General features: G+C 50.9%; 57 protein-coding genes and 5 pseudogenes (1 of these 62 running past the window's edge). 32 read left to right on the top strand and 30 right to left on the bottom strand.

Annotation, left to right across the window (positions count from 1 at the left end; translation table 11 throughout):
• Positions 1 to 383, top strand: partial view of a ferrous iron transport protein B gene (feoB, locus tag U8U68_RS13375; RefSeq protein WP_322201578.1) — the 3' portion only. Its footprint begins 1,750 nt before the window's first position; only the last 383 of its 2,133 coding nucleotides appear in the window; its start codon lies off the left edge, out of view; the stop codon is at positions 381 to 383.
• 654 nt (positions 384 to 1,037) lie between these two features.
• Here the strand turns inward: feoB and U8U68_RS13370 are convergent.
• The gene (locus U8U68_RS13370) at positions 1,038 to 1,943 is read right to left on the bottom strand and encodes a transglutaminase-like domain-containing protein (protein ID WP_322201576.1); all 906 of its coding nucleotides are present in this window, start codon (positions 1,941 to 1,943) and stop codon (positions 1,038 to 1,040) included.
• 754 nt (positions 1,944 to 2,697) lie between these two features.
• Here U8U68_RS13370 and U8U68_RS13365 point away from each other — a divergent pair.
• The 4 genes and pseudogenes from U8U68_RS13365 to U8U68_RS13350 all read left to right on the top strand — a co-directional run.
• Positions 2,698 to 3,876 (top strand): ribose-phosphate pyrophosphokinase, encoded by a 1,179-nt coding sequence (locus tag U8U68_RS13365; protein ID WP_322201574.1) that lies wholly within the window; start codon positions 2,698 to 2,700, stop codon positions 3,874 to 3,876.
• 172 nt (positions 3,877 to 4,048) lie between these two features.
• Entirely contained in the window at positions 4,049 to 4,717 is a 669-nt protein-coding gene (gene epsC / locus U8U68_RS13360; RefSeq protein WP_322201572.1) for a serine O-acetyltransferase EpsC, read from the top strand.
• A 233-nt stretch (positions 4,718 to 4,950) separates the two neighbouring features.
• A complete protein-coding gene (gene cysS / locus U8U68_RS13355) occupies positions 4,951 to 6,357 on the top strand; it encodes a cysteine--tRNA ligase (protein WP_322201570.1) in 1,407 nt (468 codons plus the stop codon).
• Positions 6,358 to 6,375: 18 nt separating this feature from the next.
• Positions 6,376 to 6,570 (top strand): annotated as a pseudogene (locus U8U68_RS13350) (DUF1905 domain-containing protein); the annotation flags it as partial.
• 189 nt (positions 6,571 to 6,759) lie between these two features.
• Here U8U68_RS13350 and U8U68_RS13345 read toward each other — a convergent pair.
• Positions 6,760 to 7,311, bottom strand: coding sequence for a helix-turn-helix domain-containing protein (locus tag U8U68_RS13345; RefSeq protein ID WP_322201568.1), 552 nt, complete (start codon positions 7,309 to 7,311; stop codon positions 6,760 to 6,762).
• A gap of 280 nt (positions 7,312 to 7,591) precedes the next feature.
• Here U8U68_RS13345 and U8U68_RS13340 point away from each other — a divergent pair, with 280 nt between their 5' ends.
• From U8U68_RS13340 to tagD, 5 genes are all read left to right on the top strand, one after another.
• On the top strand, positions 7,592 to 8,863 hold the full coding sequence (locus U8U68_RS13340; RefSeq protein ID WP_322201566.1) for a M28 family metallopeptidase: 1,272 nt from the start codon (positions 7,592 to 7,594) through the stop codon (positions 8,861 to 8,863).
• Positions 8,864 to 9,056: 193 nt separating this feature from the next.
• Positions 9,057 to 9,812, top strand: a complete 756-nt coding sequence (locus U8U68_RS13335; protein ID WP_322201564.1) for a sugar phosphate isomerase/epimerase family protein — start codon at positions 9,057 to 9,059, stop codon at positions 9,810 to 9,812.
• Positions 9,813 to 9,890: 78 nt separating this feature from the next.
• Complete coding sequence (gene dusB, locus U8U68_RS13330; RefSeq protein ID WP_322201562.1) at positions 9,891 to 10,985, top strand: tRNA dihydrouridine synthase DusB; 1,095 nt, start codon at positions 9,891 to 9,893, stop codon at positions 10,983 to 10,985.
• Entirely contained in the window at positions 10,982 to 13,561 is a 2,580-nt protein-coding gene (polA, locus tag U8U68_RS13325) for a DNA polymerase I (protein WP_322201560.1), read from the top strand. Before dusB ends, polA begins: the two co-directional genes overlap by 4 nt.
• 658 nt (positions 13,562 to 14,219) lie before the next feature.
• The gene (tagD, locus tag U8U68_RS13320) at positions 14,220 to 14,609 is read left to right on the top strand and encodes a glycerol-3-phosphate cytidylyltransferase (protein WP_322201558.1); all 390 of its coding nucleotides are present in this window, start codon (positions 14,220 to 14,222) and stop codon (positions 14,607 to 14,609) included.
• Between the two features lie 407 nt (positions 14,610 to 15,016).
• On the opposite strand, the gene U8U68_RS13315 is transcribed toward tagD, so the two are convergent.
• From U8U68_RS13315 to U8U68_RS13300, 4 genes are read right to left on the bottom strand one after another with little or no spacing between them, the layout of a single operon-like run.
• Positions 15,017 to 15,544 carry a Gx transporter family protein gene (locus tag U8U68_RS13315; RefSeq protein WP_322201556.1) on the bottom strand — a complete coding sequence of 176 codons (528 nt, stop codon included), beginning with the start codon at positions 15,542 to 15,544 and terminating at the stop codon, positions 15,017 to 15,019.
• 29 nt (positions 15,545 to 15,573) lie between these two features.
• A complete protein-coding gene (locus tag U8U68_RS13310; RefSeq protein WP_322201555.1) occupies positions 15,574 to 15,963 on the bottom strand; it encodes a NusG domain II-containing protein in 390 nt (129 codons plus the stop codon).
• A gap of 43 nt (positions 15,964 to 16,006) precedes the next feature.
• Complete coding sequence (locus U8U68_RS13305; protein WP_322201553.1) at positions 16,007 to 16,213, bottom strand: type II toxin-antitoxin system antitoxin; 207 nt, start codon at positions 16,211 to 16,213, stop codon at positions 16,007 to 16,009.
• Between the two features lie 4 nt (positions 16,214 to 16,217).
• Positions 16,218 to 17,243: an SPFH domain-containing protein gene (locus tag U8U68_RS13300; RefSeq protein WP_322201551.1), complete on the bottom strand. Its 1,026-nt coding sequence runs from the start codon at positions 17,241 to 17,243 to the stop codon at positions 16,218 to 16,220.
• Positions 17,244 to 17,711: 468 nt separating this feature from the next.
• Between U8U68_RS13300 and U8U68_RS13295 the strand changes: the two genes are divergently transcribed.
• Genes U8U68_RS13295 through U8U68_RS13285 form a run of 3 tightly spaced genes read left to right on the top strand, consistent with a single transcriptional unit; the run spans position 17,712 to position 19,719 of the window.
• Positions 17,712 to 18,599: an aldose 1-epimerase family protein gene (locus tag U8U68_RS13295; RefSeq protein WP_322201549.1), complete on the top strand. Its 888-nt coding sequence runs from the start codon at positions 17,712 to 17,714 to the stop codon at positions 18,597 to 18,599.
• Entirely contained in the window at positions 18,596 to 18,904 is a 309-nt protein-coding gene (locus U8U68_RS13290) for a nucleoside triphosphate pyrophosphohydrolase family protein (protein WP_322201547.1), read from the top strand. Before U8U68_RS13295 ends, U8U68_RS13290 begins: the two co-directional genes overlap by 4 nt.
• Positions 18,901 to 19,719 carry an HAD family hydrolase gene (locus tag U8U68_RS13285; RefSeq protein ID WP_322201545.1) on the top strand — a complete coding sequence of 273 codons (819 nt, stop codon included), beginning with the start codon at positions 18,901 to 18,903 and terminating at the stop codon, positions 19,717 to 19,719. Before U8U68_RS13290 ends, U8U68_RS13285 begins: the two co-directional genes overlap by 4 nt.
• 39 nt (positions 19,720 to 19,758) lie before the next feature.
• Here the strand turns inward: U8U68_RS13285 and U8U68_RS13280 are convergent.
• Both U8U68_RS13280 and U8U68_RS13275 read right to left on the bottom strand, forming a co-directional pair.
• A pseudogene (locus U8U68_RS13280) lies at positions 19,759 to 20,282 on the bottom strand (recombinase family protein).
• 51 nt (positions 20,283 to 20,333) lie between these two features.
• Positions 20,334 to 20,483, bottom strand: coding sequence for a hypothetical protein (locus tag U8U68_RS13275; RefSeq protein WP_322201543.1), 150 nt, complete (start codon positions 20,481 to 20,483; stop codon positions 20,334 to 20,336).
• Positions 20,484 to 20,786: 303 nt separating this feature from the next.
• Here U8U68_RS13275 and U8U68_RS22415 point away from each other — a divergent pair.
• Positions 20,787 to 20,903: pseudogene (locus U8U68_RS22415) on the top strand (transposase); the annotation flags it as partial.
• A 67-nt stretch (positions 20,904 to 20,970) separates the two neighbouring features.
• Here U8U68_RS22415 and U8U68_RS13270 read toward each other — a convergent pair.
• The 7 genes from U8U68_RS13270 to U8U68_RS13240 form a co-directional block, all read right to left on the bottom strand.
• Positions 20,971 to 21,387 (bottom strand): replication initiator protein A, encoded by a 417-nt coding sequence (locus U8U68_RS13270; protein WP_437124434.1) that lies wholly within the window; start codon positions 21,385 to 21,387, stop codon positions 20,971 to 20,973.
• Positions 21,388 to 21,460: 73 nt separating this feature from the next.
• A complete protein-coding gene (locus tag U8U68_RS13265) occupies positions 21,461 to 21,706 on the bottom strand; it encodes a hypothetical protein (RefSeq protein WP_437124433.1) in 246 nt (81 codons plus the stop codon).
• A gap of 57 nt (positions 21,707 to 21,763) precedes the next feature.
• Positions 21,764 to 21,919, bottom strand: coding sequence for a hypothetical protein (locus U8U68_RS13260; protein WP_322201541.1), 156 nt, complete (start codon positions 21,917 to 21,919; stop codon positions 21,764 to 21,766).
• A gap of 263 nt (positions 21,920 to 22,182) precedes the next feature.
• A complete protein-coding gene (locus U8U68_RS13255; RefSeq protein WP_322201539.1) occupies positions 22,183 to 23,241 on the bottom strand; it encodes an alpha/beta fold hydrolase in 1,059 nt (352 codons plus the stop codon).
• A 174-nt stretch (positions 23,242 to 23,415) separates the two neighbouring features.
• Complete coding sequence (locus tag U8U68_RS13250; protein ID WP_322201537.1) at positions 23,416 to 23,649, bottom strand: DUF6664 family protein; 234 nt, start codon at positions 23,647 to 23,649, stop codon at positions 23,416 to 23,418.
• An 11-nt stretch (positions 23,650 to 23,660) separates the two neighbouring features.
• Positions 23,661 to 23,816 carry a hypothetical protein gene (locus U8U68_RS13245; RefSeq protein ID WP_322201535.1) on the bottom strand — a complete coding sequence of 52 codons (156 nt, stop codon included), beginning with the start codon at positions 23,814 to 23,816 and terminating at the stop codon, positions 23,661 to 23,663.
• Positions 23,817 to 23,849: 33 nt separating this feature from the next.
• Positions 23,850 to 24,242 (bottom strand): hypothetical protein, encoded by a 393-nt coding sequence (locus U8U68_RS13240; RefSeq protein ID WP_322201533.1) that lies wholly within the window; start codon positions 24,240 to 24,242, stop codon positions 23,850 to 23,852.
• A gap of 817 nt (positions 24,243 to 25,059) precedes the next feature.
• Between U8U68_RS13240 and U8U68_RS13235 the strand changes: the two genes are divergently transcribed.
• The 4 genes from U8U68_RS13235 to U8U68_RS13220 all read left to right on the top strand — a co-directional run bounded on the left by U8U68_RS13235 (position 25,060) and on the right by U8U68_RS13220 (position 28,813).
• Complete coding sequence (locus tag U8U68_RS13235) at positions 25,060 to 25,437, top strand: TnpV protein (protein WP_322201531.1); 378 nt, start codon at positions 25,060 to 25,062, stop codon at positions 25,435 to 25,437.
• 160 nt (positions 25,438 to 25,597) lie between these two features.
• Positions 25,598 to 25,981, top strand: a complete 384-nt coding sequence (locus U8U68_RS13230; RefSeq protein WP_322201529.1) for a BlaI/MecI/CopY family transcriptional regulator — start codon at positions 25,598 to 25,600, stop codon at positions 25,979 to 25,981.
• Positions 25,969 to 28,422, top strand: a complete 2,454-nt coding sequence (locus U8U68_RS13225; protein WP_322201527.1) for a M56 family metallopeptidase — start codon at positions 25,969 to 25,971, stop codon at positions 28,420 to 28,422. Before U8U68_RS13230 ends, U8U68_RS13225 begins: the two co-directional genes overlap by 13 nt.
• A gap of 73 nt (positions 28,423 to 28,495) precedes the next feature.
• Complete coding sequence (locus tag U8U68_RS13220) at positions 28,496 to 28,813, top strand: hypothetical protein (protein WP_322201525.1); 318 nt, start codon at positions 28,496 to 28,498, stop codon at positions 28,811 to 28,813.
• 55 nt (positions 28,814 to 28,868) lie between these two features.
• Here U8U68_RS13220 and U8U68_RS13215 read toward each other — a convergent pair whose 3' ends face one another.
• Entirely contained in the window at positions 28,869 to 29,186 is a 318-nt protein-coding gene (locus U8U68_RS13215; RefSeq protein ID WP_286978370.1) for a plasmid mobilization protein, read from the bottom strand.
• 169 nt (positions 29,187 to 29,355) lie between these two features.
• On the bottom strand, positions 29,356 to 29,571 hold the full coding sequence (locus tag U8U68_RS13210; protein ID WP_120477926.1) for a helix-turn-helix domain-containing protein: 216 nt from the start codon (positions 29,569 to 29,571) through the stop codon (positions 29,356 to 29,358).
• Between the two features lie 182 nt (positions 29,572 to 29,753).
• Here U8U68_RS13210 and U8U68_RS13205 point away from each other — a divergent pair, with 182 nt between their 5' ends.
• On the top strand, positions 29,754 to 30,428 hold the full coding sequence (locus U8U68_RS13205; protein WP_322201523.1) for a helix-turn-helix domain-containing protein: 675 nt from the start codon (positions 29,754 to 29,756) through the stop codon (positions 30,426 to 30,428).
• Between the two features lie 66 nt (positions 30,429 to 30,494).
• Positions 30,495 to 31,793, top strand: coding sequence for a tyrosine-type recombinase/integrase (locus U8U68_RS13200; protein ID WP_322201521.1), 1,299 nt, complete (start codon positions 30,495 to 30,497; stop codon positions 31,791 to 31,793).
• 130 nt (positions 31,794 to 31,923) lie between these two features.
• On the opposite strand, the gene U8U68_RS13195 is transcribed toward U8U68_RS13200, so the two are convergent.
• From U8U68_RS13195 to U8U68_RS13185, 3 genes are read right to left on the bottom strand one after another with little or no spacing between them, the layout of a single operon-like run.
• Positions 31,924 to 33,408, bottom strand: coding sequence for a nitrilase-related carbon-nitrogen hydrolase (locus U8U68_RS13195; protein WP_322201519.1), 1,485 nt, complete (start codon positions 33,406 to 33,408; stop codon positions 31,924 to 31,926).
• A 41-nt stretch (positions 33,409 to 33,449) separates the two neighbouring features.
• Entirely contained in the window at positions 33,450 to 34,526 is a 1,077-nt protein-coding gene (locus U8U68_RS13190; RefSeq protein ID WP_322201517.1) for a linear amide C-N hydrolase, read from the bottom strand.
• 54 nt (positions 34,527 to 34,580) lie between these two features.
• The gene (locus U8U68_RS13185; protein WP_322201515.1) at positions 34,581 to 35,342 is read right to left on the bottom strand and encodes a helix-turn-helix domain-containing protein; all 762 of its coding nucleotides are present in this window, start codon (positions 35,340 to 35,342) and stop codon (positions 34,581 to 34,583) included.
• Positions 35,343 to 35,860: 518 nt separating this feature from the next.
• Here U8U68_RS13185 and U8U68_RS13175 point away from each other — a divergent pair.
• The 7 genes and pseudogenes from U8U68_RS13175 (at position 35,861) to U8U68_RS13145 (ending at position 42,840) form a co-directional block, all read left to right on the top strand.
• Positions 35,861 to 36,469, top strand: a complete 609-nt coding sequence (locus U8U68_RS13175; protein WP_322201513.1) for a sigma-70 family RNA polymerase sigma factor — start codon at positions 35,861 to 35,863, stop codon at positions 36,467 to 36,469.
• Between the two features lie 438 nt (positions 36,470 to 36,907).
• Positions 36,908 to 37,189 (top strand): annotated as a pseudogene (locus U8U68_RS13170) (hypothetical protein); the annotation flags it as partial.
• Positions 37,190 to 37,415: 226 nt separating this feature from the next.
• A complete protein-coding gene (locus U8U68_RS13165; protein WP_322201511.1) occupies positions 37,416 to 38,198 on the top strand; it encodes a ZIP family metal transporter in 783 nt (260 codons plus the stop codon).
• Positions 38,199 to 38,316: 118 nt separating this feature from the next.
• On the top strand, positions 38,317 to 38,610 hold the full coding sequence (locus U8U68_RS13160; protein WP_322201509.1) for a TetR/AcrR family transcriptional regulator: 294 nt from the start codon (positions 38,317 to 38,319) through the stop codon (positions 38,608 to 38,610).
• Positions 38,598 to 38,999 carry a hypothetical protein gene (locus U8U68_RS22645; RefSeq protein ID WP_437124432.1) on the top strand — a complete coding sequence of 134 codons (402 nt, stop codon included), beginning with the start codon at positions 38,598 to 38,600 and terminating at the stop codon, positions 38,997 to 38,999. The genes U8U68_RS13160 and U8U68_RS22645 overlap by 13 nt, the downstream gene beginning before the upstream one ends.
• Positions 39,000 to 39,806: 807 nt before the next feature.
• A complete protein-coding gene (ppdK, locus tag U8U68_RS13150) occupies positions 39,807 to 42,437 on the top strand; it encodes a pyruvate, phosphate dikinase (RefSeq protein WP_322201507.1) in 2,631 nt (876 codons plus the stop codon).
• Positions 42,438 to 42,687: 250 nt separating this feature from the next.
• Positions 42,688 to 42,840, top strand: a complete 153-nt coding sequence (locus U8U68_RS13145; protein WP_322201505.1) for a hypothetical protein — start codon at positions 42,688 to 42,690, stop codon at positions 42,838 to 42,840.
• Between the two features lie 189 nt (positions 42,841 to 43,029).
• On the opposite strand, the gene U8U68_RS13140 is transcribed toward U8U68_RS13145, so the two are convergent.
• From U8U68_RS13140 to U8U68_RS13115, 6 genes and pseudogenes are all read right to left on the bottom strand, one after another.
• Entirely contained in the window at positions 43,030 to 44,253 is a 1,224-nt protein-coding gene (locus tag U8U68_RS13140; protein WP_322201503.1) for a sensor histidine kinase, read from the bottom strand.
• Positions 44,240 to 44,905 (bottom strand): response regulator transcription factor, encoded by a 666-nt coding sequence (locus U8U68_RS13135; RefSeq protein WP_322201501.1) that lies wholly within the window; start codon positions 44,903 to 44,905, stop codon positions 44,240 to 44,242. The genes U8U68_RS13140 and U8U68_RS13135 overlap by 14 nt, the downstream gene beginning before the upstream one ends.
• Position 44,906: 1 nt before the next feature.
• A complete protein-coding gene (locus tag U8U68_RS13130) occupies positions 44,907 to 45,665 on the bottom strand; it encodes an ABC transporter ATP-binding protein (RefSeq protein WP_322201499.1) in 759 nt (252 codons plus the stop codon).
• 18 nt (positions 45,666 to 45,683) lie between these two features.
• On the bottom strand, positions 45,684 to 48,071 hold the full coding sequence (locus U8U68_RS13125) for an ABC transporter permease (RefSeq protein WP_322201497.1): 2,388 nt from the start codon (positions 48,069 to 48,071) through the stop codon (positions 45,684 to 45,686).
• A gap of 295 nt (positions 48,072 to 48,366) precedes the next feature.
• Positions 48,367 to 48,780: pseudogene (locus tag U8U68_RS13120) on the bottom strand (TnpV protein).
• 278 nt (positions 48,781 to 49,058) lie between these two features.
• Positions 49,059 to 50,036: a helix-turn-helix domain-containing protein gene (locus U8U68_RS13115; protein WP_322201495.1), complete on the bottom strand. Its 978-nt coding sequence runs from the start codon at positions 50,034 to 50,036 to the stop codon at positions 49,059 to 49,061.
• Between the two features lie 362 nt (positions 50,037 to 50,398).
• On the opposite strand from U8U68_RS13115, the gene U8U68_RS22800 reads away from it, so the two are divergent.
• The 5 genes from U8U68_RS22800 to U8U68_RS13090 all read left to right on the top strand — a co-directional run bounded on the left by U8U68_RS22800 (position 50,399) and on the right by U8U68_RS13090 (position 52,106).
• A complete protein-coding gene (locus U8U68_RS22800; RefSeq protein WP_496196383.1) occupies positions 50,399 to 50,809 on the top strand; it encodes a ParB N-terminal domain-containing protein in 411 nt (136 codons plus the stop codon).
• On the top strand, positions 50,778 to 51,041 hold the full coding sequence (locus U8U68_RS13105) for a hypothetical protein (RefSeq protein WP_322201493.1): 264 nt from the start codon (positions 50,778 to 50,780) through the stop codon (positions 51,039 to 51,041). Before U8U68_RS22800 ends, U8U68_RS13105 begins: the two co-directional genes overlap by 32 nt.
• Positions 51,029 to 51,247 (top strand): hypothetical protein, encoded by a 219-nt coding sequence (locus U8U68_RS13100; RefSeq protein ID WP_322201491.1) that lies wholly within the window; start codon positions 51,029 to 51,031, stop codon positions 51,245 to 51,247. Before U8U68_RS13105 ends, U8U68_RS13100 begins: the two co-directional genes overlap by 13 nt.
• A 267-nt stretch (positions 51,248 to 51,514) precedes the next feature.
• Positions 51,515 to 51,739 (top strand): AbrB/MazE/SpoVT family DNA-binding domain-containing protein, encoded by a 225-nt coding sequence (locus U8U68_RS13095; protein WP_322201489.1) that lies wholly within the window; start codon positions 51,515 to 51,517, stop codon positions 51,737 to 51,739.
• Position 51,740: 1 nt separating this feature from the next.
• A complete protein-coding gene (locus U8U68_RS13090) occupies positions 51,741 to 52,106 on the top strand; it encodes an acyltransferase family protein (protein WP_322201487.1) in 366 nt (121 codons plus the stop codon).
• A 549-nt stretch (positions 52,107 to 52,655) separates the two neighbouring features.
• Here U8U68_RS13090 and U8U68_RS13085 read toward each other — a convergent pair.
• The 4 genes from U8U68_RS13085 to U8U68_RS13070 all read right to left on the bottom strand — a co-directional run bounded on the left by U8U68_RS13085 (position 52,656) and on the right by U8U68_RS13070 (position 55,863).
• On the bottom strand, positions 52,656 to 52,859 hold the full coding sequence (locus U8U68_RS13085) for a helix-turn-helix domain-containing protein (protein WP_172489831.1): 204 nt from the start codon (positions 52,857 to 52,859) through the stop codon (positions 52,656 to 52,658).
• The gene (locus U8U68_RS13080; RefSeq protein WP_322201483.1) at positions 52,849 to 53,289 is read right to left on the bottom strand and encodes an RNA polymerase sigma factor; all 441 of its coding nucleotides are present in this window, start codon (positions 53,287 to 53,289) and stop codon (positions 52,849 to 52,851) included. The genes U8U68_RS13085 and U8U68_RS13080 overlap by 11 nt, the downstream gene beginning before the upstream one ends.
• Positions 53,290 to 53,903: 614 nt before the next feature.
• Positions 53,904 to 55,013, bottom strand: a complete 1,110-nt coding sequence (locus tag U8U68_RS13075; RefSeq protein WP_367575826.1) for an MATE family efflux transporter — start codon at positions 55,011 to 55,013, stop codon at positions 53,904 to 53,906.
• Positions 55,006 to 55,863, bottom strand: coding sequence for a GNAT family N-acetyltransferase (locus U8U68_RS13070; protein WP_322201481.1), 858 nt, complete (start codon positions 55,861 to 55,863; stop codon positions 55,006 to 55,008). The genes U8U68_RS13075 and U8U68_RS13070 overlap by 8 nt, the downstream gene beginning before the upstream one ends.
• Positions 55,864 to 56,009 lie beyond the last annotated feature (146 nt).

Here is a 56,009-nt window from a genome sequence, read left to right as displayed (position 1 = left end):
CTCTGCTGGGGCGGTGGCTGGTGCCTTTCTTTGGGCCAGTGGGGCTTGGCTACTGGCAGATTGTGGTGGCCCTCATTGCGGGCATTTCCGCCAAAGAGGTGGTGGTGTCCAGCTGCGCCGTGCTGTTCAGCGTGAATAACGTGAACTCGGCGGCAGGCATGGCCAGCCTCTCGGCCATTTTGAGCAGCATGGGCTTTGGCCCGGCCAATGCCTTGGCGCTGATGACCTTCTCTCTGCTGTACACCCCCTGTGCGGCCACCCTGGCCACTATCAAAAAGGAGACCGGCAGCTGGCGCTGGACGGTCTTTGCCGGAGCATTTCAAATCGCCACGGCCTGGGTGGTCAGCTTTCTTGTGTACCGCTTAGCGGCGCTCTTCTTGTAAAGCAAAAAACGCCGTTTTTTTAGGAAGGCTGCCCAAGCGGAGAGGATTTCTACAAGAGGGCGTAGCCCCTTTAGCAAAAAAGAGACACAAAGGGGAAAGGCTCTGCCTTTCCCCTTTGCTTTCTCTAGAGTCTGTTTGAAAACTTCGAAACACGGTCTGTTTTGCTCAGAAATGGTGGCTTCGGCGTCAAAAATCCTGGAAAGGCGCCAGCATTTCTCCGGTTTTAAAACAGACTCTAGGGCTTGTTTGAAACATCGAAAACGCCGTCTTTTTGCCCCGAAGAGGCCCTGCGTTGAAAATCTCCGTCAACCGGCTAGGCTGACTTGCGGGATTCTCCTTGCCATGGACCTCCCCGGGTCGGTCAAAAATCCGTCTTTCTCTACTGGGGCTTGTTTGAAAAATCGAAAACGTCGTCTTTTTTGCCATAAGAGGCCACTTTCTACGTCGAAAATCCTCGTCAATCGCCAGATTGCCGTAGTTAGCGCAGCTAACTACAGCGGTTCTTCTCCTTGAAATTGTCCCCTTCTGGCCCAAAATTCGTCTTTTCCTCTATTTTCAAACAAGCCCTAGGTTCAAACAAGCCCTAAGCGATGAAGAATATGCCGTTCATTATAGATAGAGGGGCGCAGTTCTTGATGCATAAAGCCAGTAAGGCTAAATCAGCGGCCCCGCCAGGTCCCGCAGGTCCCCCCGCTGCTCCTGCCACCAGGCAGTCAGCTGGTCAAAATTCTCGTCCGGCTCTGCCAGCAGCCGGGCCAGCTGGTCCAGCTCTTCCAGCCGGCGGGCGGGCAGCTCCTCTTGGCCGCCCAGGAATCCCCCCAGGTACCGGGGGTAAAACACATAGGAGATCTCATGGTTCATCAGGGCGTAGAAGTCGTACACCAGGTACCGGGCCAGGGCCCGCAGGCCCCGGGTGCCCCGGCAGTCGGCATAGAGGAAGCGTTCACCATCTTCCTCTCCGGCCCGAACTTTCAGCCAGGCCTCTGCCGCCCAGTCGAACTGGCCGTGGTCCATGTCATAGGGGGTAAAGGGCAGGTCCAGGCCGTCGTACAGGCCGTCCGCGTCAAAGGTGACCCAGCGGTCCTCTTCCTCGTTCCAGATCTGGTTGATCCAGTGGTCCATGCTGGCCCCAGGCTGAATGTACGGGGCATACCCCGCCCGGCAGCGGCAGGGCACGCCCTTGGCCTTGTAGATAGAGGCCACCAGCACAGCCACAAAGCGGCAGGTAAGCACCAGCTTGTCCTCCACCCGGCGGTCCGGCACAAAGCCCCGGGGGTCCAGGCGGAACAGCCCGGCGGCCATGGCCGGGGCGGTCAGGTAGATGTCATCCTCGCAGGGCAGGCGGCCCTGGGGCCAGCGTGTCATGTCCCCATAGCGCAGGTCCGCGTTGGCAAAGGCGTTGCCCTGGGCCAGGGTGACCCGGTGGATGATCTGATGGGAAATCAGCTCCGAAAGCTCCCGGGGGCTATTGGGCAGGGTGCGGAAATAGTCCGCGTATAGGCCGGGGTAGGTAAAGGGCCCGGTCTGTAGGTAATGTTGGCGAAGTTCAGCTGGCAGCATAACGTAACCTCCTTAAAATGTTGGAAAAAAGGCGCAACGCGCCGTGGGATTCTTAAGGGACGGGTTGTCCCTTAAGCGGGGTGTGGGGCGGCGCCCCACGACCTTGCCCTTAAACCTGAGAAGCGCATTGCGGGGAGGGGGGCCCGCGAAGCGGGGGAGGGGGGCTTGCAAGAAAAAGCACCCCTCCGGCCAGCCACCGCGCCAGCCACTGTAGGCAAGGGTTTCCTCATAGCGGCTCCCGGTCCTGCCCGGTTTCCCCCGCGAAGCGGGCGCAGCCCGTCCGCCGCTGAACCAGCTTCCTCCGCGCCGCAAGGCCCCCGGATGGGCATTTTCTTTGAAAATGCCCATAATTTGTCTGACGACGGGAAGGCCTCCGGCGCAAAGCGGCGCGCCTCCGGCAAGGTCGCCTCCGGCGGCCAGGGCTACTCGAGTCTCGGCTGCCGCCTCGGTCGGTTCGCGGCTTGTCTGCCACTGGCAGACGCTCACCCCTGGACCTCGCCAGCGCCCCGCGCGCGCTGGACCGCGCTCTCACTGGCGTCCCCCCGCCCCTCTGCCCTTATTATACGCCAGCGCCCCGCCTTTTTTCCTGTCTTTTCGGGAACATTTTTGTCCGCGCCGGGGCTCTTTCAAAAATTAGTCTGGCATTGCGGCCCAGTTTGTGATAGAATGTGCTTGACAAAGCTTCCCTTTGCAAAGGCGCGGGGAAGGACCAACCATTACAATACAATGGACGGAGAAAGGAATGGCCAGTCTTATGGAAAACAAGGCAAAGTTTTTTTTCAGCCCAGAAAACCGCGTGGCGCCCCTGGGAATTATTACCTTGGAGGGCGCGGAAGAGCTTTCCGCGAAGATCGACGCCCATCTGGTGCGCTGGGCCCGGGAGGCCGGTATGGAGGTAGACACCTTTTGCCTGCGCAGCAGCTGCCCCCGGTTTACCTCTGGCGACGCCAAGGGCATCATTGAGCAGACCGTTCGGGGCTACGACCTGTTTTTTGTGGTGGATGTGGGCAACTACAGCCCCACCTACCCCTTCTTCGGCATGGAAAACCACATGTCCCCGGACGACCATTTCCAAAACCTGAAGCGGCTGATTCAGGCCACCAGCGGCAAGGCCCACCGCATTAACGTGATTATGCCCGTGCTATACGGCGGCCGCCAGCACCGCCGCAGCTACCGGGAGTCTTTGGACTGCGCCTTTGCCCTGCAAGAGCTGCAAAGCATGGGGGTGGAAAACGTGGTTACCTTTGACGCCCACGACCCCCGGGTGCAGAACGCCGTGCCCCTGATGGGCTTTGACAACCTGAAAGCCTCTTATCAGGTGCTGAAAAAGATGCTGCGCAGCTTTCCGGACCTGGCCATTGACCGGGACAGTTTTATGGTGGTCAGCCCCGACGAGGGCGCCCTGGACCGCAACATGTTCTTTGCCTCTGTAATGGAGGTGGAGATGGGCATGTTCTACAAGCGCCGGGACTACTCCACCTTTGTAGACGGCCGCAACCCCATTGTGGCCCACGAGTACCTGGGCTCGGACGTAGAGGGCAAGGACATCTTTGTGGCGGACGACATTATCGCCACGGGCGATTCCATGCTGGACCTGGCCGCCCGGCTAAAGGCCCGCAGGGCCCGGCGCATCTTTGTGTTCGCCACTTTCGCCATTTTTACCAAGGGCCTGGAGGCCTTTGACAAGGCCTACCGGGAGGGGCTGATTGACGGGGTGTTTGGCACAAACCTGACCTACCGCACCGAAGAGCTGAAAAACCGCCCCTGGTTTTACGAGGTGGACGTTTCTAAATATATTTCATACTATGTATCAGCCCTAAACCATGATATGGCGGTAAGCAGGCTCATCGACCCCCACGAGAAGATGAGCGTGCTGCTGGACAAGTGCCGGGAAGAGCGGGAAAAGGAACAGAACCAGCAGCTAAGCTTTTAGGGCTTGTTTAAAAAAATGGGGAACGCCGTCTTTTGGGGAGATGGGGCGGAACGCCCCGTATTTTTGGCGTAAAGCAGAATCCCTGGCTGGACGCGAGGACTTTTTTACCGGGGATTATGAAAAAATTTGTCAGGAGTTGGTTGGATTCATTCATTGGTGAGGTGATCGCACATTGTTTGACAGATTGCGGGAGGACATTGACGCAGTAATGCGGCGGGATCCGGCGGCCCGGTCCCGGCTGGAGGTATATTTTCTCTATTCTGGGTTCAAGGCAGTGCGGGCCTACCGCCGGGCCCACTGGTTCCAGCGGCATGGCATGAAGTTTCTGGCCCGGGCCATCTCCCAAAGCGCCCGGCGGCGGACCGGCATTGAGATACACCCAGGGGCTAAGATTGGCCGGGGGCTGTTTATTGATCATGGCATGGGGGTGGTGATTGGCGAGACCACGGAGATTGGCGACAACTGCACCCTGTACCAAAATGTGACCCTGGGCGGCACAGGCAAGGACCAGGGGAAGCGCCACCCCACCCTGGGCAACAACGTGCTGGTGGGGGCCGGGGCCAAGGTGCTGGGGCCCTTTACTGTGGGGGATAACGCCCGGGTGGCCGCTGGCGCGGTGGTGCTGGACACGGTTCCGGCCAATGCCACGGCAGTAGGCGTGCCGGCCCGGGTGGTGCGCATTGCGGGACAAAAGGTGGCCAATGAGCAGCTGGACCAGAACCACGTGGCGGACCCGGTTTCCATGGAGCTGTGCCGCCTGCGCAGCGAACTGGTGCGGCTGGAAGCCAAGGTGGCCGAGCTGGCCAAAGCCACCGCAAGCCCAAACGAGGGAACCGCGTAGCGAAAATGGGTGCAGGGACAGTTCCCTGCCGGGGGTGCGGGGCAAGAAGCCCCGCGGCCTTGCCCTTGCGGCGCGGAAAGGAATAAACGGGCGCAGTGGCCTCCTGGGCAAAAAAACGCCCGGATAAGGGGCGGGCCTGTAATAAAGATACTTCCCAAGTGAATAAACCCCAGTAAAAAACAAAATAAATTATCATGACGGCAAAAAGCCACAGCAAAAGGAGGAATGCTGCCATGCAGCTGACAAATACCCTGACCATGAAAAAGGAGGAGTTTATCCCCCACATCCCTAAAAGGGTGAAAATGTATACCTGCGGCCCCACGGTCTACGGGTTTGCCCATATTGGCAACCTGCGCACCTATATTATGGAAGATACCCTGGAAAAGGCCCTGGGCTACGCGGGCTTTCAAGTGGACCGGGTGATGAATATTACCGATGTGGGGCACCTAAGCTCGGACGCGGACACCGGGGAGGACAAGATGCTGAAGGGCGCCAAGCGGGAGCACAAGACCGTGATGGAGATTGCGGCCTTTTACACCCAGGCTTTCTTTAAAGACTGCGACAAGTTGAATATTCGTAAACCTGATACCGTGGTGCCTGCCACAGGCTGCATTGACGACTTTATCCACATGGTGTCCGTGCTGCTGGAAAAGGGCTACGCCTATTTGGCAGGGGGCAACGTGTATTTTGACACCTCTAAACTGAAGAATTACTATGTGTTCGGCAACCAGACCGGCGAGGACCTGGCGGTAGCGGTGCGGGACAGCGTGGAGGCGGACGAGAACAAGCGGAACAAAACAGACTTTGTGCTGTGGTTCACCAAATCCAAGTTTGAGGACCAGGAACTGAAATGGCAGAGCCCCTGGGGCCTGGGGTACCCGGGCTGGCACATTGAATGCTCGTCCATCAGCATTAAAAACCTGGGGGAGTACCTGGACATCCACTGCGGGGGCATTGATAACGCCTTTCCCCACCACACCAACGAGATTGCCCAAAGCGAGGCCTACCTGGGCCACCCCTGGTGCAAATACTGGTTCCATGTGCTGCACCTGAATGACGCCAGCGGGAAAATCAGCAAGTCCAAGGGAGCAAAGCTGACGGTGTCTTTGCTGGAGGAGAAGGGCTACAACCCCCTGTGCTACCGGCTGTTTACCTTGCAGTCTCATTACCGCAAGCCCCTGGTGTTCTCCTTTGAGAGCCTGGACAACGCCACCCGGGCCTATGAAAAGCTGACCGCCCGTGTCGCGGGGCTTTCCAAAGAGGGCCAGCCAGACCTGGAAGAAGCGAAGCCCTATCAGGAGAAATTTAAAGAGGCCCTGGAAAACGACCTGAACACCTCTTTGGCCCTTACGGCCCTGTACGACATGCTGAAAGCGGATTTGAGCGACGCCACCAAGCGGTATTTGGTGGCGGACTTTGACCAGGTGCTGTCTTTGGACCTGCTGGCCGCGGGGGAAAAGGCCCAGGCCCCGGCGGTGTCCCCAGAAGAGGCGGCGGAAATTGAGAATTTGATTGAGCGCCGGGCCCAGGCCAGAAAAGCCAAGGACTGGGCCGCCGCAGACGCCATTCGGGATGAGCTGGCAGCCCGTCATGTGGTGCTGAAAGATACCCCGAATGGGGTGGAGTGGCACAAAGAGTAACCAGAAAGCGCATACTGTATGGAAAAAAGGTTTGAGTTTGACGGGGTCCTGCACGAAATACCGGAAAAGGGCGGGGCCTATGTAGTATTTCCTTGGAACGTTCCAGAGGTTTTTGGAAAAGGACGGGCAAAGGTACACGTGGAGTTTGACGGCATTCCCTACAGCGGCAGCGTGGTAAACATGGGGCTTAAGACCCCGGAGGGCCAGGTCTGCTATATCATAGGGGTATTAAAGGCCATTCGGGAAAAACTGGGGAAAAAAAGAGGGAGACACGCTTCATGTGGTGGTGGAGGAGCGGCCATAAAAAAGCCCGTCGGCGAAAGGGCTGACGCTCCACTGGATAGGATGTTAACCAAAGAAAAGAGGCAGGTTTCCCCGCCTCTTTCCCGCGTCACACAGACGCTAACAGATACCGTATTTCTTGGCGTATTCCATCACCACTTCCGACCAGTGGGGGCTTTTAAAGCTGGACTGGATGTCTTCGGGGGCGATGTAGGCTCCGTTCTGAATGGCCTGTACCGCCGCCTCGGCGAACATGGCCTCGCGGGTGTAGGGCTCGGCCATGTGCTTCTCGAACTCCATGTTCATCTTCAGGTCCACGCCGCCGACCGCTCCCATATAAAAAAAGCTGTCTTTGCCCAGCAGCTGCCCCATGCGCTCCAAGCACTCTACGCCCTGGCGCATTTGGGCAATGGTGGCCATGCGGGTAAACTCTTCGGGCCGTTTTTTCTCCATTTGTCTCTCACCTCCCATGAGAATATTGTCAATGGTGGTTTCCAACGCCTCCGCCAGGCTGGGCAGCAGGCTGATGTCGGGCAGGGTCTCGCCGCGCTCCCACTTGCTGACCGCCTGAAAGGAGATGTGCAGGCGCTCCCCCAGCTGGGCCTGGGTCAGCTGCCGGCGTTTGCGAAGCTGGTGGATGTGGGTCCCCACCTTGATGGGATCTGGTTCCATTGTCGGTCCCTCCTTATAGTTAACACAGTTCCAAAGAGGTAGGATACTTCTTTTGAACCATGCGGCGCAGCCGCCCAGCTTAAAAATCGGTAAGTACCGATTTTCAAGTGTGTTTACTATATATGCTCTGCGCGCTTTGCATGGTTCGATTGTATCACGGCCTGGGACAATGCGCAATAACCCGATCCGTTAACTTAGAAGTAGAAAACTAAACCATAGGTTGAGCCCAGCGGGCCTTTGCCCGGGACGGCAGTAAACCAAAACAAAGGAGTTTATGATCATGGACATTTCAGGCAGCCGCGCCATGGAGCTTTTGCAAAAAATCGGTTTTACCCGGGTGGCAGGTTCCCCAGAAGAGCTGCGGGCGGCGGAGATTTTAAAGGCGGAGTGCGAGGCCATTGGTGTGCCCGCCCAGCTGGAAAAATTTGAGATAGAGGACGCGGAGATAGAGACCGCCACCTTGGAAATTTTGGAGCCCTACTACCAGGCATATCCGGTGACTGGCTATAAATGCGCCAAAAACACCTACCAGGGGGGCCTGACGGCGGACTTTCTCAATGTGGAGACCCCGGTGGACCTGGCCGGGGCGGAGGGGAAGATTGTACTGGTCCAGGATTTTTTGCGGGTGCCCCTGTTCCGGGACCTGATGAAAGCCGGGGTGGCTGGAATTGTCACCCTGGAGGGGGACCTGCGGGACAAGCGGGAGGAAACAGACCTTTCCACCCGCAAGCTGCGCCGCACCCTGCGGGCTTTTGGCAATGTGCCCATGGTGCACACCCGGGTGGCGGATGCTTTTGACATGGTGCGGCGGGGGGCTGCCAGGGCCCGCATTGTGCTGAAAAACGACGTGGTAGAGCGGGTTTCTCACAATGTGGTGGCCAGCATTCCCGGCACGGACAAGCCAGAGGAGATCATCTCCTTTGGGGCCCACTATGACTCGGTGGATTTTTCTAAGGGCGTGTACGACAACGGCGCGGGGTCTGTGATCAACATGGAGATACTCCGCTGGTTTAAGGAGCACCCGCCCCGCCGCACGGTAAAGTTTATGTGGTACGGCAGCGAGGAGATTGGCCTGGAGGGCAGCTGGGCCTATGTAAAGGCCCACAAGGACGAGCTGAAGGACCACCTGCTGATGATTAACGTGGACGTGGGCGGGCCGGTGCTGGGCAGGGACACCATTGGGGTGACGGCCTGCCAGGAGCTGGTGAACTACCTGGAGTACAGCGCCCAGGTGCGGGGCATCTCCGCCCTGGTGAAGCAGCAAATCTACTCCAGCGATTCCATTCCCTTTGCGGATAGCGGCGTGCCCGCGGTGAACTTCTGCCGGGGCGGCGCAAAGGGGGCCGCCTATATTCACGACCGGTTTGACACCCTGGATTTTCTTTCCGCCGGGGCGCTGGAAAAAACGGCCCGGTCGGTCCTGGCCTTTGGCCAGGATATGGTGAACGCCGTGGCTTTCCCGGTAAAGCGGGAGATTCCGGAGAACATGGTAAAAGAAGTGGAGAAGTACCTGTATAAAAAGGAACTGGCAGAGGCCCAGGCGGAAAAATGACCTTTGAACTTGTACCGGTAGGAGACTGTGCGTAAGACATGGCGCGGGCCCTATGGGTACAAGTTTTTTTGCCAGGAGAGCGCAAGGGCCGGCTTTGGCCGCCCCCCTTTCTGTACAAAGCCTTGCAAGCCTGGCCAAAATGTGGTAAAATCATTTTAATGTAAAATTCATTCACCTTTTGGAGGGATTTCTTATGAAATTAGGCGCGCAACTTTACACCCTTCGGGAATACACCCAAAACGAAAAGGACCTGGACTATTCCCTGGGCCGTGTGTCCGAAATGGGATACCAAACGGTGCAGCTCTCCGCCATTGGGCCCATTGCCCCCCAGCGGGTGCGGCAGCTCTGCGACAAGCACGGGCTGGAGATTGTGCTGACCCACACAGAACCTGGCCGCATTTTAAACGACACCCAGGCGGTGATTGAAGAGCATGAGGTCTTTGGCTGCCGGTACATTGGCATTGGCATGATGCCCAAAAAGTATCTTTCTCCAGAATGGCTCTGGCATTTTGCCGACGACTATCAAGAGCCGGCAAAGAAGATTGCGGCAGCCGGGAAGCTGCTGATGTACCACAACCATAATGTGGAGTTCCAGCGCTTTGGCGGCAAGCTGGTAATGGACGTTCTGCTGGAGAGCTTTGCCCCCGACGAGCTGGGCTTTACCCTGGATACTTATTGGGTGCAGATGGGCGGCGCGGACTTGTACGCCTGGCTAGAGAAGCTTTCCGGGCGCATTCCCTGCGTACACCTGAAGGACATGGCCGTAAACGGCTGGGAGCCAGTGATGGCCCCTGTGGGTGAGGGGAACATTGACTTTGGCAAGGTGCTGAAAACCCTGGCCCACTGCGGAACAGAGCATATTCTGGTAGAACAGGATGTGTGCCAGGGCAGCCCCTTTGACTGTCTGAAGCAGAGCCTGCGGAACATCCAAAAGCTGGAGACAGCCTAAAGCCGAAAAAAGCGGGACGCGGGGAAAACAGGAAGGAGAATATCTGTTTCCCCGCATTTACCAGAGAAAGGAGCAGCCATGAAAATCGGCAATGTAGAAATAAACGGCCTGGGGGCGCTGGCGCCTATGGCCGGGGCCAGCGACGCCGCCTTCCGGCAGCTCTGCCGGGAGTTTGGCGCGGCCTATACGGTTACAGAAATGGTCAGCTCTCGGGCTATGGACTACAACGACAGGAAAACCATGGAGCTGGCGGACATCTCCCACGACCAGGGGCCGGTGTTTATCCAGATCTTTGGCAGCGAGCCGGACTGTATGGCCCGGGCCGCTGAAAAAATGGCCGCCCTGGGCCCAGCGGGAATTGACATTAACATGGGCTGTCCCGCCCCAAAAATTGTGTCGTCTGGCGCGGGCTGCGCCCTGATGCGGGACCCCGCCCTGTGCGGAAAGATTGTCTCTGCTGTGAAAAAGGCCGTAAACCTGCCGGTTACTGTAAAAATGCGGGCTGGGTGGAGCTGGGGCAACGCCAACGCCCCAGAGGTGGCCAAGATATGCCAGGAGGCCGGGGCCGACGGGGTGTGCATCCACGGGCGCAGCCGGGACCAGTTTTACTCTGGCAAGGCAGACCCCGGCATTATGCGCCTGGTGAAGGAGGCGGTGGACATCCCTGTGATTGCCAACGGAGACGTGGGCGGGCCGGACGCGGCGGAGGCTCTTTTAAAAGAGACGGGCTGCGACATGGTGATGGTGGGCCGGGGCGCCCTGGGCAACCCCTGGATTTTTAGGGCCCTAAACCTGTACTTTAGCCCCCGGCGCCAGCACCTGCCCCCCCCGGATATGGAGGAAAAGCTGCGGGTGATGCGGCTGCACGCCCAGCGGATGTGTGAATATAAAGGGGAGGCCCGGGCCATGCTGGAAATGAGAAAGCACGCGGGGTGGTACCTTTCTGGGCTGCGGTGGGCTTCCCGGTACAAAAGGCAGACCGTGGGCCTGCACAAGCTGGAGGACCTGGACCTGATTATTCAGGGAATGCGTAAAATGACCAAGCTGGAACAGGCCGGCCAGCTACAGCCAAACGGCAAACGGGTGAACAGCACCCGCACAGTGCCAAGAATTGCCAAGCGGAAAGCGGCGGAGACAGGCCAAGATGCCCCGCAAAAGGAGGAATATGAATGAAGCTGTTGGTTCTTGATGGCAACAGCATACTAAACCGGGCCTTTTATGGCATTAAGCTGCTCTCTACCAAGGCCGGGGACTTTACCAACGGCATCTATGGATTTCTCACCATGTTTAAAAAGCTGGCGGAGGAGACCAGCCCGGACGCGGTGGCCATTGCCTTTGACATGCGGGCCCCTACCTTCCGGCATAAGCAGTATGCTGGGTACAAGTCTAATCGCAAGGGAATGCCAGAGGAGCTGGCCCAGCAGCTGCCAGTGCTACAGGAGCTTTTGGGGGATATGGGATACAAAATCGTCACCTGCGAGGGCTGGGAGGCAGACGACATCCTGGGCACCTTTGCCGCTGCCTGCGGGCAGACGGGAAACCGCTGCGTGATTGCCACCGGGGACCGGGACAGCTTACAGCTGGTTTCGCCCAGCACCACGGTGCGCCTGGCTACCACCAAGTTCGGCCAGCCCCAGGCCACGGTGTATGACGAGGCAAAGATTATGGAGGAGTACGGCGTTACCCCCCGGCAGATGATTGACCTAAAGGCCATACAGGGGGACAGCTCAGACTGCATCCCCGGGGTGGCAGGCATCGGCCCCAAAGGGGCCGGAGAGCTGGTACAACATTTCGGCTCGTTAGAGAATATCTACGCCAACTTGGAGGACCCGGCCATAAAGCCCAGCGCCCGAAAAAAGCTGGAGGCCAGCCGGGACAACGCCTTTTTGAGCTATGACCTGGGCACCATCCGCCAGAACGCGCCCATTGACACGGACATTGCCCACTATATAAAGGGCCCAGGGGACCCACAGAAAGCGGCCGGGACCATGGTGCGGCTGGAGCTATTCTCCCTTTTGGACAAGTTCGGGCTCTCGGCCCCCGTTGCCCCAGAGGAGGCTGCGGCTCCTGCCACAGGCCGGCCCTGGGTGAATGAGCTGCCCGACGGCGCCCCCCTGCTGCCCAGGCTGGAGGACGCAGGGGAGGCCTATTTCTACTGCCAATGGGACAAGGGCGGCGGGCTGGAGAGTCTGGTGTTCGCCCACAAAAACCAGCTGTGGCGGGTGGAACCGGACACGGCCTTTTTACAGGCGTTTCTGCCGGACCCGCTGATTAAAAAGTATACCCACGATATAAAGCCCCTGCACCGGCTGGCCCTCTCGCTGGGCCGCAAGGTAGAAAACGTGGGGATGGACACCGCCCTGGCGGCGTACCTGCTGAACCCCTCGGCCACAGGCTATGACGTGCCCCGGCTGGCGGCAGAGTACCGGGTGGCCCTGCCGGACTTTGAGGACCTGTCCCTGGGCTGTGCTGGGGCCATGCCCGGGCTGTGCGGGGCCCTCTCCAAGGAGATTGACAAAAACAACCAGCGGGAGCTGCTGGAAAATATTGAGATCCCCTTAAGCTATGTGCTGGCCCAGATGGAACACGTGGGCTTTTATGTGGACAGGCAGAGCATAGAGGACTATGGCAGGCAGATGGAGGGGGAGGTCCAGCGGCTGCACGACGCCATTATCCAGCAGGTGGGGTATGCCTTTAACATCAACTCCCCTAAGCAGCTGGGCGAGGCCTTGTTCGACAAGCTGGGTCTGCCCCACGGCAAAAAGACCAAAAGCGGCTGGTCCACCAACGCCGACGTGCTGGAAGAGCTGCGGTATATGCACCCTGTGGTGGACGACGTGCTGAAGTACCGGGCGGTGGCCAAGCTGAAGTCCACCTACTGCGACGGCCTCTTAAAGGTGGTGGGCCCTGACGGGCGCATCCATTCCAGCTTTAACCAAACCGAGACCCGCACGGGGCGTATCTCCAGCACAGAGCCCAACCTGCAAAATATCCCTGTGCGCACCCCCATGGGCCGGGAGCTGCGGAAGTTCTTTGCCGCCGGGCAGCCGGGCTGGGTTCTGGTGGACGCGGACTACAGCCAGATTGAGCTGCGGGTGCTGGCCCATGTGGCAGGAGACAGGGCTATGCGGGAGGACTTTTTGCAGGGGCACGATATCCACGCCTCCACAGCGGCCAGGGTGTTCGGTATGCCCCAGGAGCTGGTTACTAGCGAGCTGCGCAGCCGGGCCAAAGCGGTGAACTTTGGCATTGTGTATGGCATAGGGGCGTTTTCCCTGTCCAAGGACATTGGAGTCAGCCGCAAGGAGGCGGACGCCTATATTAAAGAGTACCTGCGCAACTACGCCGGGGTGGACCAGTATATGAAGAATGTGGCCCAAGAGGCCAAGGAGCGGGGCTATGTAGAGACCTTTTTCGGCCGGCGGCGATACCTGCCGGAGCTGAAAAGCAGCAGCTTTGTCACCCGGTCCTTTGGAGAGCGGGTGGCCAGGAACATGCCCATTCAGGGGGCGGCGGCGGATATTATCAAGATCGCCATGATCCGGGTGAGCAGGCGGCTGGAGCAGGAGGGCCTACGGGCCCGGATGATTTTGCAGGTGCATGACGAGCTGATTGTAGAGTGCCCTGAGGAGGAGCAGGAGCGGGTGAAGAAGCTGTTGGAGGAGGAGATGGAGCAGGCGGTGAACCTCTCGGTCCCCATGCAGGCAGAGGCGGGCGCGGGCCGCACCTGGTACGAAGCGAAAGGATAAAAAGAAAGGGAAAGCCAGGGCCTGAAATCGAAAAAGGTGCGAAGCGCCGTGGGGACAAGGGGACCAGTCCCCTTGCGGGGGTGGAGGGGGCAGCGCCCCTCCCCGCCGGAGGCGGCCTTGGTCCCTTGCCCTTGCGGCGCGAGGACAAGAAAGCGTGGGTCCCCCCAAGCCCCCGGCGCATAAACCGAAAAAGGGGTCACCCCTCTCGCGCCGCCAATAGACAGCGCCTTTCGCCGCTGCCAAGCAGCGCCGAAACAGCGGCCCACTAGCAGAACATTCCCCAGAAGCTCCCACCCCCCCCCCATCCCAAGAGCATTCCCCAGGGGAACGCCCTTATTGGCAAAAAAGCCGTTTTGGGGGTGACAGGGCTCCTCTGGCCCGGGCGGCTTCTGAATTTCCGCTGTTTCGGCTTTGCCGAAAAGCGCTGCTTTTTAGCGCGGCGCGAGCCGGGCCCTCCCTTTTTAACTTGGGGGCCGGGCCGCGCTTTTGTGGTCCCGCCGGTTCTTGATGCGCGCCGCTTTTAAGGTCAAGGCCGCGAGACGCTGTCTCGCGCTCTGCTGGGGGAAACCAGTTTCCCCCCGTCCCCCTCCGCATTCTGCGGTTTGCTTCGCGCTGCTCTCTGGGAGCGCCTATCTTATCTTTGAAAGGAACCTTCTTCATGAAACGTGTCATTACCTACGGGACCTTTGACCTAATCCACTATGGCCACATTAACCTGCTGAAACGCGCCCGGGAGCTAGGGGACTATCTTATTGTGGCCCTTTCCACCGACGAGTTCAACTGGAACAGCAAGCAGAAAAAATGCTACTTCTCCTACCAAAAGCGCCAGCAGCTGCTGGAATCCATCCGCTATGTGGACCTGGTGATCCCCGAGGAGTGCTGGGAACAAAAGATTAGGGATGTGCAGCTGTATAAGGTGGATACTTTTGTGATGGGGGACGACTGGGCCGGGAAGTTCGACTTTTTGAAGGATTACTGCCAGGTGGTCTACCTGCCCCGCACCCCGGAGATCTCTACCACCCAGATCAAGAACGACCTGCACAATTAAGGCAACCCCGCACCATTCGCGGGTGGCGCCTTAAGCACCGTCTTGCTTGCAGATTTTCCGTGATAGCGCACAGCTTTCGCTGGTCAATGGTGAGATGGACGGCGCTCAATCTGTACACTCTGAAGAAAAATCTGACTGCCCAATACGGTACTTAGAATTCTGCGGGATTGCCTTAAGACAGAGATAGAAAGGAGCCGCCCCACGGGGCAGCTCCTTTTTTATACCGCTTGCGAGCACGCTTTTTGAGTAATAGAGGGGCCCGGCCGCCGCCTCGGTCAGGTCTGAACGCTTTCCACCAAAAACATTCCCCCTACAGGCGCACAGGCCGCGTCCTGCGGCAAGATTGCGGGGGGTTAACCCCACACCCGGGCCGCGCTTTCTGGTTGGCCTAATCTTCTATGTGGCCGCTAAAGCTTCCCGCTCCCCCTGCCCTTCAAAAAGGCGCTAAGCTTTTCCAGGGGCGGCAGGGTGGTTTTTAGCACCGCGCCAGTTAAAAACCCTGTGGCCACCCCAAAGAGGATCATAAGGGGCAGATAGGCCATTACACCTGCCTGGGCAATGATCCAGGCTGCTGCCAGCTGGGCCCCGTTGTGGGCCAGGGCGCCGCATACTCCCACCACCGCCAGCCCGACCCGGGTTTTGCGCAGCAGAGCCCAGGCGCAGACCGTGCTGACTACCCCGCCGGAAAGGCTCATCACTCCGGCCAGCCCCCCCCGGGTGGCCAGGGCGAAGCCGCCTTTTACCAGGGCCAGAAACAGGGCGCTGGGCAGGCCAAGGCTTCCGGCGGCGTACATGGTTACAATATTGGAGAGCCCAAGCTTGGCCCCAGGGGGCATTCCGGGCACAGGGGGCAGCATACCCTCCAGCATGGAAAAAACCAGCGCCAGGGCGGCCAGCAGTCCACAAAGGGCCACGGTTTCCGCTTTTTGCCTCATTCCCGGGCCTCCTTTTACAAAGCTTTTTGTCAATAGGTCTCCGCGTCCATTCCAGAGCCGCCCTCCAGCCGCAGTACCACCCGCCCCGGCAGGCAGACAGCGGCCTCTCCGGCGTGGGTGATCCGGCCGGTGCGCACGCAGGTCTGGTCAGGGCAGCCAGAGGCCAACACGCGGGCGCCCTGGGGGGAAAACTCCACAGTTACTTCAATGCCCTCCTGCCCGGTAACGGTCAGCGTTTCCGGGCCCGAGAGTTGGGAGAGCTGCCGGGCGGCTATGGGCTTGCCATCCACCAGCAGCGCGGCGGTTTGGCCGGGAGCCGCCAGAACCGGGGGAAGCAGGGCCAGCAGCAGAAGCACCGCAGCCCCGGCGAAAAAGGGAAGGTCGCGCTTAGAGAGAAATTTGCGGGTGTGTAAATTCATAAAAGGCCTCCGGAATAAAATGAGAGAACACAGGGCGTTTTTTTCAGTCCTCTTTTGTATCCTCCGAAGGCTTTTTTCGGAAGCTCCTTCTGGCCCCGTGGCGTCTGCGGACGCTCTCTGTCAGCAGATATTCGATCTGCCCGTTAATGGACCGGAAGTCATCCTCGGCCCAGGCCGCCAGCTCTTTCCACAGGCTGGGGGATATTCGCAGCAGAATCTGCTTTTTACCCTTCTCGTTTTTCTCGTCCATATTGCTAATAAATAGAGCCGCTGTTCACCACCGGCTGGGCGTCCTTACTGCCGCAAAGCACCACCAGCAGGTTGCTGACCATAGCAGCTTTCCGCTCGTCGTCCAGTTCTACCACCTGGTCCGCGTTCAGCTGGTCCAGGGCCATTTCCACCATGCCCACGGCGCCCTCCACAATCTTCTTCCGGGCGGCCACCACAGCCTCGGCCTGCTGCCTTTGCAGCATAGCGGCGGCGATCTCTGGGGCATAGCTTAGGTGGGTAATGCGCACTTCCAAAATCTCCAGCCCGGCAATGGACACCCGCTTTTGCAGGTCCTGGCGCATCATTTCCGCAATCTCCTGGCTGCTGCCCCGCAGGGTTTTTTCGTTTACGTCGCCCTCGTCCATCAGGTCATAGGGGTACATGCGGGTAATGTTCCGGGTGGCGGAGTCGCATTGGGTAGAGAGGAAGGTCCGGTAGTTCTGCACGTTGAACACAGCTTTTGTGGTGTCCACAATACGCCAAATCACAATGGTCCCAATAATAATGGGGTTGCCCCGCTCGTCGTTGACGGTCTGTTTTTCATTATTAAGGGTCATGGTTTTCAGGCTGATTTTCTTGTTGCCGCCGCCCACATAGTTCATACTGCCGTTGGCACCCATAGAAAAGCTGCTTCGTTCCGATCCGGGGTTGATGCCCGAGCAGAAGATGTTGGTCCAGTAGAATCCATCCTTTTTCAGGGTGCCGTAGTACTTGCCAAACAGGGTGAGCACCAGGGCCTCGTTGGGGTTCAGCACGTGAAAGCCCGCGCACAAAAACCCTGCGGCCACGATGATGAGCACACCGCCGAACAGCTCCAGCATTCCCAGAGCGCTTACAGCGTCCTCGTTGCCCATTTCCACAGTGTACTGCACCAGGGTGACAATACCCATTACCAGGGCCAGAACGCCCAGGGCAAAGACCAGCAGGATCATAAGCAGCATGGCAAAGCCGCTGGCAGCCTTTGCGGGCTTTTCGGTGTAACGGTTGACAGTCATTTCGTTGTTTTCCATAATTGAGAGACCCTTTCTCCGCCCAGGGGGCAGTCTATGTATTTCGGAGCCACCGTAGAGCTGGCTCCGGCGTTTGATATTATTATAATATCAAAACAAGATGATGTCAATAGCTGTACTGAAATTATTTGGGGAGTTTTGGCAGGCGGCTTGCAGGGGCGGCACATATGCCGGACCGTTTGGCGCGAATTGCGCTAGCTTTTGTCAGTGGGGGTGCGGTACTATTTGGCGGGAAGCCGCTGTTGGTCCACTGTTTCGGCGGTGTTCCACCCGCGAAAAGCGCTGGCTGGGGACGCCGCCCGATTGCCCCCGGCTGAATCTGCGCTGAACGGCGGCCACTGGCGGCCAGCGCCCCCCTGACCGGGTTCTCCCTTTGTGTGCTTTCTCTTGAGACTTGGCGGTAAAACCGCTTGCACCCGGCCCCTATCTTTGCTATAATGAGAAAAATACCGAAAGGGGCGTCTTAACATGCTTTATACCATTACGGATGGAAGCTTTACCGCGAAAATTGATTCTCTGGGGGCCCAGCTGGTCTCCCTTACCGGGCCTGACGGCTTCGAGTATATCTGGGTGGGGGACAAGGCCTACTGGGGCGGCCACGCGCCTGTGCTGTTTCCTATTGTGGGGGCTCTGCGGGAGGGTAAAACCCAAATCGGCGGCAAATGGTACCATATGGGCCGCCACGGCTTTGCCCGCACTTCTGAATTTACTGCGGAAGAGGAGCCTGCTGGAAATAGCGTTGCCCTGACCCTTCGGGCCTCTGACGAGACCAAAGAGGCCTATCCCTTTGATTTCGCCTTTACAGTGACCTATACCCTGGAAAACGGCGGGCTGACCACAACCTTTACGGTGGAGAACACGGGCGGCGTACCTCTGCCCTTCTCGGTGGGGGGGCATCCGGGCTTTAACCTGCCGGTAGGAGAGAAGGCCGCTTTTGAGGACTACACCCTTCAGTTCTCTCAGGCCGAGACCCAGCGGTGCCCGGTCATTGACCTTACCACCGGCCTCATCGACTGGGACCGCCATGCCTTTACGATGGAGAACCAGACCGAGGTCCCCCTGCGGCACAGTCTCTTTTACCAGGACGCCCTGGTGTTTGAGGGGCTGAACTCTCATATCATCCGTATTGTGAACAAGGCCACCGGCAAGGGCATTGAGATGGACTTTAGCGGCTTCCCCCTGCTAGGGGTGTGGTCCGCTGTGAACGACGGGCCCTACGTCTGCCTGGAACCCTGGACCGGCTGTGCCACCCTGCAAAGTGAGGGGGACGTGTTTGAGAAGAAGAAGGGCATGGCCGCCCTGGCCCCAGGAGAGAAAAGCGTCCATCGCTTTTTGGTAAAGGTGCTGCGGCCATGACGGATTGGAAACAGCTGCAAAAAGATGTGTATAAAAATAAGGTGGACCACGGCTTCAACATCACCGATGTGAACATGGAGTTCTGCCACCTGTATGGCGAGGTGGGCGAGGCCTACGCCGCCTATCGCAAGAAGCTTCCGGATCTGGGAGAGGAGCTGGCCGATGTGGCCATCTACCTGCTGGGGCTGGCGGAAATTTTAGGCGTGGACCTGGAGGATGAGGTGCTGCGCAAGGTGCAGATCAACCAAAACCGGCGCTATGTGGCAGAAAACGGCGTACTGCGCCGGGTGGAGGAGCAGACATGATCAAGCTGTTGGCCTTTGACTTGGACGGCACCACCATTGTGAACCATTGGGAGCTTCCAGAGCCCAACCGTTTAGCCCTATTGGCCGCGGCAGAAAGGGGCGTAGAACTGGTGCCCGCCACGGGGCGGATGCTGAACTTTTTGCCCAAAAGTGTTCGGGCGCTGCCTGTGCGGTACGTAATCACCTCCAACGGCGGCATGGTCTACGACCTGCAAGAGGACCGCCCTTTGGCGGAAAACCTTATTCCCAACCCTCAGGCCCAGGAGATCCAGGAGATCCTGGAGGACTACGACCTCTATATTGAGTACTATACCCACGGCAGCCCTGTTACCAGCCGGAACCTGCGGCGGCGGGCCCTGGCTGAGATGCTGCCCAAAAAGAAGCACTGGCTGGTGGAGGACAAGGACTATCATCTGGTAGAGGACCTGGGGCATATGTTGCGGGAAACTGGAATGTGCCCGGAAAAGCTGAACCTGCCCTATCTGCCCCCAGAGATCCGGGAAGAGCTGTGGCGGCGGCTAAGGGCTCTGGGCGGGCTGCGGATCACCTCCAGCATTGCGGACAATATGGAGATTAACAGCGAGACAGCCCATAAGGGCGCGGCCCTAAAGGCACTGGCCGAAGCCCTGGGGCTGAAACGGGAAGAGCTGATGGCCATAGGGGATAACGGCAATGACCTGACCATGCTGCAAGCGGCGGGGTGCTCGGTGGCAGTGGCAGACGCTGCGCCAGCGGCCCTGGCGGCCGCAGCGCATGTCACGGCCGCCCATGACCAGTGGGGGCTGGCCGAGGCAGTGCGTAGGTATATTTTGTAGACAGGGGGAATTATTGAGATGGAGCTGCGGGGGCGTAGGTTAGGAGGCAGAGGGGTTCAACAGGATTACCCCTTTCCCGCAAAAGCCGCCATTCCAACCGCCCTGCCTTGCTTTTTCCCTGCGTCCGTTCATGGTCTGCTCAGTGATATTTTCCCGCGCAACCTCTGCAACCGCTGACAGGACAAATATGAGCAGTTTTCCGCTTGTCTGGGATGAATCAATCCCCTCCTCAATGCAGATAAGGTTCATCCCATAAGACGGAACAAACTTCAATGAATTTAGAATATCCGCCACATTTCTCCCAAAACGTGAAAGTTTATAGACCAGGATACACTCTATTTTCAACCCGTTTTTTATGTCGGACAGCATTTTCTTAAATACGGGTCGCCCTCGATGGACTTCCCCAATTTTCCTGCATCTTCATAGATACTGACAACTTCCATTTCCTCACGGTCTGCAAACCGTTTCAAGCTATTCTTCTGACCCTCAAGGCTATATCCGTCAACCGGTATCTCGGTACTTACTCTTGGATACAGAACACATTTTCTCCCTTCTCTGTTCATTCTGACAGCTCCTATAATTTGGAAAAATGCGATATGTAAGGTTGCGTAAGCCTACGCAACCCAGTCCAGTTCCTGCAAAACAAATCTTCTGTATTTTTCAGCCGCCTGCACCATAGCATTTATAAAGAAATCAAAGTTTTCTGCTTCGTCAGTTTCATTCTTTTGGTGTTCCCCATTATGAATTTTTTTGACATTTTTCATCTATATACCTTCGCAAAGCTTAGAGTCTGTTTGAAAACTCCGAAACACGGTCAGTTTTGTCCAGAAATGGTGGCTTCGGCGTCAAAAATCCTAGAAAGGCGCCAGCATTTCTCCGATTTTAAAACAGACTCTAGCCCTTGTTTGAAAAATAGAAGTTGCCCAAAGCGAGAAAAAGTTTGATAATAGAAGGATGAAACGATACGAATAGACAAAGGAAAATGAGAACAAATCAAACCGGCTGCTGCCACCAGCAGCAAGCAGGGAAGCGAGGACGTCCTCGAAAAGATAACCGAACGATGCTGAATGGAATGCTGTGGATTTGTCCGAAGCGGTGCACAATGGCGGGAATTGCCGGAGGCTTACGGACCCTGGCAATCGGTATATGCCCGCTTTGCTAAGTGGCGTGGCAACAGCAGTCTGGAGAGGGTATTTCATGCGCTGTCTGCGGATGCAGATATGGAAAACCTGAGCATAGACTCCACTGGTATCAAGGTACATGAAAGTGCCAACGGGGGGAACATCGGAAAACTGAACCACTGGCATTTGCGGTATTTTCACATAAAGGCGGTTCGGTGCGGAGAAGCCCCGGCGTTCCCTCACCAGAAGCCCGGCCAGCGTCCAGCTCGTTCAGTGCGGCTTTTATGGCGGTGCTGCCTTTATCCAGCATTTCCGCTATCTTCGAAACAGGGTAGACAATATATGTCTTGCCCTCATTGTCCTGCCAGCCGTTCTTCTGTGAGAGTTCGGAACGGCCAAAGAGCGGCGAATAAAGCAGCTTTGCGGTCTGTGACAAGTCCATTTTCAGCAGGAAACGGGGATAGCGGAAAAACGGCGGCATGATTGTTTCAATTGTGATGTATTCAGCTATGGTTTTCACCTCCTGTCTGTGGCTTCTGTTACGCATTTAAAACGGCTTTTCCGGGGGTAAAGGATAAATATACCGCATCCCCGTTGAGCAGTAGCCGGGAAGCCTTGATTTACGGGGGTTTTGTATTTTCTAAAGCATGACATTTCCCTCTCTGTTTCCGCTTGCGCTGTGCGGCTCTGGTTCTTTTCATGCGTCCGGCACAATCGGGGCAGTATTTCCCCCGGTTGGACTTTGGGAGAAACTGACCGCCGCACTCGGTACAGCGTTTCAGTTCTGCCCGGTGCAAAAGGGCGGCTTCCAGCTTCCCGTCCAGCGGCAGCACGGCGGCAATGAACCAGCTCTTTGATTGCTTCAAAAGGATTGTTTTCAAAAAAAGCTGGTTTCCCAATGTGTGCATAACTTCTTCTTTACTTTAAAAACAACGATCAAACATTCCTTTTTCCCCACCTACCATGTTCATAATATCGGAAATGGAAGTTTCCTCATATCCTATTGAAATAAATAACTGTTGTGCTGCATTGAGAATTCCCTTTTTCCATTGTTCCGTATTTTTTACAGATCGTGCCAATTTTACATTTGGATCCTTTTAGGTTTCCAGGCCCGTACCGTTGCAGGTAGGAACGCAGGTCGATTTGCCGTGCCTGCTTAATCACGGCGGGGTCAAACTGCACATAGCGGTTACTTGCCATTCAAATAAAATCGCCTCCAGAAATAGATTTAGCCGAGGGGCTTTCTGTTAAGAAAACCTCTCGACTATGTAAAAGTAACATTGAATTTTTGTAATTCCTCATCAACAAATTCCAGTTTGACAATGCAAATCAAGTGTTTGGTTTAATATTCCGCTTGTACAATTTTGTGTAATATATTTGAAAACTCTTCCGATTTTGATTCAAGCAATCCATGTGTAGTGTTTTTCATAATAAACATCTGCTTGTACGGAGCGTCTATTTCGTCAAAATATTTCTGTGCAAGGTTAAAGTTCGTCTGATAATCCCTATCTCCGTTTATATTATAAAATGGCACTTTATAGTCAGTTTTGCTAAGTAATGAAAATTTTTCAAATTCCTTTGAGCCTAAAAACTCCAAATACACGCTGTAATCTGAAGAGAAGTTATTGTAAATATCTCCAAGTGAGTAATACGGATTAAACGCAACTGCTGCAATTACATTATAATCTGTTCCGTCAACCATCATATTGTACCCATATCTTTCCATCAGGGCATTTTTCACAGTAAAATATTCATTTGTAAAATTGCCAGTGGTTAATTTTTCAATAAGCTGTTTGCTTTCTTCATCGTTCCCTATCCATTTAAGCGCTTCCTCCTTAAAGGCAATTTCATTCTGATAAAAGTCCACAAGCTGTCCTGTCCCGATATAGCATTCATAATATTCTGGATATTCAAGAACAAGGTTGCATCCGAAATATGTTCCCCAAGAATGACCAAGCAAGGTTATCTTATCCTTACCAAGATAGCCTAATAGATATTTTGTCATTTCTATGCCATCGCTCATCATCAGTTCGTAAGTCAGTGCGGTATCGTTTTGCTCAGAAGAATAGCTTTTTCCGCAATTTCTCTGGTCCCATGTAACAACAGTATACACATCAGACCATTTTCTCGTGAATGCATAGTCATAAAGACTTGTTGACGAACCCGGTCCGCCATGCAGATATAATAAAACGGGATTGTCCTTATCCTGTCCGTAAATACTTATCCACTGTTTTGTGCCATTTATATCTACATACATTTCTTCATTTATACCACCTTCAGGTGTACTGCTATAAATCCTCTGCCCGATACATCGAACAATCAGGAAAAGTGCAATGATGCAAACAAGTATGATAAATATCCATTTAAGTATCTTAAATAGAACTTTCCACCATTTCTTCATTGTATTACTCCTTATAAATGCCGATTTGCAGATTTCATTATACCTCTAAATTATGAATTTTTCAAGTTACTCAAGGTATTGCATCTCTGCCACATAGAAATTCTATTTCCATGCAGTTATGTAAAAGACGGCATCAGCTTCACGCCAACGCCGTCCTTTTTCTCGGTCAGTCCATCATAAAATCCCTGCTTTTTTCAGATACCCCACGCTGTCATAGCAGCCACGGAAGTACATCGCCTGCATCTCCATGTCCGTGAGCTGGTTCTTCAGCTCCATCATTTCGATGAAATCCGCACATTCTTTCTCGGCCAGCTCGCATTCTGTCTCGCTGTCAAATCCGGCTAAACCCTTGGGATACTTCTCATAGGATGCCCTCAATCTTGGCTTGAAGGGCTTTGTATTCCTCATCCTCTTGGGATTTAATGCTCCCTGTCCTGTGGTTTCCTTTCAGGCTGTTCCTCGGTCTGTTCTGGCTCGGTATCCATAACAGAGGTGTCTTTCTCGTCCAAATTCAGCTCAATATTGAGGACGTTCAGCCTGTCGTTCTCTTCTTTCAGCTCATCTTCAAAGGCCAAGGGCTTTAATACCTCGGTCTTTGCGTTGGCAAGCTACTCCAAAGTTTCCGCCTTTCGGGTCTTGGCAGCTTTCAGTCTGGCAGGGAATTTTCCAAACTCGTTTCCAATACGGGTCAGATTTCCCAGAGCGTCAGAGCCTAAATCCACCTTGTGCTTTGCCTTTCCGCAGAGATTAAGGCAGTAGTGGGTGTTGAAGCTGTCGCAATAAGCCTCCATCTTAAAACCTCGGTAGCTGCCGATTTCCACGGAATTTGACAGCGGGTTTTCCTTGCAGACCGCAAGAAGCATCTCGCCTGCGTCTGCTTTCTCGGTATAGGTCACGCCCTTTAAGGTCATGGGGCATAACTTTTCCTCGCCCTGTGGCTTGTGCTGTTCGGCAAGGGCGGCGTCGCTTTCGTAGCTGGCGATGCGTTCCTCATATGCCATCCTTATTTCCTTCCATCTGAATTTTAAAAATCGCTAAAATCCAGATTGAAAGGTGGGGAACGGCATCCCACGGCAGAAGGGAGCCTTTCGGCGTATTTCAGCAAAAAACCACAAAAGAAAAACCGCAAAGGTTCTGTGACCTTTAGGATTATGAGTGATACTAATTCTGCTAAGTGGAGATTCTACTTCTGGTTTCATGGTGAGACGTAGCGTTGCATGGACAGGGATTTTTTAACTGGCTTCCTACCAATCCCCAATGTGCTATGTTATGCTATGTATGGATAAACTCTGCATTGCGTGAGCAGATGGATAACTGCCCGAAAAAGGAATATAAAAAAACCTCCAAACTCTAAAACAGGTCTAGAGAGTGTCTGTTAAGTCCTTTCGGGCATAGCAATACCGCCCACCATAACACCGTTTTTTATATGGTGGACGAATGCCTTAAAACCTTATGAAATAAAATAGAGCCAACGAATGATAACTCTCACTTGTTCATCGGCTCTGCGTCTATGCGTCGGGCTCTGTGATAGTTTATTCATTTTCCCCTACAAACTGGAATTTGAATACCACGATTTTATGAGCGTCTATTGCTCACCGTGGGTTTTCAATAAAATCCTCCAAAAGCCTTGAAAACAAAGGATTTTTCACAGTGTGTTCGCCTTATCCCTTTATTCGCTTCCACACAAGTTTACCCTTACCCTGACTATTCATAAGGGCAAAAGCAAGGGCAAGAAAACCTCGCAACAGGATATAACAGTGTGTGGCAATCGGAGAACTGTGACGTATGTGCGAATATATTATAGCGGAGGATTTCACTATGGACAAGTACATTTTTAACGAGAATAACAGCCTATGGTATGAACTCGTTGGCGACTACTATTTCCCCTGTCTGGCTGTACCCGCTGAAGAAAAACAGTCGGTCGGCGTGTGGGGTCAGCGGCACAAGCAGTATCTCAAAGAACACCGTCCAGCCCTGTATAACGCCTTGCTGTTGAGCGGCAAGTTGGACGGCTACCTTGCAGACATTGACCAGCAGGCACAGGGAATGATGAACCTAATCGTCCAGCAGATGGCCCAGGCCCAGGGTATCACCGAGGCGCTGAAATCTACCGACCAAATGGCCTGGGTCGGTATGATGAACAACATCCGAGCAAGTGCGACGGAAATTGTAAACACGGAAATCATATACTCATAAAGCAAAGTGGCGGCGGGGCAATTCCTCGCCGTCATTTTTGCCAATTTGATATTCTCATTTGCCACGGCGCTTTTTTGCAAAATGGTCTTGACAGAAAGGACAACACTGTGTTATATTTTTGCTGTCAACGGTTTGTTATACATCATGGGAGGGTGAATGTATGGTGCAGCAATTATCCGATGCCGAACTGGAAATTATGAAAATCGTATGGGGGAACCCGGAGGAGGTGACGCTGTTCCCCTATATCATGGATGGGCTGGCGGCCAGGGGCAAGCCGTGTCAGAAGAATACCCTGATTGTACTTTTGTCGAGGCTGATGAATAAGGGCTTTTTGAGCGCTAAGAAAATTGGCCGCCGCAACGAATATACCACGCTCGTTTCGGAAACAGAATACCAGACAACGCAGACGAAACATTTTCTGGATAAGATTTATGAGGGAAGCGCAAAGGGGTTGGTTTCCAACTTGATTATGGGCGATCTGCTGGCAGACGAGGAATATGAGGAATTGAAACGGCTACTGGAGAAAGGAAGATGGCAACAATGAACGCAGCTTTGAAAATCTTTCTGTCTATGTCCTTTTCCGGCAGCTTGCTTATCTTGGCTCTGCTTTTGGGAAAACGGTTTTTGAAAGATAAAATCAGCCGACAATGGCAATATTACATTTGGCTGATTGTTCTTTTACGGCTGTTGCTCCCGTTCGGGCCGGAAGTAAGCCTGATGGGAAAAGCATATCAGGCTGTCGATCAGGCAATATCCCAGACCGTTCCTTTACCGCCGCAGCAAAATGCTCCGGGATACAATCTTGCCCCCGCTGTTGGGGCGGAGCAACACAATGAACCTGTGAATAGTCCTGCTGATGATATAACGACTGCCCACCAATTTCAAGATATTGGAGTGTTGTTAATCAATCATATCTGGCTGGTGTGGCTGGTGGCCGCGCTGGGTTTGCTGATACGAAAAATAACAATCTATCAGGGCTTTGTACGATATATCAAGGCTGGATTAACCCCGGTTTCTGACATTCAGCGGTTAAACGAACTTTCTATTGTCGCGGAGCAATTAGGTATCAAAAAGCCCATTGAATTATGTGTCAATCCGCTGGTTTCATCCCCGCTGCTGATTGGATTTTTCCATCCATGTGTTGTACTGCCCAGCGCAGACATTCCCGAAAAGGATTTTCGCTATATCGTCCTGCATGAGTTGACGCACTATAAGCGGGGGGATATGTTCTATAAATGGCTGGTGCAGGTTACCGTCTGCCTGCATTGGTTCAATCCACTGGTTCATCTTATGAGCCGGGAAATTACAAAGGCGTGTGAGTTTTCCTGTGATGAAGCCGTCCTCACTAAACCGGGGAGCGGCAGCGCCCAGGAGTATGGGAAAACCCTGCTTGACGCGATGGCGGCAGTTGGGAGATACAAAGAAAATCTCGGAGCCGTCACGTTAAGCGAAAATAAACAGCTATTGAAAGAGAGGTTAGGCGCTATCATGAAGTTTAAGGAGCCGTCAAAGGCGGTTAAGATTTTGACTATTATGCTGACTTTGTTCTTGGCCGTGGGTGCATCCTTTGTTGGGGTTTATACAGCGGGAACCGCTCAAGCCGCCCCTCTCCCCAATACACCATTGGACACCACCGGCAGGCCCTCGCTGTTGCTGGATGTCAGCAGCGCCGCTGTAAATGTGCTGGCGGCAACGGATAATAAAATTTCGGCTGAATACAATAGCGATGTTTATACAGTCGAAATTAACGAGCAGGGTAACGACTGGAGGGTTTCTGTCTCTTGCAAGACCAAAACGAACACCAATGATGAAACAATCAAACTGTATATTCCTGATGTTGATTATGGCGATGTGAATTTGAGTGCTGACAGCGGACATTTGACTTGCGACCTTATCAGGTCTGGCAATATTGTAGGCAACTTCAATATGGCATCCGTCTTTTTGACCTTGCCAGAGGGTTTCGCTGGCAAGGTGGACGCTACAGCCAACAGCGGATATTTTCAGCTAATTTCCCAAGACGATTTCAAGAATACCACTACTACGATTACAGATAATGGCAGTTGGGGTGAAATATACTGGCCGAAGAATTTCAAGGAAAGTGGAAATCTGGCTACTTTTACAGAGGGCACTGGAGCTAATGTAATTCAGGTAACACGGAAAGGCTCTGGCGCAATGGGGATTTATACCTCGGATGCATTTGACACATCGAATTTCCCGGATGGCTGGAAAGACCTGTGGCAGGACGAGTGGCAGGGCAAGCCTTGGGAAGATGATTGGTGGCAAAATACCTGGCAGGAAGATGATACCCCCAATAATCCCGCCGTGTCTGGCAAGCAGCCTGAAAATGCGGACACCGTTTCCACAGACATAGAACGGTACTATGAGGCTGACAGCTTGCCGCTGTTTGAAATCACTTTTCCCCGGTTGGATGAAAATACGCAAAAGAAATGGCTGGAAAAGTTCTATGCTGATGGAGACTTCGCGTTTTTCTCTGTTGCTGTACGTCGGCTTGACACAAATTCCGCTTTGTTTGCTGACTTCGCTGAAAAAGCATATACTGATGAAGAAACGGCGTTTTTCTCTACCTTGACGGATTGCATGGATGAAGCCGAGTTGGAGCTTTGGCTGGACAGGGCTTTGGAAGATGGAAACTGGGCGTTTCAATCCATGCTCTATAATAAGCTAAACCGAGGCGAGGAATTTGACGAGTTGAAAGAGAAACAGGAGAAAGAATGGGCCGAAGCGCAGGCGGCGGAATATCGGGCTGTGGGCATTACAATGGATGGAAAAGATTATTACTATGCGGGGCAGCTTGTCAATATCTTTTTGGATATTCGGCCCAACAAGTCCGTCTACACGCTGAATACAAACCCCCAAGGAACTGTCAATATCAAAATTGTCCGTGATTCGGATAACGCAATTACAAGCGTTGCCTATATGTCCGAGGCGGAGGTAACGGAGCTATTGGAAGATATGAGCGATTAATGATGACGATTGGCAGGAGAGTGTTAGGGGTAAAGTTTGGCATCCCCAAGTTATTCCCGTCAACTTGGAAACGATGACTAATGGGGAGATTGTATGGCTGGGAGAATACACACTGTCCGATGGGGACAGGATTTGGTATAACGTTTCAGCGGAAACAGGGAATGGCTTGCAGGTTGGCTTTGTCAAACCCGGGGATACCCATTTGAACACGACCTATTATTCTGTGAAGAATTTGCGTCAGGAAGATGAAACACTGGAATGTACTGCAAGTTTCACTGTTAAGCCGCCGGTAAAACCTGGAACATATAAATTGTTCCTCCGAGCCACAGACGGCGTTTTAGGAAATGTAACAGGCAGTATTTCTATCGGATTTGCGGCAAAAGCATCTTAACTACCTATGTATGCACCGCATGGCCTAATGGCTGTGCGGTGCTTTTCATCTGCTGTCAGTCCTTCGTGTAAGCGTCCACGATACGTACTTCCAATTCCCGGTTCCGCTCCATCGCCTTGCGGAGTTCCGGCACTTCCAGCAGGCCCCTGGCGTTGGCAATAATGAGGATTCGGTTGAGACTGGCCCCCACCCTGCGGACTTCATAAATCAGTTTCGGCACATCGACGGAAGGGGCCTCCCGGATGGCAGCGCCGCTGATACACTGGCGGATAAACCGCTCACGGGAACCCCGTACCCTGCTGACCTTTTCGTTGAGGTCAGCCAGTTCCTCATCGGACAGCCAGACGTTGATTCGGTTTGTTCTGCTTCGCATTGGATTCTCCTTTCTCCGGGGTCATAGGGGTGGAACCCCTGTCAAGCGGTATTGTGGCCCCACAATACGTTGCTTGCTAAGACTATACCACTTCCGCCCCGACGTATTTTGCGGGTGCGTCCCCACCGCCCCGGTTGCTCTTTTCAGCCGGTGAATTTTTGAGGGAAGGTCACTCGACCCGGCGGACGTCACCCTCCCGGAGCAGGTTTCGCCCCTGGTTGGCGGCCATAAACCGTTCCAGCGTGTCCCGCCGGATGATGGCTTTCCGGCCCACCTTCAGCACCGGCAGCTTGCCCCAGTCCACCAGCTTCCGCATGGTGTTGCGCCCAATGCCCGTACATTCGGCGGCTTCCTCGATGGTCAGCCCCATTTTAACTGCGCTCATTCTGCACGCCCCTTTCTGTTGCACTCGTTTCGCAACTTCAACACCGTTATTATACTTAAGCCGTCGTTGTTTGTCAACTCGTTTTAAGGCGTTTCAAAAAACATTTTTGAAAATATATGAAAAATAGAGTTGCAATTCAAATCCGACTGTGTTATACTCACACTCGATAGGAGGTGAACTTCTTGGATAACGCAGAAATGCTCACTCCAAAAGAGGTCGGCAAACGTATCAAAGAGCGCAGGAATGAAATCGGTATCTCTATGCCGGAGCTTGGACGGCGGGTGGGAGTCAACAAGTCCACCATCCAGCGGTATGAAACGGATGGGGTCAATCCCAACCGCAGCATGATCATCAACGGCTTGGCGGACGCCCTGCAAACCACCCCGGAATGGCTCACGGGTCTGTCCGAGGAAAAAGAAGTCAAAGATGAGGATGGCCGAACCATCCGCGAGGGAGAGGTTTTAGACCATCTGAACAGCTTCTTGGACGCTGTAAGCAGGACGGTACAGCCGGAGATCCAGCAGCGGTTCCTCACTTCTATGCTGTGTCTGCTGATCGACCTGTTCTCCGTCACAGCCCAGCACTACGGCAGGACGCTGAACGAGATCGACCGACTGGCCGGGGATGAAGCCCTCAAAAAATCCATCCAGCAGTACACCATCCACGTTGACGACATCATCGTGCCGGTCTATCGCCGGGAGATGGAAGCTCCTATCGAGGATATGAAGCGGTTCCTGGACGGGCTGTTACATATCTTCGACAAAGGGCGTACCAGGGTCGATACAGTTTATCTGTATAACATCCTGCATGACGCCCAGGTGCGGCTGAACGCCGCCAACGATTCCGTGGCACCTTGACAACATAACAGCGCACATCATACGTCACAGGCCTGATTGCCACGGATAGAAAGGAGCATTTTATCTATGGCAAAAGGTTCTGTACGCAAAAAGGGCAAAAAGTGGTACTACCGCTTCTATGTGGAGGATGAGAGCGGGCGGCAGGTACAGCGGGAGTTCGCCGGGACAGAGAGCAAATCCGAGACGGAGGCCCTGCTCCGCCATGCGATGGAGGACTACGAGGCGAAGAAGTTCGTGGCAAAGTCCGAGAACGCCACCGTGGGCCAACTGCTGGATATGTGGGTAGAGGAAGAATTGAAGCCCGGAAATCTCAGCAACGGCACCGTGATGGCCTACCAGGGGACGGTCAACCGTATCAAACAGCACCCCATCGGCAACCGCAAGTTGAAAAGCGTCACCCCCGACCATCTGCAAGCCTACATCGACCTTCTCAGCTTCGGCGGGATAAACCCGGACGGCACAGCGGCAAAGGCGCTCAGTAAAGGGTACTTACGGCAGTATTCAGCAGTCCTGCAAGGGGCGTTCCGCTTTGCGGTGTTCCCTAAGCGGCTCATCAGCTTCAACCCCATGCAGTATGTGGTCTGGCGAGGGAAGAAAGAGGAATACGAGCTGTTCTCCCAGGAGGACGGGGACGCCCCGGCGGTGCCCACCCTCACCCATGAACAGTTCCGGGCGCTGGAGGACTTTCTGAAAAAGAAAGACAACCCGGCCCTGCTGCCCATCCAGATCGCCTACTACACCGGGCTTCGCATTGGGGAGGTCTGCGCCCTCACCTGGCAGGATGTCAACCTGGACGAGCAGTATCTCACCGTGCGGCGCAGCATCCGCTACAACGGGGCAAGGCACAAGACGGAGATCGGGGCCACCAAGCGGAAGAAAGTCCGTACTGTGGACTTCTGCGACACGCTGGCGGCGATCCTGCGGAGGGCCAAAAAGGAGCAGATCGGGAACCGCCTGCGCTATGGGGAGCTTTACAGCCTGAACTACTGCACCGAGGTCAGGGAGAAAGACCGGGCCTATTATGAGGTCTACACCCTGCCCAGGACGGCAGGCGTGCCGGAGGGGTATAGGGAGCTGTCCTTTGTCTGTCTCCGTCCTGACGGGGCCATTGAAACGCCGGGGACGGTGGGTATCATGTGCCGTCAGGCGAAGAAGAAAGTGCCGGGGCTGGAGGATTTTCATTTCCATATGCTCAGACACACGTTCACGAGTAACCTCCTGTCCAACGGGGCCGCTCCCAAGGACGTGCAGGAGCTGCTGGGCCATGCCGATTTCAGTACCACGATGAACATTTACGCCCACGCCACAAGGGAGGCCAAGCGTACCTCCGCACGACTGCTGGATAAGGTGGTCTGCGGGGAGTAAAAAAATTTCCCTTGTTTCAGCCCATAAGGGCAAAAACAAGGGAAATTACATAAGGTTTGAACATCTAATCAGCGGAAAGCCTTGATATATCAGGGTTCTAAGGGGATTTGACGGATAAACTGGAATTTAACTACCCCTTAATTAGTCGTTTAATTTTGGGAAGTATGAAAGTCCCTAACAAATATAAATTACACAGATATACAAATAGATTTCCAATATACGAATAAAGAGTAAAGCGTCCTTTCATAGCAACCTGTGCTGATAATGTCTTTGTATCAGACTGAAAGTAATCGGTCTGTGCCAACACACAGCCCTTAACATTTGAAACAATCGACATTCCGTTATTTGTATGTCTGATTATATTACTTCCATTTTCAACCCCACGCACAATCGCTGTCTTTGCAGCTAATAATGTCATTTCTTTCCAATCCGAAGCTGGAACAATTAGTATATCTACGTTATTTCTACCTGCCTGCTGTATTTTAGACAAAAAAGCCATATCAGAACATATAAACGGCGCAATTTTACCATATGCTGTATCAAAACTTTTTAGTATCCCATCTCCTTTTTGGCACAGTTCTCCGATTGAGCGTCCGTGCTTAAAATATTCTGATATTAGTTCTCCTTGTGGATTGAATGCTACTGTTTTATTTTCCTTTAAGTCCTCGTAAGGGGTTTTCACCAGTAATGAAACAATCAAATAAATTTCTTCCTGTTTTGCCATATCCGACGCTCGTTGCAAAAGCATATCCTCATCTTGTTTTAAAACCGCTCCATTCAGTTCCGACCAAAAAACAATCTTTGCACCAGCTTGTGCTTCCAATTCTGTTTTTAGGAAAAGTTCATCAGCTACTGATGATAGTTTATTCCTTGTATTGGTAATGTTTTCATCAGTAAATGTATTGGTATAAAATGTAGAATATATATCTTTATCGTCATTTAGCAGATGTGAAATCGGAACGGTTACACCAGCAATCCTAACACTTTTATCTGAATTTCCTACAAAATGAAACATAGCAATTCCATAAGCAACCACCAATCCAATTACAGAACCATATACGATTATGTATTTTCTGATGTATTCTTTTTTGCTTTTATTGTTCCAAATCCATATAACCATTGCCGCCGTCCAATACATTAAAAAGATGATTCCGTAAATTCCTGTTACCGTTACTATTTGTAGCAGATATATATTTTGGTATTGTGTATAAGCGTCAGACAACCCTCCCAATGCAGGGTATATCAGATAAATGATATACTCTATTGATACCATTATACTTGCAAAAATAATAGTGTCCTGAAATCTCATTTTTGATTTCGACCAGTAGATATATGGTAAAACTTTCAGAAAAGACAGCAGGATTGCTACTATTATACATATCTTTATATCCATTCCAATGGCTCTCCAAAACTGGACAATAAAACCAATGGCATATATTGAACTAATTATAAGGTAGATTTTTCGAGTACGATTAAGATAAATCATACATAGAAACAAAATTGGATAAATCCACGCAAAAATAGGAACACACCATTCTCCGTTGGACATTACATAAATTAGAAAACTTAATATTATGAAAACTGCAAAGTATTTATTTTTAAGTAAATTTTTCATATTTAATTCTGCCCCCAACAAACAAGAAGTTTGCACCAATATCAATTATCCATATCCAGATTAAATCCTATGATATTATTTGTTTTCCGATTAGCAAAAATCTCTCCGTAACCAGTTGTAAGATTATACAGAACACTCCATTGTAATTTGTCTATATTTCCATCAAAAATACCGACATCAGCCAATAATTGGACTGCCTGACCTGCCTCAAGTATACCGTTATTTGCTTCTATCGCATTTTGCACTTTATCATAGCGTTCAAATTCAGTAAATCCTTCTCCAATATTCAATCCGTCATAGGCAATAAAATTAGAAGCAATTTGATATTCGTCCTCCGCTTCAACGACACAAAGTTCTTGATTTACATATTCCACAATGACAGAATGCCCACTTGCATCAGCAATTAAATAATGGCACTCGATACCTCCAGAAAAATATATATTATATTGTTCTAACAATTCAATGGCTTCTTCCGTTGTAGCCGCTTTATCAAGCACAAGCCGGATTGCTGTGGTTGTATTTAATGTTATTTTGTCGGGATTATATGGGACTTCCGCTTCTGGCACTGCAAGCACAGTAATCGCAAGCCCTTTCTCATTCATTCCGTCAAAGGGAAGAAATGGTGCAGCTAACGTCAGGAAATCATCAAAAAGTAAACCACTTGGTAAATTGTCCTCGGAATATCCTGCAAAAGAAAGATTGACGGTGGAAACCGAAGCATATCCATTATTAGGTGCAGTGTAAAGTTGTAAAGACGGGGCATATAAATAATCAAAATTTCTTCCAAACAAAATATCGCCATTCTCATTTTTTACGACAAAAGCTGTGCAACCGTCTCCCGTAACACCCAAATTTATTGGCAGTCCTTTCAACAACCTTTTTGTTACAAATGCTTCAATGTCCGCATCATTTTCAGCGCCAGTTTCCAGAAAATCATCAAATCCATAATCGCCATAATAGGTCATTTGATACATTCCGTAATCATCAACCTTTTTCAATGACATAAGAGAGCGCAATTCATTTCTAAACAATACAAATGCTACGATTATAATAATCAACAAAGCTATTCCTATACCTACTATAACCCGAAGGACAATTTTCTTCTTTTTTTGTTTCATATTTGCCTCACTCCATAATTCCAATTTGTTTAATTATCCAACGCTGTTATTATATCAGTTTACTTCTTCTGTAACTTTCAAAAAAACGCTATTCTTCACAGAAATACTCGCAGGCATTCCTATCATCTTTTTTGTAACTGTTGCAAAATGTGATGGTGAATCAAAACCAGCTATCATTGCCGATTCCGTAATGCTTTTACCATTCAATAATGCTAAAAAGGCTCTTTGCATTTGATGAAACTGGATATAGCTTTTTAAGGGCATTCCGACCTGTTCCTTAAATAAGTGTGACACTCTACTTGGTGACAACGCCACTTTATCAGCAAAAGAAGCAATCGAATGTGTATCGCAATTGCACCGTTCTATTTCGTATAACAAATCCTTAATCCTATCATCATATATTTTGGCTTGCTCCTTTACCCCTAAGAACTTATATAGTTGTATCATAAACTCTCTATATTCTCTCAGTCCATCGCTCTCAATAAGGCAAAATAATAAATTCAAGATAGATTCAATACCTTGATTATTAAAAATGTAATACTTCATTCCTCCCATTCGTTCCTCCAAAGAAATGGCTAAACTTGAAGTCGGATCAATTATCATGGTAAAACACATGTTGTTGCCTGTTAAAAAATTATGTAATATGTCGCGGCTTATAACAATACATCTACATGAAATTTTATTATCTTCTACACCTATCTCCAAATTGTTTTCTATGCCTAAAAATAACTGCATTGTCCAATGCTTATGTGGGACAGATTCAATTTGGTCTGTTATGATTGAGATTTTATCTCTGTCCCAATATATTTTATTCATAGATGGTTACCCCCCTCTATGCTTAGCTTTTTCTTTTCTTGCCGCATAACGTATTGTTGTTCTTCTTCGGCTTCTTTTTGTTCTCTACTTTGAACTTTCCTTTCTATGTTTACCTTATTCATGCTGATACTTTAATCTCACCTAGGATTTCTTCTTTCTTCTATCAATAGGCTTCTCGGCAGTTATCGGTATAAGCCAAACACGGTTGATGTTCATTGCTCCTTTAATACGATTTTCTTTGCATAACCGCTACACCCATCTAAGCGATACGTTCCATTTTTCTGCGGCTTCCTGCGCTGTCATATATTCAAACATTTTTAACCTCCTATTGCGTACTGTATATAGTATAGCCGCTTGAACGAACTGTATCAAGTAGATAAATGCGAACATTCATTATAACAGAGCTTTTACCCTCTGCCGCCATGTTGCCGTGCCTATGCGTATATAATTTCTTCGTTCACAATCTCCCTTGCGCACACCCTTCCGCCGGGTTACTCCGGCCACAAACGCGAAAATAAATGCATAAAGAACTATGTCACTTCATGCGCCCGCACAGTACAACGCTGTGTGGGCGCTGTCGTTTCCTGTCGCTTCTGGTTATCCTGGCCAGAGGCTTTGGGGAGCAGCTCTCCCGGATGCCGCTCCCCGCCGTCCTCTCCATTTCGATCTGCCGCCCCGTCAACCGCCCAACATCGAAATGGAGGCAATATGAAAACCATCATTCTGAATCACTATTACCCCACCTGACCGAGTGCGTCATGCTGGAAGTTTCTGACGAGATCGCCGTGACTCTCTCCATTGGGTGCCGCCTGTGCGATAGCTACAAGCGCCGCAAACGGGAACATGACGAGTGTTCCCTGGACAACACCCTAGGCTTTGAGGCGGATGTGACTTTTCCGCCGCTGACTCCGGAGCAGATGCTGGAGGACATGGAGAACCGGGCCGCCCTCTATGCGGCCATTAACCAGCTCCCGCATGTCCAGGCCCGGCGCGTCTACGCTTACTACGTACTCGACATCAGCAGGGCCGACCTTGCGCGGGCCGAGGGCGTGGGGATCAGCCGGATCAGCAGCTCCATTGACCGGGGCTTGCTGAACCTGAAAAACATTTTGGAAAATTCCATTTAGGGCTTGTTTGAAAATAGAGGAAATGACGAATTTTGGGCCAGAAGGGGACAATTTCAAGGAGAAGAACCGCTGTAGTTAGCTGCGCTAACTACGTCACTCTGGCGATTGACGAGGATTTTCGACGTAGAAAGTGGCCTCTTATGGCAAAAAAGACGACGTTTTCGATTTTTCAAACAAGCCCTAGGAGAGAGGACTTTCCCCCTTCTTTTCCGCCTGATAGGTGAGAGGAGGGCTTTCCTCTCCGCTGACAACGGAATACAAAACCCGCGTGATAGCGGCAAAAGGCGCGCCGCCAGGATGGACAGCTTATTTCCTCATGGAGTGGAAAAAGCAATAACATTTTCAGATGCAGGGCCCCGTCCGATTGGATGGGGCCCTGCGCTGTAATCAGAAAGGGGCGACCGAGTGAGCGAAGTGTTTTCCATACCGTTAAGCAACCACGCCACCCTCCACGCCATGGACAAGGACGTCACGCCGGAGGAATTGGCCCACCGCCCCCACCGCCGTACCCGCGAGGTGCCGGCCGAAAGCGTGGCCTATACCGTCTGCCAGCACTACGGGCTGGACACCTCCGACTACTCGTTCGGCTATGTGGCCGGTTGGAATTCCAGCAAGGAGCTTTCCCAGCTGAAAGCTCCCCTTGAAACCATCCGGGCCACGGCCAATGACCTGATAACCAAGATCGACGGCCACCTGGCCCAGCTTCAGCAGGAGCGGGAGGACCCGACAGGTGGAGGCCTCTACTATCTGGAACGGGCTGGACAGCCTTATCCATGACAATTATTTTCAGGCAAAGGCAGGTTGACAAATGCCAGATGATATAGTAAGATATGGGAGGTTAGTGGTAGCTAACCAATGGTAAACGGATAATGACAGTATTTCAAACCGATAACAGCACATAATGTACACAGTGCCCAAACGTAAAACAGGAGGCATACGCTGAAAAATGGTACGAAATGTTCTGGCAGAACTGCTGCTCCCATTTCTGGGAACTTCCCTGGGGGCAGGCTGTGTGTTCTTCATAAAAAGTGAGATAAACCGGGCCGTACAGCGCGCCCTAACCGGCTTTGCCGCTGGGGTCATGGTGGCGGCGTCTGTATGGAGCCTGCTGGTGCCCGCCATGGAGCAGTCTGAGGATATGGGCAGGCTGGCGTTCCTCCCGGCGGTGTTTGGGTTCTGGTTGGGCATTCTGTTCCTGCTGGCGCTGGACAGGGCCGTTCCCCATCTGCACCAGGGGACAAGTCAGCCGGAGGGCCCTCATGCCCGGTTGAAACGGACGACCATGCTGGTGCTGGCGGTCACTTTACACAATATCCCGGAGGGGATGGCGGTAGGCGTGGTGCTGGCGGGATGGATCGCCGGGCACAGCGGCATCACAGCGGCCGGTACGCTGGCCCTGTCCCTGGGCATTGCCCTGCAGAACTTCCCAGAGGGGGCCATTATCTCCATGCCGCTTCGGGCAGAGGGAGCGGGCAAGGGGCGCGCTTTTTTGTACGGCGTCCTCTCCGGCGTGGTGGAGCCCCTGGCGGCTATGCTGACTATTTTGGCGGCAGGATTCATTCTGCCTGCGCTGCCCTATCTGCTCAGCTTCGCGGCGGGGGCTATGATCTATGTGGTTGTTGAGGAACTGATTCCGGAGTCGGCTGTTGGGGAGCACTCAAACCTGGGGACGCTATTCTTTGCGGCGGGGTTCGCTGTCATGCTGGCGCTGGATGTGGCGCTGGGGTAAGCGGAGAAGGTGTGACAGATATGCCATAAAATTTTATGCGCCCTGTCATTTTCACTTGACAGGGTCACGGATCCGCACTACTATAATACCGTCATATAACAACGTTATAGGGAGCGAAATGGACGATAACTCTACGCTTGAAAAAATCCATGAAGCCGCCCAGGCCGAGTTCCTGGAAAAGGGCTTTCTGGGGGCTCCCCTGCGGAACATCGTCAAAACAGTTGAAGTGACCACTGGGGCTTTCTACGGCTACTACTCCAGCAAGGAGGCCCTGATCGCCGCCCTGGTGGAGCCTTACGCAGCGGTCGTGATGGGCCGGTTCATGACCGCCCAGACGGGCTTCGCGGGCTGCCAAAGGAAGATCCGCCCGCTCATATGGGGCAGGAGTCCGGAGCCTGCGTGGACTGGATGATCGGCTATACGTATGAGCAGCTGCTGGTTTGCTGCGGCCCCGGCACGCCCTACGAGCATTTCGGTTACAACATGGTGGAGGTCGAGGTGGAGTATGCCGACAGGTACTGCGATGTGCTGCGGAGCCTGGGGCATACGGTTCCCGAGCTGGACCGGGAGCTGTGCCACATGATCGCCAGCGGGATGTGCGAGGCCCATGTGAACAATGCCGTCCGCAAGGCGTTCCCGGTAAAAAAGGTCACCTCCTCCCACAGCAACGGAAAGACGGTGATCCTCACAGAACACGACATTGACGAGGCCGCTTTGCGCTCCGCCATCGGTGCGACGGGCTATGAGGTTAAAACGGTGTCCAAAGAACTTTACAAAAAGGAAGGACTGTTTCACAGATGAGCCGCCGCGGCAAGACTTATATGCGGATGCGCCAGTGTTCTGCCACCTTCACGCTCTGAGTTCCTTCATAGTCATCAGAGAGGAAGTACAAGGGGTTATACATATTCATGCGGGTCCGCTAGAAATCAACCGCCGCGAAGTCTGGTCAAGCTGCCGGGAAAGTGGACCGAGGACCTATGGCGGTGACCTGTAAAGCGGCAGGTTTGTTCACGCATAGCCGTTATTGTCCCTGCCATTCCGCGTTTGCACCTATATAAAGTGCAATTTTACGATGTTTCTGCCCTACAATCAGCTGTGAACAGGCCAGTACTTTGGTATGAAGGGGCGGTTAATGGTTAATTGCGGACGCAGGGCTGCGACGTGGCCCGCGGCATATCTACCCGGATGAGCTTAAGGCAACCCCGCACCATTCTAAGCACCGTCTTGCTTGCAGATTTTCCGTGATAGCGCACAGCGTTCGCTTGTCAATGGTGAGATTGGCGGCGCTCAATCTGTACACGCTGACGAAAAATCTGACTGCCCAATACGGTACTTTGAATGGTGCGTATTGCCTTAAGCTGCTTTGGGAAATCATGGGGGTTCCTATGAAGAGCTGTTCGCATAGATGGGAGTGCGCTAAGGCGTGGGGCGGCCAGGCAGCAAAGAACCCCGGGGCCTGTTTTGCCCCAAAACGAAAAAAAGCAAATTTTTTTTGATTTTCTTTGCATTTCCTATGGAAATTTTCGGATATTCTTGCTATAATTGGATTGTAATCGGAGATGAAAATAAAACGATTCCGGTTGAACATTCATTAGGAGGTTGTTACCAATGAGCCACAAGTATGTTTACCTGTTCAGCGAAGGCGACGGTTCTATGCGTGAGCTGCTGGGCGGTAAGGGCGCGAACCTGGCCGAAATGACAAAGCTTGGGCTGCCTGTGCCCCAGGGCTTTACCATTAGCACCGAGGCCTGCACCCAGTATTACGAGGACGGCCGGAAAATTAACGACGACATCCAGGCGGAGATTATGGAGTACGTCGGCAAAATGGAAGAGATCACCGGCAAAAAGTTCGGCGATAAGACAAACCCCCTGCTGGTCTCCGTGCGCTCTGGCGCCCGGGCCTCTATGCCCGGCATGATGGATACCATCTTGAACCTGGGCCTAAACGAGGAAGTGGTGGAGGTGATGGCCGAGCAGTCTAAGAACCCCCGCTGGGCCTATGACTGCTACCGCCGCTTTATTCAAATGTACTCCGACGTGGTTATGGAAGTGGGCAAAAAGTACTTTGAAGAGCTCATTGATCAGATGAAGGAGAAGAAGGGTGTAACCCAGGACACCGAACTGACCGCCGAGGACCTAAAGGAGCTGGCCGAGCAGTTTAAGGCCGAGTACAAAGCAAAGATCGGCGCGGACTTCCCCACTGACCCCAAAGAGCAGCTGATGGGCGCTATTAAGGCTGTGTTCCGCTCTTGGGACAACCCCCGTGCCAACGTATACCGCCGCATGAACGAGATCCCCTACAGCTGGGGCACTGCCGTAAACGTGCAGATGATGGCCTTTGGCAACATGGGCGACGACTGCGGCACCGGCGTGGCCTTTACCCGTGACCCCGCCACTGGCGAGAAGAAGCTGATGGGCGAATTCCTGACCAACGCCCAGGGCGAGGACGTGGTGGCCGGCGTGCGCACCCCCATGCCTATTGCCCAGATGGCCGAAAAATTCCCCAAAGCCTTTGAGCAGTTCCAGGGCATTTGCAAGACCCTGGAGGACCATTATAAGGATATGCAGGACATGGAGTTCACCGTAGAGCACGAGAAGCTCTATATGCTGCAAACCCGTAACGGCAAGCGTACCGCTGCGGCGGCTATTAAGATCGCCTGCGACCTCATCGACGAGGGCATGAAGACCGAGGAAGAGGCCCTGCTGATGATTGACCCCAAGCAGCTGGACGCTCTGCTGCATCCCCAGTTCGACAGCAAGGCCCTAAAGGCCGCCACCCCTGTGGCCAGCGCTTTGGCCGCCTCTCCCGGAGCTGCCTGCGGCAAGATCGTCTTTACCGCCGAGGACGCTGTGGAGCAGGGCGAAAAGGGCGAAAAGGTGGTTTTGGTGCGCCTGGAGACCTCTCCCGAGGACATTGAGGGCATGCATTACTCGCAGGGCATTCTCACCGTGCGCGGCGGCATGACCAGCCACGCCGCCGTAGTGGCCCGGGGCATGGGCACCTGCTGTGTCTCCGGCTGCGGCGCCATTAAGATGGACGAGGCCAACAAGCGGTTTGAACTCAATGGCCGCACCTATCACGAGGGCGAATATATCTCCCTGGACGGAACCACCGGCAATATCTACGGCGAGGCCATTCCCACCGTGCCCGCCTCCACCGAGGGCGGCTACTTTGGCCGCATTATGGAGCTGTCAGACAAGTACCGCACCCTTTCTGTGCGTACCAACGCGGATACCCCCAAGGACGCCGCCCAGGCCGTGGCCTTTGGCGCCGAGGGCATTGGTCTGTGCCGCACCGAGCACATGTTCTTTGACCCGGACCGCATTGCCGCGATCCGCGAGATGATCTGCTCTGACACCGTAGAGCAGCGCAAGGCGGCCCTTGCCAAGCTGGAGCCCATGCAGCAGGGCGATTTTGAGAAGCTGTACGAGGCGCTGGAGGGCAAGCACGTAAATATCCGCTTCCTGGATCCCCCGCTGCACGAGTTCGTTCCCACCGAGGAGAAGGACATCGAGCTGCTGGCCCAGACCCAGGGCAAGAGCGTAGAGGATATTAAGGCCATCATCTCTGGCCTGCATGAGTTCAACCCCATGATGGGCCACCGCGGCTGCCGTTTGGCCGTGACCTATCCTGAGATTGCCGAGATGCAGACCGAGGCTGTCATCAAGGCCGCCATCAACGTGAACAAGGCCCATCCCGACTGGAATGTGGTGCCTGAGATCATGATTCCGCTGGTAGGGGAGATCAAGGAGCTGAAGTTCGTCAAAAAGACCGTGGTGGAGACCGCCGACCGGATTATTGCCGAGGCCGGCGTGAACTTGAAGTACAAGGTGGGCACCATGATCGAGATTCCGCGCGCTGCTTTGACCGCGGACAAGATTGCCGAGGAGGCCGAGTTCTTTAGCTTTGGCACCAACGACTTGACCCAGATGACCTTTGGCTTCAGCCGTGACGACGCGGGCAAGTTCCTCTCCAGCTACTACGAGAACAAGATTTATGAGAATGACCCGTTTGCCCGTCTGGACCAGGAGGGCGTAGGCCAGCTGGTGAAGATGGCCGCCGAAAAGGGCAAGGCCGTGCGCCCAGACATTGTGCTGGGGATCTGCGGCGAACATGGCGGCGACCCCACCACCATTGAGTTCTGCCACAATGTGGGCCTGACCTATGTTTCCTGTTCGCCCTTCCGGGTGCCCATTGCCCGGCTGGCGGCGGCACAGGCGGCTATCAAAAGTAAGTAGGAGTTCTCTTTCCTTTGAATTACCACTATCTTTCGAGCAGGCGGCTTACCGAAAGGCTAATGGACCGTATGTAAGGGAAAATCAATGGAGAGAAACTACCGTAACGGGGTATGTCGATCTTGATTAAGAACTGAATTCAGATAAGCGTATCATTAGAAATAGTGGTACGCTTATTTTTTTGCTCTTTTGCACCTTTGAATTTCAAGCTGTCTTTAAGATATAATAAAGTTAAGACAGGACGGTGGACGGTATGAGAGAAAAGAAAACTCACATATATGTGGATAGCCAAGAAAGGGCATTACTTTTACATAGCCTTGTGGAGCTGAAGAAGCAGCTCATACAGCAGGACATCATAGACGATAAATCCGTTGATGCCGCCCAAGGCATCCTGCACCAAAGCTGATTAACGCCATAAGCCGAGAAAGTGTATTGAAAAAACCTGCGTGAACAAGGTCAAGAAAAACTATGACTGTTGTTTAATTTCATTTTTCAAATATCTCTCTATTATTTTCGAATAATAGGCTATTCTCTTGTGTGATTGATTCGCATATATTTGCATATCCTTTGCAGGGCTTTTTCAATTTTCAATCATTTACGCTCTTGCGAAAACTGTGGTGACAGTGATAATGCCATCGTTGATCTCCGCAAAAATCTCGCCATTCATCTTGCGCATGAGCTGTCTGCAAATATAAAGCCCCAGCCCGTTGCCACCAATGTTTCCTGCATTTGCTCCGCGCCAAAAGCTCTCGAAAATATGCGGCAAATCTTCCTTCTCAAGCGTACAACCGCTGTTTGTGATTGCAATTTGGACGCATTCGTCGTCTTCGGGGAAAAGCAATTCCACCCGTCTGCCATCGCCGTATTTGAGGGCATTTTCCAGGATGTTTTGCATCACTTCCACGCTCCTGTTCAAATCCCCCGATAGCAGACAGTTTTTATATTTTCTAATAATAAAATCTGTTTTGATCAGCGCCACTTTTTCCCCGTAATATCCCGCGATTTTTTCAACAAGTTCCGAAATATAAAACTCGCCTATCTCCACTTCCAAGCTAAGGAAATCTTCTCTTGAAGCCGTTATGATCTGTGAAACATAGCCCTCGATCTCGTCCGTTTTTTCGTTGATGTTTTCAGCGATTTTGTGCTGCTTTTCCGCATCTGAATATAAATTTTTCGACAGCGCTGCCGAGTACAGTTTTATCGCGGAAAGCGGCGTTTTAATATCGTGCGAGAGCGACAAAAGCAATGTTTTCTTTTCTTTCTGCATTTCCAGTTCGCGCTGCTTTTGCTGTTCGATATTTTCGCGGAGAATATCGATCCCCCAAAGAAATTTTCCGAAAAAACGGTTTTTCGTTTCCTTTATCGGCACGGCGAGATTGCCCTTTGAAAGCTCATAAGGGATACTGCTCATACGTTCAAAGGGCATAAGAATTTCGAATTTTATATAAAGTAAAACCATTATGATTAAGATCGCCATAACAACAAGAACGGCATTTACAATTCCTGTAAGCTGCGTTTTTTGGGAATAGCCATTTGTATTGTAATCAAAACGATACAGTTCTCCGTTTATTTCACAGATAATATAGTCGCTGTCCGCACTGTAAAAATCTTCTCCGTATCGCTCAATATTTGTTACATATTCACATTCGGAAATGTCGGCAGAACCATTCGCTTCTATTTCTCGAACAAGGCGGCTTATCTCTACGCGGTATAGTCTGCCGTCGTTGGTCTTGTCGGCAGCAAGAATTAGATTCACGACAGCAAACAATAGGATCACGGCAACCGCAACTACCGATAAAATTCTGTTAAACGCTTTCATATTTATAACCCACCCCCCATACAGTAACTATTTTGTTAGGGTTTTTGGGGGAGTCCTCTATTTTTTGCCGCAGCCATTTTATGTGTACCGTCAGTGTCTGTTGTTCTGAAAAGCTGTCGCTGCCCCAGACCTGTTCAAAAATGTATTCCTTGCTTAAAGCCCTGCCCTTATTCTCCATTAAAAGCAGAAGCAGCTCAAATTCCTTCGTGGTCATTTCAAGTTCCTTTTCATTTTTGTAAACGACACGGCTCGCCTTATTTATGCGTATATCGCCGTCGTTCATTTCATCAAGCGCGTATCGCCGCTTAAAAATCCCACTTATTTTTGCGAGCATAATATCAATATCATATGGCTTTTCTATATAGTCATCTGCGCCGAGATTCAGTCCGTTCAGCTTGTCTTCTTTTTCCGTTTTCGCACTTACAATCAGTATGGGCGTGTTGCTTGACCGGCGGATTTTCTCCAGAACATAAAATCCGTCTCTATCAGGCAGCATGATATCAAGCACGACAAGCCTTGCGCCGTATCGTTCGTACAGCAGCAAGGCTTTTTCGGCTGTTTGAACCGCCGATACCGTATAATTTTCCGCACGGAGAAAATCACACAGCAGTTCGGCAAGTTCCTTGTTGTCCTCAACAATGAGAATATCCATATTACCACCCTAATTCCAGAAGCCAGTTATTCAATGCGCGTTCCCGTTCTCTTGTCTGCGCGGAACAGTCGGTTAAACTATACTCTCCCTTTATGCTTCCGTCAACAATGTACATGACTCGTGTGCATTTTGCCGCAACCTTAACGTCGTGAGTAACGAGCATGATTGTGGTTCCCGCAGAATTTAATTTTGAAAGTTCCGTCATTACCTCGTCAGAGGAAGTGCGGTTCAACGCCCCTGTTGGCTCGTCAGCAAAAATCATTTTCGGGCCGTTTATCATACTGCGGCAGATGCACGCCCGCTGAAGCTGGCCGCCCGAAACCTCGTTGATATCGTTGTCGGCAATATCGATAATGCCGAGCCTGCGCATGAAATCCTGACCGCGCCGCACCGTTTCCCTGCGGGGTTCACGCTGCTTTTTGGACTGCGTTGCGGGAAGTATGATATTATCCAATATGGTGAGGTTTTTCAGCATGTACATTTGCTGAAAGATAAAACCCATTTTGTCAAGGCGCAGGTCTGCAAGTTCTCTTTCGCCCATCCCTGCGATATTTTTTCCACAGAAGTTCACCTCCCCTGCGGTAAGATCATCCATGCCCGAAACTGCGTACAGCAGCGTGGATTTTCCGGAACCTGACGGACCCATAACGGCGACCATTTCTCCCTCGCCAATCGTGAAATTTACATTTTTCAATACGTTGTTCTGCCGCTTGTTTACGATATACGTTTTGCAGAGGTCTTTTACTTCGAGAATATTCATAATTGATTCTTCCTTTCATTATTCAATGCTTGCTGTATCAGAGGATTTGATTTTTCTTGTGTACAGAGCGGTCAAAAACGCGCTTACGGCTGTGGCGGTAAGGACGATAAGGGGGAATACTGCGTATATCTCCACAGGGTTTTGCATATATTCTACGCCCATTTCAAGACCCATTGATCTGAAAATAGGGTCAAAGCAAAGCTTTGTAAGGGGCATACCCAAAAGCTCCGCAATAAGGACAGCCGCCGCTGCCGTAATAAAAAATCTTAACGTGTGCTGTCCATATATCCTGGTATTCCTCATGCCTATGGCTTTCATGAGGGCGATCTCCGCCTGCTCCTTTGCGATAAAGGAACGCTCCATAAGAACGGTGATAAGCGCGGCTAATATTACCGTAAGGACGGCGGACATTTTTTTAAACGCGTCTATGGCGTCGCCGACTCCAGTGGTATCATTTACCGTTTCGCCCGCTGTTTTAACGCTTGAAAATTCAGGGTAAAGCTCCTTGATCTTTTCTATTCTGCGTAATACTTCCTCATCGCCGGGGTTGTCGGTAAATTTTATCTGTGTACCAGGGGAACCGCTTGCTGCGAGATAGTTTATATCGCAGTCGGTATAAGCCCTCACGGAAATACCCTGATTAACCATTGACTGATAGAGAGCGGTTATGATGAACTCCGCCGTTTCGCCCGTCGGGTAGGACAAGGTAACGGTATCGCCTATATCTGCATCCAGCTTTTTTGCCAAAAGGGTCGTCACTGCAATTTCGCCGCTGTTTTGGGGAGGACTACCCTCTAAATATTCGTACATATCCATGGTTGTTCCCGTTCCCTGAAGTATAGCTGTCTTGCTTTCATATTCGCCGTGTCCTATCATCGAATAAATATAATATTCTGTCATACATTCTGCGGGCAACCCGTTTTCTGCAAGGGTCTGCTCCATGTCCGCAAGATATTTTTCAACCTTTTCATGTCCGTCCGCGGCCATAAACTTCATAGCCTCATCGCCGATGTCCGCAACGGCGTGGCAGTCTGCATTCCCGAAATATTTCAGCAGCTTTCCGCTTTTAAGAGATGCCGTGACATTGGAAAGCATTATCAGCAGCGACATACACAGAAAAAACGTAAGGATAATGGTAGCGTAGCGTTTGGGACTGCTTACAATATCGTTTGCGGCAAGGAAAGCCGTTGTGCCAAGCCGCGATCTTCCAAGGCTTATAACGCCTTTTTTGCGGAAGCGTTCCCCCGTCTGCCCGTTTCTTATAGCATCGATTGGGGACATTTTGCTTACCCTGCCCGTGCAGCCGAGACAGAACAGGAGAATGATAGCCGCTACCAGAACCGCGCAGATAACGTTGACAAAAATGGTATTTCCTTCACTGATAATAATCGAATTTGTTGACAAGCTCATAAGCATTTTCCCAAACGGGTAGCTGAGTATCAGGCCGAGTGCTGCGCCGACAATGGAAATAGCGAAGTATTTTGTGAGGTACAGCCCTCGGATTTTTATGTTCCGCATACCTATTGCTTTCATAACGCCTATCTCGCGAAATTCCTCGGAGAGAGTAAAAGATATGGTGAATCGCAGCACCGCAAAGGATATGATTATAAGAATAAGGCTCACCACAAGGACAAAACCCGTGATTATCATATCAAAAATATAGGATTGATTCAGTGTATCTGCGTCACATTCAAATGTAAAACTGTCCGATATATCCGCTATCTGAGACAGGGTCTTGTCAAGGTCGGCGGTGTGTATATATAAGAACTTTCCGCCATACACATTTTTTATCGTCTCGTCGGACATATATTCGTCAAATTCCTCGCCGTTCATGATAAACCTTTTAATGCCTATCAATTCCGTGCCGCAGACAGCGTCCCTGAAACTGCCCGCAAAGGTAAACTCACGACTTACGCCCTCTATTTCGACAGTAATTTTGTCGCCTACCTTAAGTCCCATGTTTTCCTCTATGTAACGGGCAACGTAAATTTCTCCTTTTGGTACGCTTTTAAGAATACTTTCATCGTCCAGAAAATAATTCATCCCCATATCGCTGTCGCTCTGTAATACCAATATCTGATTGGCGTTGGAATCGTTAAGCGGTTCGCCGGCCCGCGTAATATTGGACTGGGACATACGGACGTACTCCTCGATACGGAACTCGTCTATCGCGGAGGCGTTTTCAAGTGTCCCGCAAATGTCCTTGTCCGAGGATTTGTTTTCGCTCAATACCCAGTAATCTGGCACGTCCGCCATTTCAAAATAGCTGTCCAGCGCAGTCGTCACGGTGATGATGTTGCTTACGCCAGAGGACATGAACATCGACGCGAGTATAATAAATACCAGCAGTATCACGTTCATCGCCCGTTTGCGCTTAAGGTCTTTTTTCAGTATGTGTAAATACATTTTCGCTGCTCCTTTCGCTTTGCGATTCGATGGTAGCATAGAAGTTATTAAATAATCCTTAAAACGGACAAACCCTTTCTTTTCAAGAGGGAAAGATGATTTTTTATATTCTGTCTGGAACAGCCCATAAGGTTTCCGATATTTGGTAATGTTCGTGGTTTTGGACAGCAAGCTGTCATTGTAAGTAATAACCATGGCTTTAGTCTGAAAAAAACACTATTAAGGCAACACCGCACAATTCAAATGCTTCCCGAAAGAAAAGCGACAGAGCTTTTCCCCTCTGTCGCCTTGCTGTTTAAGCGTAAATGATTTCATCATATACAATCTCCCTTACACAAGTCCTCCTGTTGTTGAGCTGTTCTGTGATGCCCTGGCCTGGTTTCATGCCCTTTATGAGCCGCTCAAAGCGTTCCTGCGCCTGCCTGTCAATGTCGGCAAGATAAGCGTTGAGCCTGCCGCTTGTAAGAAGATTGGTATATGTAACCCTTCGGTACTGCTTCAGATAATTCAAATGCCGCTGTCTCGCCTGCCGGCTCGGTCGGTTCGCTGCTTGAGTGCCACGGGCGCTCGCTCACCCCCATATGCCTATGGGCTGTTCTTCTTCGGCGGGTACAGTCAAACACGGTATTAAGGCAATCCCGCACAATTCTAAGTACCGTATTGGGCAGTCAGATTTTTCTTCAGAGGGTACAGATTGAGCGCCGTCCATCTCACCATTGACCAGCGAAAGCTGTGCGCTATCACGGAAAATCTGCAAGCAAGACGGTGCTTAAGGCGCCACCCGCGAATGGTGCGGGGTTGCCTTAAATAATCCCCTTCCTTTCGTATCTGCCGCACAGTTCCTCAAATAATCATTTTGCCATTTCCTATTTCCTCCCAATAAGATATTCACTCCACATTATGGGGTCTGTTGTCTTAAACACAATTTTCCGTTTTCTCCTTATCTGGACTCCTGACAGAATAAATCAAAAAAATGCTCCACCTCTCTTATACAACACACATCAGCACATCCATTATCGCACATATAAGCAAGCTGATTATACTTACTTTATTTGTTCTATAGTTTCCATTTGCAGGATTCCACTTTTTTATTTTGCTATTTTCAAATAAGAATCCAGTGGTCGCACTCATTATACCCAAAAGTAGCAATCCACATATTTTCATCGCAGGCAGTGTATTATTCTCAATTCCCTTTATTTCAAATACAATAACCGCCATTCCTATCCCTACACATAATATCAAAGCAAATATTGCAGTTACTGGAATACTGCGTTTGGCACGTTTCCTGTCATCTTCTCTGCGATAGATTTTATCGATCATTTTGTAGTTGCTCATTTCTATGCTTGTGATAAAATTCAGTATATATGCAACGATCAGAACGCCATTAAACCATTGCATTTTCAAATTTACCCCATTTATCACACAAAGCAGAAAAATATATACAGTAGACATGATTCCAATATGCAAATCAATCTGTGCAAGTAGTTTCTTCCCTTCAGAAATATTATACTCTATCTTGTCGTCAAATCCTGCAATTCCATTAAAAGAATCATTTTTTATCGCCTTGGAAAAATAGATATGCAGGAACAGTTGTATTGGAACACATAGAATAAACATACAAATAAATACCCCAACACTAAAAATACCCGTTAATGTACTGTGCATAATATATGCCAATATACCCAAGACAGATATTCCTATAAAGATCCATGACATTTTTCCTATTGACACTTCCCCTTGTGTTGATGACTTTTCCCCACTCTCATTCCCTAACAATGTATCAACATCAACTTCAAATAATTGTGCTAATTTAATTAAATTTTCAGAGTTTGGTTTTGAAGTATTAGTTTCCCATTTAGTTACGGCTTGACGGCTGACCTCCAAATATTCCGCTATTTTTTCCTGTGACAGTCCTTTCTTTTTGCGATAGTACATAAGATTTTCCGCTAGTTGATTTTCATTCATATTACGCACCTCCGTATAATTCTGATAGCAATAATATACCGATTTATCCAGTTGCACTCTACCAACTATATAGAAAATATGGGCAACTATATGGCAACTATTAGTTGCCACTGCTGTTTTTTCTGCTAGTAGTCCAGTTTTATAGAATTGTTCAATGGTTCTATTCTACCATAAATACAAACATACGTCCATTTAAGTTTGCTCAAGACTCCTTCGCAACACTTGACAAAGGGAAACAGGATAAACAACAAAATGGACGGCCAACCTTACCGAAAACGCCGCCCAGCTGTAAAAAGGGCGGCGTTTTTGCGTGACAGGGAAGGGAGGAAAAACGTATCTGGGAACGGGGCCAAAATAAGGTTTTGCTCCCGTTTGTATTTGAAAAGTTAGGAGGTCAAGCGAATGGTAGAAGAAAAGAAAACATCCCCAATCCCGGAAGAGCAGCAGCCGGAGGCCGCCGCCCCAAGAAGAAGGCCCCGCCACCTTCCGCGCCCGCACCGGAGGAGCCGCCCCAGCCCCGTGACGCGACCCGCGCGGAAAAGGGAGAGATTGTCTATCTCAAACTTTCGGAGCTGTTCCCGTTCAAAGACCATCCTTTTGGGGTGCGGGACGATGCGAAAATGAAAGGGCTTGTGGAGTCCGTCAAGGACAACGGCGTACACCAGCCCGCGCTGGTGCGTCCCCGGGAGGGCGGGGGCTATGAGATCATAGCGGGCAAGCGAGCTGGCAGACTACAAAAATATGCCCTGTATCGTCCGCAACATGACGGATGATGAAGCCGTCCTCGCTATGACGGACGACAACCTGCGCCACCGGGAAGCGATTTTGCCCAGCGAAAAGGCGACGGCCTTGAAGCAGCAGTATGAGGCCATCAAGCACCAGGGGACGCGGGGGCGACGGCGCGGACCTGGGCAAGCTGTCTCTGGACAAGTGGGTGAGCGCAACGGCATGAGAGGAAAGACGGTGCAGCGGTATATTTATCTGAATGACCTGTGCCGGAGCTGAAACAGTTCATGGCCGGCGGCAAACTCTCGTTCACCCCTGCCGTGGAGATTTCCCGTATCAGGCCGGAGCATCAGAAGTATATCGCCGTGTCCATTGAGGGGCAGCAGTCGTTCCCCTCCAAGGCCCAGGCGAAAAAGCTGCGGGAAATGGACGAGAAGCAAGAGATAGACCGCCAGCACCACACTATTCCGAATCAAAAACGCTAAAGACCAAACGACAAGCATTGTGGAAATGTGCATAACAGGCTATGGAATCATGGATAACTCTATTCACAGCACATGGAAAAACGAAAGTGCAGCTTCCCCACCTCCTGCAAACAGAGTTACCCACAATTCCATAAGACAGCCAGTTATGCACATTCCCACAATGCCGACTGCGACGAAATCTTTCTCATTCCTTATAATAGATTTTATGCCGCCAAAAAAGCATAATTAGTTAAATAAATCATACTTATCGCACAAGGAGAGACAATTATGAAGAAACCAAAAGGGAAATATACATGGACAGTTACAGTTGGTGAAAAGGGGCAGATAGTTATACCCAAGCAGGCAAGAGATATTTTTGATATCAAACCGGGCGATAGTTTAGTGATTTTGGGAGATGAAAAAAAGGGGCTGGCAATCCCGCCTAAAAGTATGTTCGCTCAATTTGCCGGTGCTGTTTTTGAAACAGCTTCCGACAGCAAGGGAGAAGAATAGAATGAGAAAAATCTATCTTGATAATATACGCTGTTCTACGGTTCTATTGGTGTTGATTTACCATGTGTTTTATATTTTTAATGGCGTGGGTGTTCCGGGCAGTATTCCAAATGCAAAAAACATTCCCATGTTTGATATAGCGGCAGCCGGTATATATCCGTGGTTTATGGTGCTTTTATTTGTCGTTTCGGGTATGAGTGCAAGGTATTCTTTAGAGAAACGAACTGGCAGACAATTTGTCAAAGAACGGGCGGTAAAGCTATTGATACCTTCAACACTTGGGTTATTTATCATTCATTGGATAACAGGTCATCGCAGCACGATTTTTAGCAGTTTTTTCGGGAAATTAGCAGGAAAGGCATTTTGATTCGCAAAACTCGGCAAAAATCCTGCTAATCATTAGCAAGCCGAAGCAGGCTAAGCGATGAATGAAAAAATCAAAGTTCAACTTTCCTCTGGTGCGTTTGATTAGCAAGATGGGCTTCTGCTAATCGCACTTTGCTATCTGTCCGATTTCTCTCGGAAAATAAGAAACGCCGAAAACCTTAGTTTTACGTTGATAAGGAAGCATTTACAACAACTTATTATTAACGCTGACAAACAGGGTGCAAGCAAGAGCAGAGAACACATCACTTTCATTAGTGGTCGGTTCTCTGCTTTTCTGTTACGCAATAGAACGCTGTTTTTGAGGGTAGGAGTATAAAACCCTTACCCTTGTCCTTATCGCCGCTGTAATGCGCTTAAATCAAGCGAGAAACGCCCTCTATCGTGTAACAAACATTCCATACTGGATTGAGGGCGAAAGCAGTCTGCTGATTTCGCCCTCTTGACTACCCACAAGCAAAGGCGGGAAAAGCTGTCAAGGGCGCGTAGCGCGAAGTTTACCCTTGACAGCTTTTCCCGTCTTTGCTACTCCTTATCGGTCGAAGCGGAATTTCAATATGGCTTCAACCAGTTTAGCCTTTAGCCTGTCCTGTGTATCGTCATTGATATGCCCCTTATACATAGACAGATATTTGATGTGTGCGGTGTAATACCGCAATACTGCGTCTACCGCTTCCGGCTCTCCGGCAACAGCTTTTTGAATTACCTCAAAAGGTATCAGCTTTTTATTCCTCATGTTTCAATCTCTCCCATTCTTTCCGTAACGGTTTCAGTGCAACATTTCTCCTGCGGTTTATCGTACTTCTGCAACGCCCGTACAGCCTGCCGATTGCTTCATCACGATAGCCAACGAAGTAATAAAGCAACAGAACTTCCCGTCTTAATTCCGGTATTCTTGATAATGCCGTTGCTAACCGTTCATCATCAATGATAACTTCCTTTCCCAACACAAGAAATACAGTCGGCTTGTCCTGCTTTTCAAAATAACTGTCCATAGCAGACGGTTCAAAATATCGTTCTGACATCAGATAGTCGAGGGATATTTCCCGTTCTTCTTTCCGCTTCAAATCCCGCCATGCGTTCATGGCTTCATGGCGCAGGACAATCTTACAGAACGCATGAAACGCATATTCGATATGCTCCATGAACTGTTCAGAATATCTCATTTTCTCTCACCCCCTTTCTTCCCAGTAGGGGGCTATTACAACAAAAACCCATACAGCAGAAAGCGCATGAGTTTTTGAGTAATGCGAGTTATTAAGACATACTAAATGATATGTCTGTTCATACTCATAGGCAGGAAATCCCGTTCCACAAGACAGGATTTTTTTGATAATTCACCACATCCAAAACTACCCATGAAATAAAAAACAGACATAGCAGTACCTCACAATACCGCCATATCTATGAAAACTTTCCTGCCACATAAGAACGGCGGCTTTGATTGCTATTTCAAAACCGCCGTTCAGCCGCTCATATTCTGCTTTGGCGCATGATGATTTTGCCGCCACACAACGGTTTTTTTATTAACCGCCGGACGGCATAAACATCTTCTTTTATGCGTAATGATACTTCTCTCTGTTCTGATGAAGAAAAACCAATGCTACAACCATAGTGATTAGCTCTGCTATCGGTACTGCAAGCCATACCCCCGTTACGCCCAAAAGATTAGGCAATGTAAGCAACAGCACTGTAATCAGTCCGAAAGTCCGCAGGAACGACAAAATTGCTGACAGCTTCCCGTTTGATAATGCTGTAAATGTGGCAGAGGTAAAAATATTCAGCCCGCAAAACAAAAAGCTAAAGGAAAAATCAAAAATCCGTTTCGTGCAATTTCATAAACAGGCGTTCCCTTTTCTGCAAAAATACCAACCAATGGCGAACCAAAAATAAAAGCTACTGCAAAAACAGTGACCGAAACAAAGACAATAAATTGCATACAAATTGCAAATACATTTTTTAGCTGTTTTTCGTCCTGCTTCCCATAGTTATAGCTGATAACAGGGGCTACGCCCATAGAAAAACCTATGTAAAAGGCACTCAATAAAAACTGTGTATAGATAATGATTGTGATTGCCGCAACCCCGTTTTCTCCAAGCAGTTTCATCATAATGCAGTTAAAAAGGAATGTTGTAACCGCTGTTGCCGCCTGACTTACCATTTCCGAAAAACCATTGGTACAGCTTTCAACCAATACGGAAAAGTCTATGACTGGCTTCCTAAAATGCAGACTGTTTTTCTTTGTGGAAAAGAACCACAATCCAATCACCGCCGGTATCATATAGCCAATGCCCGTACCAAATGCCGCCCCCTTAATGCCCATGTGAAGCGGCACCATAAAAATATAGTCCAGTAAAATATTTGCGATTCCTGCGCTTACGCCAAGCACCATACCCATTCCGGGACGTCCCGCTGTGACGATTAGATTTTGAAAAAGCACTTGCAGGATACTTGCGGGCGTGAATAACAGCAGGATAAAAAGGTATTCTTTACAGTATGGAAATAGAATACTGTTCGCTCCAAGCCCCCATACAATCCTGTCAATAAAAACCGTTCCCAACACTGCAATCAATCCACCTAACAAAATGCCCGCTGAAATAATCAGCGTAAAATCCTGTGCCGCCCTTGCATGTTCTCCTGCTCCCATTTTGCGCGCTACAATCGCGCTACCTCCTGTTGCAAGCATGGTTCCAAGACCGACAATCAGATTGATAACAGGGCAGACAATATTCAATGCCGAAAGTGCATTTGTATCTACAAATCGCGCTACAAAAATTGTGTCAACAACTGTATACAGCCCCATGAATATCATCATTAAAATTGTCGGAAATGCAAATTTCAGCAATGATTTTATTGTAAAGTTTTGTGATAGTGGATTTTTGTCACTCATTGTCCCCGCCCTCCGATTTTTCTCTGTGAAGTATAAACCGCTGTGTCGGATATCCAAATTCAATTAGCAGTTCTGCTTCGGCAAATCCAAGACTTCCCCATACCTCCCGATAGCCTGTGTCTGCCTTGTCACCCTCCCGAAAAGTCGTCACGCTAATCTGTGCGGAACGTGTAAGTTCATACAATGTCTTTTCGCAAAATGCTTTCGCTATTCCTCTTTTCCGATACTGTGGGTGTACCCCAAAGAAATCAATGCTCCCTGTCACCTCGTTAAACGCCATAATCCCGATTGCCGTATCAGCGTCTTTCAAAATCAATGCGCGCTTATTTTTGATATACTCCTGCAACTGTTCAAGGTACTGATTCTCGTCCAGATGCGGGAACCCGTCAATGACAAGGTGAACCAGTTCTATCCATTTGGGTATGTCCTCCTGTGTTGCAAAGACGATTTTATCCTGCCATTCTTTTTCCTCTAAATTTGTAGGATTTTCATTCAAGACATATCTTAGCTGCAATGGATAAAATTCTTCTTCCTCCCTGTACCTGTTAGGGGATTTTTTATACATGGCTTTGAAAATATCCGTAAAAGACTGCTGGCTCTCATATCCGGCAGAAAGCGCAATTTCAAGGATTGGTCTGTCGGAAAGAACAAGCAGTTTTGCGGCTTCGGTCAACTGGCGGCGTTGTACATAATCGTGAATTGTCAACCCTACCGTACCTGTAAACATTCGGTGCAGATGATATTTTGAATAATGTACAGCCCCCGCAACTGTTTCCAAGTCCAGTTTTTCGTGCAGGTGGCTTTCGATATAGTCGATTGCCATTATTACATTTTTGATATTCCCCGGCATTGCAGCTTCCTCCTTTCTCTCTGCATTATATTACTCCTCCGCCGAAAGATAGGAAAGAAGCGGATGGAGGAAAAAACGAATAACCCGAGAGGGATTATGCTGGAGCCGACGCATAAATGAATGAATGTTATGAGAGATATCCTGCG

It is taken from the genome of Acutalibacter intestini (assembly GCF_034334985.1).
Lineage (GTDB): Bacteria > Bacillota > Clostridia > Oscillospirales > Acutalibacteraceae > Acutalibacter > Acutalibacter intestini.
Note: the sequence above shows the minus strand (reverse complement) of the source record. Positions and strands in the feature narration are given on the sequence as shown.

What these genes read in the sequence shown, in the direction of transcription:
- U8U68_RS13370 (WP_322201576.1), bottom strand. Translation starts at nt 1,943, where the DNA reads ATGCTGCCAGCTGAACTTCGCCAACATTACCTACAGACCGGGCCCTTT.
- U8U68_RS13365 (WP_322201574.1), top strand. Translation starts at nt 2,698, where the DNA reads ATGGAAAACAAGGCAAAGTTTTTTTTCAGCCCAGAAAACCGCGTGGCG.
- cysS (WP_322201570.1), top strand. Translation starts at nt 4,951, where the DNA reads ATGCAGCTGACAAATACCCTGACCATGAAAAAGGAGGAGTTTATCCCC.
- U8U68_RS13345 (WP_322201568.1), bottom strand. Translation starts at nt 7,311, where the DNA reads ATGGAACCAGATCCCATCAAGGTGGGGACCCACATCCACCAGCTTCGC.
- U8U68_RS13340 (WP_322201566.1), top strand. Translation starts at nt 7,592, where the DNA reads ATGGACATTTCAGGCAGCCGCGCCATGGAGCTTTTGCAAAAAATCGGT.
- U8U68_RS13335 (WP_322201564.1), top strand. Translation starts at nt 9,057, where the DNA reads ATGAAATTAGGCGCGCAACTTTACACCCTTCGGGAATACACCCAAAAC.
- dusB (WP_322201562.1), top strand. Translation starts at nt 9,891, where the DNA reads ATGAAAATCGGCAATGTAGAAATAAACGGCCTGGGGGCGCTGGCGCCT.
- polA (WP_322201560.1), top strand. Translation starts at nt 10,982, where the DNA reads ATGAAGCTGTTGGTTCTTGATGGCAACAGCATACTAAACCGGGCCTTT.
- tagD (WP_322201558.1), top strand. Translation starts at nt 14,220, where the DNA reads ATGAAACGTGTCATTACCTACGGGACCTTTGACCTAATCCACTATGGC.
- U8U68_RS13315 (WP_322201556.1), bottom strand. Translation starts at nt 15,544, where the DNA reads ATGAGGCAAAAAGCGGAAACCGTGGCCCTTTGTGGACTGCTGGCCGCC.
- U8U68_RS13310 (WP_322201555.1), bottom strand. Translation starts at nt 15,963, where the DNA reads ATGAATTTACACACCCGCAAATTTCTCTCTAAGCGCGACCTTCCCTTT.
- U8U68_RS13305 (WP_322201553.1), bottom strand. Translation starts at nt 16,213, where the DNA reads ATGGACGAGAAAAACGAGAAGGGTAAAAAGCAGATTCTGCTGCGAATA.
- U8U68_RS13300 (WP_322201551.1), bottom strand. Translation starts at nt 17,243, where the DNA reads ATGGAAAACAACGAAATGACTGTCAACCGTTACACCGAAAAGCCCGCA.
- U8U68_RS13295 (WP_322201549.1), top strand. Translation starts at nt 17,712, where the DNA reads ATGCTTTATACCATTACGGATGGAAGCTTTACCGCGAAAATTGATTCT.
- U8U68_RS13290 (WP_322201547.1), top strand. Translation starts at nt 18,596, where the DNA reads ATGACGGATTGGAAACAGCTGCAAAAAGATGTGTATAAAAATAAGGTG.
- U8U68_RS13285 (WP_322201545.1), top strand. Translation starts at nt 18,901, where the DNA reads ATGATCAAGCTGTTGGCCTTTGACTTGGACGGCACCACCATTGTGAAC.
- U8U68_RS13275 (WP_322201543.1), bottom strand. Translation starts at nt 20,483, where the DNA reads ATGAAAAATGTCAAAAAAATTCATAATGGGGAACACCAAAAGAATGAA.
- U8U68_RS13270 (WP_437124434.1), bottom strand. Translation starts at nt 21,387, where the DNA reads ATGCGTAACAGAAGCCACAGACAGGAGGTGAAAACCATAGCTGAATAC.
- U8U68_RS13255 (WP_322201539.1), bottom strand. Translation starts at nt 23,241, where the DNA reads ATGAAGAAATGGTGGAAAGTTCTATTTAAGATACTTAAATGGATATTT.
- U8U68_RS13250 (WP_322201537.1), bottom strand. Translation starts at nt 23,649, where the DNA reads ATGAGGAATACAAAGCCCTTCAAGCCAAGATTGAGGGCATCCTATGAG.
- U8U68_RS13240 (WP_322201533.1), bottom strand. Translation starts at nt 24,242, where the DNA reads ATGGCATATGAGGAACGCATCGCCAGCTACGAAAGCGACGCCGCCCTT.
- U8U68_RS13235 (WP_322201531.1), top strand. Translation starts at nt 25,060, where the DNA reads ATGGACAAGTACATTTTTAACGAGAATAACAGCCTATGGTATGAACTC.
- U8U68_RS13230 (WP_322201529.1), top strand. Translation starts at nt 25,598, where the DNA reads ATGGTGCAGCAATTATCCGATGCCGAACTGGAAATTATGAAAATCGTA.
- U8U68_RS13225 (WP_322201527.1), top strand. Translation starts at nt 25,969, where the DNA reads ATGGCAACAATGAACGCAGCTTTGAAAATCTTTCTGTCTATGTCCTTT.
- U8U68_RS13220 (WP_322201525.1), top strand. Translation starts at nt 28,496, where the DNA reads ATGACTAATGGGGAGATTGTATGGCTGGGAGAATACACACTGTCCGAT.
- U8U68_RS13215 (WP_286978370.1), bottom strand. Translation starts at nt 29,186, where the DNA reads ATGCGAAGCAGAACAAACCGAATCAACGTCTGGCTGTCCGATGAGGAA.
- U8U68_RS13210 (WP_120477926.1), bottom strand. Translation starts at nt 29,571, where the DNA reads ATGAGCGCAGTTAAAATGGGGCTGACCATCGAGGAAGCCGCCGAATGT.
- U8U68_RS13200 (WP_322201521.1), top strand. Translation starts at nt 30,495, where the DNA reads ATGGCAAAAGGTTCTGTACGCAAAAAGGGCAAAAAGTGGTACTACCGC.
- U8U68_RS13195 (WP_322201519.1), bottom strand. Translation starts at nt 33,408, where the DNA reads ATGAAAAATTTACTTAAAAATAAATACTTTGCAGTTTTCATAATATTA.
- U8U68_RS13190 (WP_322201517.1), bottom strand. Translation starts at nt 34,526, where the DNA reads ATGAAACAAAAAAAGAAGAAAATTGTCCTTCGGGTTATAGTAGGTATA.
- U8U68_RS13185 (WP_322201515.1), bottom strand. Translation starts at nt 35,342, where the DNA reads ATGAATAAAATATATTGGGACAGAGATAAAATCTCAATCATAACAGAC.
- U8U68_RS13175 (WP_322201513.1), top strand. Translation starts at nt 35,861, where the DNA reads ATGCATAAAGAACTATGTCACTTCATGCGCCCGCACAGTACAACGCTG.
- U8U68_RS13165 (WP_322201511.1), top strand. Translation starts at nt 37,416, where the DNA reads ATGGTACGAAATGTTCTGGCAGAACTGCTGCTCCCATTTCTGGGAACT.
- U8U68_RS13160 (WP_322201509.1), top strand. Translation starts at nt 38,317, where the DNA reads ATGGACGATAACTCTACGCTTGAAAAAATCCATGAAGCCGCCCAGGCC.
- ppdK (WP_322201507.1), top strand. Translation starts at nt 39,807, where the DNA reads ATGAGCCACAAGTATGTTTACCTGTTCAGCGAAGGCGACGGTTCTATG.
- U8U68_RS13145 (WP_322201505.1), top strand. Translation starts at nt 42,688, where the DNA reads ATGAGAGAAAAGAAAACTCACATATATGTGGATAGCCAAGAAAGGGCA.
- U8U68_RS13140 (WP_322201503.1), bottom strand. Translation starts at nt 44,253, where the DNA reads ATGAAAGCGTTTAACAGAATTTTATCGGTAGTTGCGGTTGCCGTGATC.
- U8U68_RS13135 (WP_322201501.1), bottom strand. Translation starts at nt 44,905, where the DNA reads ATGGATATTCTCATTGTTGAGGACAACAAGGAACTTGCCGAACTGCTG.
- U8U68_RS13130 (WP_322201499.1), bottom strand. Translation starts at nt 45,665, where the DNA reads ATGAATATTCTCGAAGTAAAAGACCTCTGCAAAACGTATATCGTAAAC.
- U8U68_RS13125 (WP_322201497.1), bottom strand. Translation starts at nt 48,071, where the DNA reads ATGTATTTACACATACTGAAAAAAGACCTTAAGCGCAAACGGGCGATG.
- U8U68_RS13115 (WP_322201495.1), bottom strand. Translation starts at nt 50,036, where the DNA reads ATGAATGAAAATCAACTAGCGGAAAATCTTATGTACTATCGCAAAAAG.
- U8U68_RS13105 (WP_322201493.1), top strand. Translation starts at nt 50,778, where the DNA reads ATGCCCTGTATCGTCCGCAACATGACGGATGATGAAGCCGTCCTCGCT.
- U8U68_RS13095 (WP_322201489.1), top strand. Translation starts at nt 51,515, where the DNA reads ATGAAGAAACCAAAAGGGAAATATACATGGACAGTTACAGTTGGTGAA.
- U8U68_RS13090 (WP_322201487.1), top strand. Translation starts at nt 51,741, where the DNA reads ATGAGAAAAATCTATCTTGATAATATACGCTGTTCTACGGTTCTATTG.
- U8U68_RS13085 (WP_172489831.1), bottom strand. Translation starts at nt 52,859, where the DNA reads ATGAGGAATAAAAAGCTGATACCTTTTGAGGTAATTCAAAAAGCTGTT.
- U8U68_RS13080 (WP_322201483.1), bottom strand. Translation starts at nt 53,289, where the DNA reads ATGAGATATTCTGAACAGTTCATGGAGCATATCGAATATGCGTTTCAT.
- U8U68_RS13075 (WP_367575826.1), bottom strand. Translation starts at nt 55,013, where the DNA reads ATGAGTGACAAAAATCCACTATCACAAAACTTTACAATAAAATCATTG.
- U8U68_RS13070 (WP_322201481.1), bottom strand. Translation starts at nt 55,863, where the DNA reads ATGCCGGGGAATATCAAAAATGTAATAATGGCAATCGACTATATCGAA.